This is a genomic window from Saccharopolyspora sp. NPDC002578 (assembly GCF_053592695.1).
The window spans coordinates 57,672-113,973 of the sequence record NZ_JBSFWJ010000013.1 but is presented as its reverse complement, the minus strand read 5'-3'; the positions used below and the strand labels follow the sequence as shown (position 1 = coordinate 113,973).

The 56,302-nt window shown below is 71.1% G+C and carries 48 protein-coding genes (1 of these 48 running past the window's edge); 22 read left to right on the top strand and 26 right to left on the bottom strand.

Annotated elements, in window-relative coordinates:
• Nucleotides 1–235: 235 nt before the first annotated feature.
• Nucleotides 236–715: a nitroreductase family deazaflavin-dependent oxidoreductase gene (locus ACWD38_RS09460; RefSeq protein WP_184479521.1), complete on the bottom strand. Its 480-nt coding sequence runs from the start codon at nt 713–715 to the stop codon at nt 236–238.
• Nucleotides 716–820: 105 nt separating this feature from the next.
• Nucleotides 821–1,576: a LysR family transcriptional regulator substrate-binding protein gene (locus ACWD38_RS09455; RefSeq protein ID WP_450123829.1), complete on the bottom strand. Its 756-nt coding sequence runs from the start codon at nt 1,574–1,576 to the stop codon at nt 821–823.
• Between the two features lie 60 nt (nt 1,577–1,636).
• Between ACWD38_RS09455 and ACWD38_RS09450 the strand changes: the two genes are divergently transcribed.
• On the top strand, nt 1,637–2,029 hold the full coding sequence (locus tag ACWD38_RS09450) for a DUF5997 family protein (protein WP_184479519.1): 393 nt from the start codon (nt 1,637–1,639) through the stop codon (nt 2,027–2,029).
• Nucleotides 2,030–2,086: 57 nt separating this feature from the next.
• Here the strand turns inward: ACWD38_RS09450 and ACWD38_RS09445 are convergent, their stop codons facing one another.
• Nucleotides 2,087–3,688 carry an aldehyde dehydrogenase (NADP(+)) gene (locus ACWD38_RS09445; protein WP_450123828.1) on the bottom strand — a complete coding sequence of 534 codons (1,602 nt, stop codon included), beginning with the start codon at nt 3,686–3,688 and terminating at the stop codon, nt 2,087–2,089.
• A 175-nt stretch (nt 3,689–3,863) separates the two neighbouring features.
• Here ACWD38_RS09445 and ACWD38_RS09440 point away from each other — a divergent pair, with 175 nt between their 5' ends.
• The 5 genes from ACWD38_RS09440 to ACWD38_RS09420 all read left to right on the top strand — a co-directional run bounded on the left by ACWD38_RS09440 (nt 3,864) and on the right by ACWD38_RS09420 (nt 11,729).
• Nucleotides 3,864–4,739, top strand: coding sequence for a LysR substrate-binding domain-containing protein (locus ACWD38_RS09440; protein WP_184479517.1), 876 nt, complete (start codon nt 3,864–3,866; stop codon nt 4,737–4,739).
• A gap of 163 nt (nt 4,740–4,902) precedes the next feature.
• Nucleotides 4,903–5,661: an HpcH/HpaI aldolase family protein gene (locus ACWD38_RS09435; protein WP_184479516.1), complete on the top strand. Its 759-nt coding sequence runs from the start codon at nt 4,903–4,905 to the stop codon at nt 5,659–5,661.
• A 715-nt stretch (nt 5,662–6,376) separates the two neighbouring features.
• Complete coding sequence (locus ACWD38_RS09430) at nt 6,377–8,473, top strand: hydantoinase/oxoprolinase family protein (RefSeq protein WP_450123827.1); 2,097 nt, start codon at nt 6,377–6,379, stop codon at nt 8,471–8,473.
• Entirely contained in the window at nt 8,470–10,275 is a 1,806-nt protein-coding gene (locus ACWD38_RS09425; RefSeq protein ID WP_184479514.1) for a hydantoinase B/oxoprolinase family protein, read from the top strand. Before ACWD38_RS09430 ends, ACWD38_RS09425 begins: the two co-directional genes overlap by 4 nt.
• A 146-nt stretch (nt 10,276–10,421) precedes the next feature.
• Entirely contained in the window at nt 10,422–11,729 is a 1,308-nt protein-coding gene (locus tag ACWD38_RS09420; protein WP_450123826.1) for an amidase, read from the top strand.
• A 102-nt stretch (nt 11,730–11,831) separates the two neighbouring features.
• Here the strand turns inward: ACWD38_RS09420 and ACWD38_RS09415 are convergent, their stop codons facing one another.
• A complete protein-coding gene (locus ACWD38_RS09415) occupies nt 11,832–12,722 on the bottom strand; it encodes a universal stress protein (RefSeq protein WP_450123825.1) in 891 nt (296 codons plus the stop codon).
• Nucleotides 12,723–12,790: 68 nt separating this feature from the next.
• A complete protein-coding gene (locus ACWD38_RS09410; protein WP_184479511.1) occupies nt 12,791–12,997 on the bottom strand; it encodes a hypothetical protein in 207 nt (68 codons plus the stop codon).
• Between the two features lie 166 nt (nt 12,998–13,163).
• Here ACWD38_RS09410 and ACWD38_RS09405 point away from each other — a divergent pair, with 166 nt between their 5' ends.
• Entirely contained in the window at nt 13,164–14,159 is a 996-nt protein-coding gene (locus ACWD38_RS09405; RefSeq protein ID WP_450123824.1) for an MsnO8 family LLM class oxidoreductase, read from the top strand.
• Between the two features lie 17 nt (nt 14,160–14,176).
• Here the strand turns inward: ACWD38_RS09405 and ACWD38_RS09400 are convergent, their stop codons facing one another.
• Entirely contained in the window at nt 14,177–16,630 is a 2,454-nt protein-coding gene (locus ACWD38_RS09400) for an NACHT domain-containing protein (protein WP_450123823.1), read from the bottom strand.
• Between the two features lie 373 nt (nt 16,631–17,003).
• On the opposite strand from ACWD38_RS09400, the gene ACWD38_RS09395 reads away from it, so the two are divergent.
• Both ACWD38_RS09395 and ACWD38_RS09390 read left to right on the top strand, forming a co-directional pair.
• Nucleotides 17,004–18,203: a helix-turn-helix domain-containing protein gene (locus ACWD38_RS09395; protein WP_450123822.1), complete on the top strand. Its 1,200-nt coding sequence runs from the start codon at nt 17,004–17,006 to the stop codon at nt 18,201–18,203.
• Between the two features lie 123 nt (nt 18,204–18,326).
• Nucleotides 18,327–18,605: a hypothetical protein gene (locus ACWD38_RS09390; protein WP_450123821.1), complete on the top strand. Its 279-nt coding sequence runs from the start codon at nt 18,327–18,329 to the stop codon at nt 18,603–18,605.
• A 12-nt stretch (nt 18,606–18,617) separates the two neighbouring features.
• On the opposite strand, the gene ACWD38_RS09385 is transcribed toward ACWD38_RS09390, so the two are convergent.
• The 3 genes from ACWD38_RS09385 to ACWD38_RS09375 are packed head-to-tail and all read right to left on the bottom strand — an operon-like array spanning nt 18,618 to nt 23,705.
• Complete coding sequence (locus ACWD38_RS09385; RefSeq protein WP_184479506.1) at nt 18,618–18,878, bottom strand: hypothetical protein; 261 nt, start codon at nt 18,876–18,878, stop codon at nt 18,618–18,620.
• On the bottom strand, nt 18,812–19,618 hold the full coding sequence (locus ACWD38_RS09380) for a hypothetical protein (protein WP_450123820.1): 807 nt from the start codon (nt 19,616–19,618) through the stop codon (nt 18,812–18,814). The genes ACWD38_RS09385 and ACWD38_RS09380 overlap by 67 nt, the downstream gene beginning before the upstream one ends.
• 43 nt (nt 19,619–19,661) lie before the next feature.
• On the bottom strand, nt 19,662–23,705 hold the full coding sequence (locus ACWD38_RS09375; RefSeq protein WP_450123834.1) for an AAA domain-containing protein: 4,044 nt from the start codon (nt 23,703–23,705) through the stop codon (nt 19,662–19,664).
• A gap of 699 nt (nt 23,706–24,404) precedes the next feature.
• Between ACWD38_RS09375 and ACWD38_RS09370 the strand changes: the two genes are divergently transcribed.
• Nucleotides 24,405–24,905 carry a helix-turn-helix domain-containing protein gene (locus ACWD38_RS09370; protein ID WP_450123819.1) on the top strand — a complete coding sequence of 167 codons (501 nt, stop codon included), beginning with the start codon at nt 24,405–24,407 and terminating at the stop codon, nt 24,903–24,905.
• A gap of 38 nt (nt 24,906–24,943) precedes the next feature.
• On the opposite strand, the gene ACWD38_RS09365 is transcribed toward ACWD38_RS09370, so the two are convergent.
• Both ACWD38_RS09365 and ACWD38_RS09360 read right to left on the bottom strand, forming a co-directional pair.
• Nucleotides 24,944–25,609: a winged helix-turn-helix transcriptional regulator gene (locus ACWD38_RS09365; protein ID WP_184479503.1), complete on the bottom strand. Its 666-nt coding sequence runs from the start codon at nt 25,607–25,609 to the stop codon at nt 24,944–24,946.
• 328 nt (nt 25,610–25,937) lie between these two features.
• Nucleotides 25,938–26,951, bottom strand: a complete 1,014-nt coding sequence (locus ACWD38_RS09360; RefSeq protein ID WP_450123818.1) for a glycosyltransferase family 9 protein — start codon at nt 26,949–26,951, stop codon at nt 25,938–25,940.
• Nucleotides 26,952–27,352: 401 nt separating this feature from the next.
• On the opposite strand from ACWD38_RS09360, the gene ACWD38_RS09355 reads away from it, so the two are divergent.
• Both ACWD38_RS09355 and ACWD38_RS09350 read left to right on the top strand, forming a co-directional pair.
• Nucleotides 27,353–28,588 (top strand): hypothetical protein, encoded by a 1,236-nt coding sequence (locus tag ACWD38_RS09355; protein WP_450123817.1) that lies wholly within the window; start codon nt 27,353–27,355, stop codon nt 28,586–28,588.
• A complete protein-coding gene (locus tag ACWD38_RS09350; protein ID WP_450123816.1) occupies nt 28,585–29,436 on the top strand; it encodes a DUF1932 domain-containing protein in 852 nt (283 codons plus the stop codon). Before ACWD38_RS09355 ends, ACWD38_RS09350 begins: the two co-directional genes overlap by 4 nt.
• 249 nt (nt 29,437–29,685) lie before the next feature.
• Here ACWD38_RS09350 and ACWD38_RS09345 read toward each other — a convergent pair whose 3' ends face one another.
• Nucleotides 29,686–30,210 (bottom strand): sensor histidine kinase, encoded by a 525-nt coding sequence (locus ACWD38_RS09345; RefSeq protein WP_184479499.1) that lies wholly within the window; start codon nt 30,208–30,210, stop codon nt 29,686–29,688.
• Nucleotides 30,211–30,698: 488 nt separating this feature from the next.
• On the opposite strand from ACWD38_RS09345, the gene ACWD38_RS09340 reads away from it, so the two are divergent.
• Nucleotides 30,699–31,346 (top strand): DUF6801 domain-containing protein, encoded by a 648-nt coding sequence (locus ACWD38_RS09340; protein ID WP_450123815.1) that lies wholly within the window; start codon nt 30,699–30,701, stop codon nt 31,344–31,346.
• A 260-nt stretch (nt 31,347–31,606) separates the two neighbouring features.
• On the opposite strand, the gene ACWD38_RS09335 is transcribed toward ACWD38_RS09340, so the two are convergent.
• Nucleotides 31,607–32,857 (bottom strand): SLC13 family permease, encoded by a 1,251-nt coding sequence (locus ACWD38_RS09335; protein ID WP_184479497.1) that lies wholly within the window; start codon nt 32,855–32,857, stop codon nt 31,607–31,609.
• Between the two features lie 135 nt (nt 32,858–32,992).
• Nucleotides 32,993–34,102: a PrpF domain-containing protein gene (locus tag ACWD38_RS09330; protein ID WP_450123814.1), complete on the bottom strand. Its 1,110-nt coding sequence runs from the start codon at nt 34,100–34,102 to the stop codon at nt 32,993–32,995.
• A 145-nt stretch (nt 34,103–34,247) separates the two neighbouring features.
• On the opposite strand from ACWD38_RS09330, the gene ACWD38_RS09325 reads away from it, so the two are divergent.
• On the top strand, nt 34,248–35,213 hold the full coding sequence (locus ACWD38_RS09325; RefSeq protein WP_184479495.1) for a LysR family transcriptional regulator: 966 nt from the start codon (nt 34,248–34,250) through the stop codon (nt 35,211–35,213).
• Between the two features lie 419 nt (nt 35,214–35,632).
• Nucleotides 35,633–37,714, top strand: a complete 2,082-nt coding sequence (locus ACWD38_RS09320) for an NB-ARC domain-containing protein (protein WP_450123813.1) — start codon at nt 35,633–35,635, stop codon at nt 37,712–37,714.
• Nucleotides 37,715–37,721: 7 nt separating this feature from the next.
• On the opposite strand, the gene ACWD38_RS09315 is transcribed toward ACWD38_RS09320, so the two are convergent.
• Complete coding sequence (locus ACWD38_RS09315; protein WP_450123812.1) at nt 37,722–39,410, bottom strand: hypothetical protein; 1,689 nt, start codon at nt 39,408–39,410, stop codon at nt 37,722–37,724.
• 317 nt (nt 39,411–39,727) lie between these two features.
• Here ACWD38_RS09315 and ACWD38_RS09310 point away from each other — a divergent pair, with 317 nt between their 5' ends.
• From ACWD38_RS09310 to ACWD38_RS09300, 3 genes are all read left to right on the top strand, one after another.
• Nucleotides 39,728–40,234, top strand: a complete 507-nt coding sequence (locus ACWD38_RS09310; RefSeq protein WP_184479492.1) for a winged helix-turn-helix transcriptional regulator — start codon at nt 39,728–39,730, stop codon at nt 40,232–40,234.
• Nucleotides 40,235–40,412: 178 nt separating this feature from the next.
• Nucleotides 40,413–40,925, top strand: a complete 513-nt coding sequence (locus tag ACWD38_RS09305; protein ID WP_184479491.1) for an SRPBCC family protein — start codon at nt 40,413–40,415, stop codon at nt 40,923–40,925.
• On the top strand, nt 40,925–42,031 hold the full coding sequence (locus ACWD38_RS09300; protein ID WP_450123811.1) for an LLM class flavin-dependent oxidoreductase: 1,107 nt from the start codon (nt 40,925–40,927) through the stop codon (nt 42,029–42,031). The genes ACWD38_RS09305 and ACWD38_RS09300 overlap by 1 nt, the downstream gene beginning before the upstream one ends.
• Here the strand turns inward: ACWD38_RS09300 and ACWD38_RS09295 are convergent.
• Entirely contained in the window at nt 42,010–42,840 is an 831-nt protein-coding gene (locus tag ACWD38_RS09295) for a universal stress protein (protein WP_450123810.1), read from the bottom strand. The two genes, ACWD38_RS09300 and ACWD38_RS09295, sit on opposite strands and share 22 nt — an antisense overlap.
• An 85-nt stretch (nt 42,841–42,925) precedes the next feature.
• A complete protein-coding gene (locus tag ACWD38_RS09290) occupies nt 42,926–43,267 on the bottom strand; it encodes a hypothetical protein (protein WP_184485306.1) in 342 nt (113 codons plus the stop codon).
• A gap of 203 nt (nt 43,268–43,470) precedes the next feature.
• On the opposite strand from ACWD38_RS09290, the gene ACWD38_RS09285 reads away from it, so the two are divergent.
• The 3 genes from ACWD38_RS09285 (at nt 43,471) to ACWD38_RS09275 (ending at nt 46,682) form a co-directional block, all read left to right on the top strand.
• Nucleotides 43,471–44,289, top strand: coding sequence for a glycerophosphodiester phosphodiesterase family protein (locus tag ACWD38_RS09285; protein WP_450123809.1), 819 nt, complete (start codon nt 43,471–43,473; stop codon nt 44,287–44,289).
• A 204-nt stretch (nt 44,290–44,493) separates the two neighbouring features.
• Nucleotides 44,494–45,897 carry an MFS transporter gene (locus ACWD38_RS09280; protein WP_184479488.1) on the top strand — a complete coding sequence of 468 codons (1,404 nt, stop codon included), beginning with the start codon at nt 44,494–44,496 and terminating at the stop codon, nt 45,895–45,897.
• Nucleotides 45,898–46,337: 440 nt separating this feature from the next.
• Nucleotides 46,338–46,682, top strand: coding sequence for an RNA polymerase-binding protein RbpA (locus tag ACWD38_RS09275; RefSeq protein WP_184479487.1), 345 nt, complete (start codon nt 46,338–46,340; stop codon nt 46,680–46,682).
• Between the two features lie 438 nt (nt 46,683–47,120).
• Here the strand turns inward: ACWD38_RS09275 and ACWD38_RS09270 are convergent, their stop codons facing one another.
• The 5 genes from ACWD38_RS09270 to ACWD38_RS09250 all read right to left on the bottom strand — a co-directional run bounded on the left by ACWD38_RS09270 (nt 47,121) and on the right by ACWD38_RS09250 (nt 52,234).
• Nucleotides 47,121–47,909 (bottom strand): polyprenol monophosphomannose synthase, encoded by a 789-nt coding sequence (locus ACWD38_RS09270; protein WP_184479486.1) that lies wholly within the window; start codon nt 47,907–47,909, stop codon nt 47,121–47,123.
• Between the two features lie 55 nt (nt 47,910–47,964).
• Nucleotides 47,965–49,536 carry an apolipoprotein N-acyltransferase gene (gene lnt, locus ACWD38_RS09265; protein ID WP_450123808.1) on the bottom strand — a complete coding sequence of 524 codons (1,572 nt, stop codon included), beginning with the start codon at nt 49,534–49,536 and terminating at the stop codon, nt 47,965–47,967.
• Between the two features lie 162 nt (nt 49,537–49,698).
• A complete protein-coding gene (locus tag ACWD38_RS09260; RefSeq protein WP_246456804.1) occupies nt 49,699–50,085 on the bottom strand; it encodes a LapA family protein in 387 nt (128 codons plus the stop codon).
• Between the two features lie 97 nt (nt 50,086–50,182).
• On the bottom strand, nt 50,183–50,680 hold the full coding sequence (locus ACWD38_RS09255; protein ID WP_184479484.1) for a hypothetical protein: 498 nt from the start codon (nt 50,678–50,680) through the stop codon (nt 50,183–50,185).
• Between the two features lie 189 nt (nt 50,681–50,869).
• On the bottom strand, nt 50,870–52,234 hold the full coding sequence (locus tag ACWD38_RS09250) for a protein kinase domain-containing protein (protein ID WP_184479483.1): 1,365 nt from the start codon (nt 52,232–52,234) through the stop codon (nt 50,870–50,872).
• A 233-nt stretch (nt 52,235–52,467) separates the two neighbouring features.
• Here ACWD38_RS09250 and ACWD38_RS09245 point away from each other — a divergent pair, with 233 nt between their 5' ends.
• The gene (locus ACWD38_RS09245) at nt 52,468–53,337 is read left to right on the top strand and encodes an alpha/beta fold hydrolase (protein WP_450123807.1); all 870 of its coding nucleotides are present in this window, start codon (nt 52,468–52,470) and stop codon (nt 53,335–53,337) included.
• 99 nt (nt 53,338–53,436) lie between these two features.
• On the opposite strand, the gene ACWD38_RS09240 is transcribed toward ACWD38_RS09245, so the two are convergent.
• The 4 genes from ACWD38_RS09240 to ACWD38_RS09225 all read right to left on the bottom strand — a co-directional run.
• A complete protein-coding gene (locus tag ACWD38_RS09240; protein ID WP_450123833.1) occupies nt 53,437–53,508 on the bottom strand; it encodes a hypothetical protein in 72 nt (23 codons plus the stop codon).
• Entirely contained in the window at nt 53,505–54,176 is a 672-nt protein-coding gene (locus tag ACWD38_RS09235) for an SDR family NAD(P)-dependent oxidoreductase (RefSeq protein WP_450123806.1), read from the bottom strand. Before ACWD38_RS09235 ends, ACWD38_RS09240 begins: the two co-directional genes overlap by 4 nt.
• 24 nt (nt 54,177–54,200) lie before the next feature.
• Nucleotides 54,201–55,109, bottom strand: a complete 909-nt coding sequence (locus ACWD38_RS09230; RefSeq protein WP_450123805.1) for an AfsR/SARP family transcriptional regulator — start codon at nt 55,107–55,109, stop codon at nt 54,201–54,203.
• A gap of 127 nt (nt 55,110–55,236) precedes the next feature.
• Nucleotides 55,237–56,302 carry the 3' portion of a hypothetical protein gene (locus ACWD38_RS09225; protein ID WP_450123804.1) on the bottom strand. It continues 194 nt past the right edge of the window, so 1,066 of the gene's 1,260 nt are visible here — the last part of the coding sequence; the start codon falls outside the window, past its right edge — the gene reads right to left on this strand; it ends in the stop codon at nt 55,237–55,239.

Below are 56,302 nucleotides of genomic sequence, written 5' to 3'. Positions count from 1 at the left end.
TGTATACTGGCTGCGGTATCTTTTCCCCGAGTGGCTCCGCCACGAGGGAAAAAGCTGTCCTCGCGAGAAGACACCTGAGAACCCGCGGCGGTGCCGGTGGGCAGCGTGGTCGCTGCTCAGCGGCTTCGCCGCTGACAAGACGTAAGACATGCTCGGTCGAACGGCGAGTTCGAAGGCAGGTGCTGCGTTCGTTCGGGTCGGGTGCCGGTCGTGGACTGTGGACGAGTCGGGCTCGTCAGGGGGTTCGGTCTAGGTGGAGTTCGAGGATGGGGAGTGCGGTGTCCTGTTCGGTGATCTTCGTGCCGAGCGTGTTCTCGAGGACGGTTTTGAACTTCGCCCAGGCTCGGGGGTGCCTGCGGGCGTAGTCGGTGATCGCCGCGTCGGCGTCGGGCGCGGGCAGTCGTCGCGCGGTGGCCGGTGCGCGGTGGTGCCGGGCCACCGAGACTCGGACCCGCGGATGCGCCTGCACGTTGCGGTACCACTGCGCTCGCGTGCCGAAACCGGAGGCGACGAGGTAGACGTCCGGCGCGGGATGCCCGATGACCTCGAGCACGACGCGGCGCGTGACGCCGGACTTGCGGCCCAGGTGCTCCAGCATGAGCAGCCGTGAGCCGAGCAGGAACCCGAGGCGGGCGCGGTAGAGCGCGATCGGCGCGCGCATCAGCACGCGGTTGCGCAGCACCTTCGCCCCGGCTCGCCCGAGTGCGGTCGACATGGCCCACCTCGATCCCGTCCGGTGCGGAGTTCGGGCTGACGGGCCCACCGTCGCTGTTCGCCGCTTCCGACGCAGGTGATGGCGCTCCGCACGGCGGTGGAAGGGCTACGGGCGTCGGCGCGGCTTGCCCCGCTTGCCGCCCTTCGGTCCGCCGAAGCCGGGGCGGGGCCGTCCACCGGCGGGTTTGCGGGCGGGGGACTTCTTCGCGTCGCCGCCGGAGCGGTCGCGCTTGGCCGGGGCCGGTTCCTGCCGTCGCCCGCGCGTGCTGTTGACCGTGCGCCCGCGGACCACGCCGATGAACTCCTCCATCAGGTCGGTGGTCTCCTCCTCCGGCCAGGACAGCGCGACGCGGGACTGCGGGGCGTCGGTCACCGGCCGGTAGGTGAGGTCCTTGCGGTGGTGCAGCCGGGCCAGCGACTGCGGGACGACGAGCAGTCCCACTCCCGCGGCCACCAGTTCGATGGCGGCTCCGGTGGTGGCGGGGCGTTCCACCGCGGGGAGTCCGGGCGGGCCCTCCCAGCCGAGCGCGTCGTCGAGCGGGTGCAGCACGACCTCGTCGGCGAGGTCGTCGGTGGTGATCTCGTCGGCGGTGGCGACCAGGTGGTCCTTCGGGACGACCACCACGGTCGTCTCGGTGTAGAGCGGGATCGCGTGCAGCCCCGAGCGGTCGGTCGGCAGCCGCAGCAGCACCGCGTCGACCTCGCCCCGGCGCACCAGGTCCGCCGCGTCGGCGGCGGAGGTGTCCACGAGGTTCAGCGGGACTTCCGGTCGCCGCTCGTTCCAGATCCGCACCCACTTGCCGGGCGTCACCCCTGGGACGAACGCGAGTGCGAACGACGATGATTCGACCGAGCCTGCCACCAGGCCAGGCTACCGGGCGTCATCGCAGGTACCGCGGGCCCGGTCGATACCCTGGACCCCATGACGTCGCAGAAGACCCCCCAAACGATGAAGCCCGCGACCGCGGCCAAGAAGCTGAACGTGTACCTCGAAGCCACCCCCGCGGAGTTCCAGGAGGGTGTCGTCTCGCGCGACGAGCTCAACGCCCTGCAGACCGACCCGCCGGAGTGGCTGAGCGAACTGCGCCACAAGGGTCCCCACCCGCGCCAGGTGGTCGCGGCGAGGCTGGGCGTCTCCATCGGCGGTCTCGCCCGTGGCGGCATCACCGAACCGCTGACCACCGCGCAGATCGACGCGCTGAAGGCGGAGAGCCCCGACTGGCTCGAGCAGGAGCGCGCCACCCAGGCCGAGGTCCGCAAGGAGAACGCCCGCGCCAAGCAGAAGGCGGCGGAGGAGCGCGAGAACCGTTCCTGACGGCGCCCCATCCGCACCTCGCACGAGGCGCGGATGAGGCCGTCGGGACCGATCGGGTCAGTGCTTGCCGAGTTCGCCGTCCACGCGGCGCCAGATGTTCTCCGGGTTGCCGTCGGCGAGCACTCCGGGCAGGAGTTCGGCAGGCACGTCCTGGTAGGCCACGGGCCGCACGAAGCGGTCGATGGCCAACGTCCCCACCGACGTCGTCCGGGAGTCCGATGTGGACGGGAACGGCCCGCCGTGCACCATGGCGTGGCCGACCTCGACGCCCGTGGGCCAGCCGTTGAACAGGATTCGGCCGGCCTTGCGCTCCAGCGTCGGCAGCAGCGCGCCCGCCTCGCCGGTGTCCTCGGCCGTGGCGTGCACGGTCGCGGTGAGCTGGCCTTCCAGCCCGGCGGCGACCTGGCGGAGTTCGTCGGCGTCGCGGCAGCGGATCACCAGCGAGGACGAGCCGAACACCTCCTCGTCCAATCCTTCGCCGTCGAGGAACGCCGATGCGTCGGTGACCAGCAGCGCGGCCCGGCAGGACTGGGGCGCGTCGGACTCCTGACCGCGCGCCAGCACGGTCACCTCGCCCTTGGCCGCCAGCGCCTCCACTCCGGCCGCGTAGGAGCGGGCGATGCCCGGAGTGAGCATCGGGGTCGGTGCGGACGCGGAGACCGCGTCGGCCGCGCTGTCCAGGAACGCCGTCAGCTCGGGGCCGTCGATCGCGACGACCAGGCCGGGATTGGTGCAGAACTGCCCGGAGCCCATCGTCAGCGACCCGACGAATTCCCCGCCGAGCTCGGCGGCCCGCGCGTGCAGCGCGCCGGGCAGCAGGAAGACGGGGTTGATACTGCTCATCTCCGCGTACACCGGGATCGGCTGCGGCCGGGAATGCGCCGCGGCGGTCAGCGCCAGCCCCGCGCCGCGCGAGCCGGTGAACCCGACGGCCTGGATCCGCGGATCCGTGACCAGCGCGGTGCCCAGCCCGGGACCGCTTCCGTAGAGCAGTGAGAACGTGCCCGCCGGCAGCCCGCAGGACGTGACGGCGTCGCTGATCGCGCGCGCCACGAGCTCGCAGGTGCCGGGGTGGGCGTCGTGCGCCTTGACCACCACGGGGCATCCGGCGGCCAACGCCGAGGCGGTGTCGCCGCCCGCGACGGAGAAGGCGAGCGGGAAGTTGCTGGCGCCGAACACGGCGACGGGGCCCAGCGGGATCTTGCGCTGGCGGATGTCGGCGCGCGGTGCGGGCGCGCGATCGGGCAGCGCCGGGTCGATCCGGGCGCCGGTGAAGCTGCCCTCGCGCACGACCTGCGCGAACAGGCGCAGCTGCCCGGTGGTGCGCCCGCGTTCACCGGTGGTGCGCGCCAGCGGCAGGCCGCTTTCGGCGTGCGCGCGAGCGGAGAGGGCGTCGCCGATCGCCTCGATGTTGTCGGCGATGGTCTCCAGGAACACCGCGCGCTGTTCGAAGGTGGTGGCGCGGTAGATCTCGAACGCCGATTCCGCCGCCGCGCACGCGCGTTCGACCTCCGCCTGGCCGCCGTGCCCGTAGGCCGGTTCCAGTTCGGCCCCGGTTCCCGGGTCGACCGCGCGGATCTTCTCGCCCTCGCCGAACACCGGAGTGCCCGCGATCAGCATCCGCCCGGTGAGGTCGGTGGCGGTGTGGCCTGTGGTCATGCGGTGAATCCTCCTTGGTCCGGGCGGTTCGGCGGCGGCTGCGGGCGCACCGGCGACCGGCGGCGCGCACAACTCGCCAGTCAGGACATTAGGATCCGCGATCGATGCGTGTCCAACTCCAATCGAGCATCGACCGATGCGGGAAGCGCATCGCGCACCAGGAGGCGGGTACCGCATGTTCACGCTCAACCAGCTCGCCGGGTTCGTCGCGGTCGCCGAGGAATTGCACTACGGCCGCGCCGCCGCGCGGTTGCGCATGACCCAACCACCGCTGAGCCGCCAGATCCAGCTGCTGGAGCGGGACCTGCAGGTGCGGCTGTTCGACCGCAGCGGCCGCGCGGTGCGCCTCACGCCGGCGGGGCAGGCGTTCCTGCGCGATGCCCGCAGGTTGTTGCACGAGGCGGAGAACGCGACGCTGGCGGTGCGGCGGGTGCCCGGTGGTGAGGCCGGGGTGGTGCGCGTCGGGTTCACGGCGACCTCGGCGTACGGGATGCTCGGCGGCGTGCTGGAGACCGCGCGGGAGCGGTTGCCGCACGTGGACGTGGTGCTGCGGGAGCTGGTGACCCGGGAACAGCTCGACATGCTCTCCTCCGGCGCGCTGGACCTGGGCCTGGTCCGGCCGCCGATCACGCGCCCGGAGCTGGAGTCGCGCCGCCTGCTCGCGGAACCGCTGCTGGCCGCGCTGCCCGCCGGTCACCCGCTGGCCGAGGCGGAGGAACCGCTGGGCCCGGCCGATTTCGACGCGGCGGACGTCGTCATGTACTCGCCGACGGAGGCGCGCTACTTCCACGAGCTGCTGGTGAGCGTGTTCCGCGAAGCCCACGTCTCGCCGCACTACACCCAGCACGTCAGCCAGGTGCACACGGTGCTCGCGCTGGTGCGGGCCGGGCTCGGCATCGCCCTGGTGCCGTCGACGGCGACGTTGCTGCGGTTCGACGGGGTGGTGCTGCGCCCCGTGGAGCTGCCGGATCCGGAGCCGGTGGAGCTGCACCTGGCGTGGCGCGGGGCCAACGACAACCCGGCGCTGGGCGCGCTGCTGGCGCTGCTGTGAGCCGAACGCCGGGCGCGGCGCGGGCCCTTGATGTCCACAGTGGACTGAAGTACTCCTTCTGGTGGAAATCGGCTTCGTGGAACCAGATCGGAGCAGTCCTGGGCGGCGCACCGGGTGCTTCAATCGATCGGCCAGTGCGGGAACGCCGACGGGGAGGGGTCGCATGACCGCCGATTTCGTGCGCAAGATCCGCAGCAGGGAAACCGTGCTCGGGTACTGGGTGATGCTCGACGCCCCGCCCGCCACCGAGCGCCTCGCCAGGGCGGGCTACGACTACGTGTGCCTGGACGGGCAGCACGGGCTGCTCGGCTACCAGGGCGTGCTCAACGGCCTCATCGCGATCGACGCCGCGGCCGGTGCCGCCGGTGTCGTGCGAGTCCCTTCGCACGACCGGGCCGCGATCTGCCGAGCGCTCGACGCGGGCGCGCGCGGCATCATCGTCCCGCTGGTGGACGACGCCGAGCAGGCCGCCGCCGCGGTCGCGGCGACCCGCTACCCGCCGGGCGGGATCCGCTCGTACGGGCCGATGCGGTCGAGCCTGCGCATCGGCCCCGACCCCGCGGAGGCCGACGCGAGCGTCGTCGTGCTCGCGATGATCGAGACGCCGCTGGGGCTGGCGAACGTCGAGTCGATCTGCGCAACGCCCGGTCTGGACGGGGTTTACATCGGCCCGGCGGACATGGCGCTGGCGGTGGGCGCGGCACGCCCGGACGATCCGGCGGTCGCCGCCGAGTTCGACGCGGCGCTGGCCAGGGTCCGAGCCGCGGCCGACGCGGCCGGGATCGCCGTCGGCATCCACACGCCCGACGGCGCCACGGCGGCGCGGCGGCTGGCCGAGGGGTTCACCTTCGCCAGCGTGTCCTCGGATCTGGAACACCTGGAGCAGGTCGCCCGCGCGCACCTGGACGACGCGCGCAGCTGAACCGCGCACTAAACATCAGACAATTGAAGGATCGGTCGCCGTCGCGCGGATGGCCCTCAGTCGAAGTTCGCGCCCAGGCGCCTCGGGTCTGTGGCGAAGGATTCTCCTCGTCGGTGGCCGGTCAAGCTCGGCAAGATCGACTGATGGGGCTCGCGACCGTTTCCGGGCTGATTCGGGATGATCGACGGTCGCGACCGTTCGGTCCACGGGCGCTGGGCTGATCGGATCGCGGCGTCGACGCCGCGTCGACGCCGCGGGGCACTCCGCCGGTCGCGCCGACGAAAAATGTCCGACGTATTGATTCGCTGCTCCGTTCGCCGCATACTTCACGCCAACCCGGAGGTCGGGGCCGGCCCTGTTCGGCGGCACGGCTCGATCCGCTCGGGGCGCCGATTCACAGGAGGTGCCGCTGTGGCCGTGCAGTGTGGCCAGCCAGAGCGTTCGTGCGACCCCGCCGTCGCACGGCATTCTTCCGACCACCGCCACCTCCTCGGCAGGGGAACCGGCGATGCGCGGCCTCGGACGGGGGACCCCTCCGGCGCGGTCGTCGACCAGCGCCTCGACGGCGGCGGCCCCGCCGCGCAGCGATCACCCCGGCAAGTCGCCCACCGCTGAGATCTCGGCCCGTCCCCACGCGCCACCCGAGCGGCGAAGTCCGCGCGCGGCGGTGGGAAACGGCCCACGACAGCGTCACCCGGCTAGGAGAGACCACGCAATGAAGCGCATCGGAGTGGACGTCGGTGGCACCTTCACCGACCTCATGTACTGGGACGAAGAGGGATCGGTGTCCGTGCACAAGATCCCGTCCACGCCCCAGGATCCGTCACTGGCCACGGTGAACGGGGTGCAGCAGCTCGCCGACGAGGTCGGCATCTCGGTGAGCGACCTCGACCAGTTCCTGCACGGGACGACGGTCGCGACCAACATCGTGCTCGAGCACAACGGTTCCGACATCGGCCTGATCACCACCGAGGGCTTCCGGGACATCCTGCACATCGCCCGCAAGAAGCGTCCGCTGAACTACTCGTCGTACCAGGACCTGCCGTGGCAGAAGTGGCAGCTGGTGCGCAGGCGCAACCGCCGGGTGGTGCCGGAGCGGATCAACGCCGCGGGCGAAGTGCTGGTGCCCCTCGATCTCGACGCGGTCCGCGAGCAGGTGCGGGAGCTCGTGAGCAGCGGCGTGCGGGCCATCGCGGTGTGCTTCCTGCACTCCTACCGCAATCCCGTCCACGAGCAGGCGGTGAAGCGGATCATCGAGCAGGAGTGCCCCGGCATGTTCGTCTCGCTCTCCAGCGAGGTCGCGCCCCAGTACCGGGAGTACGAGCGGTTCTCCACGACCGCGCTCAACGCGTTCGTCGGCCCGCGGGTGTCCGGCTACATCGACAACCTCGCCGAGACGACCCGCGACGCCGGGGTGCGCGGCGACATCCGGCTGATGACCTCGGCGGGCGGGCTGATCTCCTCGCGGCTCGCGGCGGACAATCCGGTGCTGCTGCTCACCAGCGGGGTGGTCGCCGGATTGCTCGGCGGCTGCGCGATCGGCGCCGCGTCCGGGCATCCGAGCGTCATCACCCTCGACGTCGGCGGTACCTCGGCCGACATCGGCGTGGCCCCCGACGGCAAGCTGCGCATGAAGCACCTGCTGGACACCCGCATCGGCGACTACCACGCGATGGTGCCGGTGGCGGAGGTCGACACGATCGGCGCGGGCGGCGGATCCATCGCTTTCGTCGACGCGGGCGGCATGTTCCGCGTCGGGCCGCGCAGCGCGGGCGCGACACCGGGACCGGCCTGCTACGCGCGGGGCGGCACCGAACCCACCAGCACCGACGCGATGGTGGCGATGGGCTGGCTGCGCGCCGACAGCTTCCTGTCCGGCTCGATGTTCGTGGACCCGCAGCTGGCGACCAAGGCGATCGACGAGCACATCGCGCGCAAGCTCGACACCTCCGTCGAGCAGGCCGCGATCGGGATCTTCCAGATCCTGGCGCACGCCATGACCGAGGCGATCAGCCTGCACTCGGTGCGCAAGGGCTACGACCCGCGGGACTTCTCACTGGTCGCCGAGGGCGGGGCGGGGCCGCTCTACGCCTGGCACATCGCCGAGCAGCTGCGGGTGCCGCGCGTGATCGTGCCGCACCACCCGGGCATCGCCTCTGCGATGGGCCTGCTCAGCACCGACATCCGGGTGGAGACGCCCGCGACGGTGTGGACGTCGTCGACCGACCCGGACCTGGACCGGATCGCGGCGGAGTTCGACCGGCTCAGCACCCAGGCGGTGGAGCAGCTCGCCGGGGACGGACTCGACCCCTCGGAGATCGTGCTGGAGCGCAGCCTGGACTGCCGCTACATCGGGCAGGGCTACGAACTGCGCGTGCCCGCCCCGCCGGGCGAGATCGACGCCGACTGGGTGGCCCGCACGGCCGAGGCGTTCCACGAGGTGCACGAGCGGACCTACTCGCAGCGCTTCGACGACAAGCCGGTGCACCTGGTCAACGTGCGGGTCGCGGCGGTCGGCAAGGTCGGCCACGTGCCGCTCGCCGACGTCGAGGCGGGCGGTCCGGACGCGTCGGCTGCGGTGAAGGGCAGCACCGAGGCGCTGTTCTGGACCGCCGACAACCAGCCGAAGACCTTCGACACCCCCGTCTACGACCGCGCGCTGCTCAAGGCGGGCAACGTCTTCGCCGGACCGGCGATCGTCGAGCAGTTCGACTCCACGACCATCGTCGGCCCGCAGCAGACGGCCACGATCGACCGGGTGGGTCACATCATCATCGAAACCGCCGTCAGCACCGAAGGAGGCCAGCGGTGACCGCGCTCGACCCCGCCGGCGTGTCGCTCGCCGGAGTCGCACCCCGCAACTTCACCACCGTCGACGTCGACCCGATCACCCTGCGGGTGATCGGCGGTGCGCTCAACAGCATCGCCAAGGAGATGGCGCAGATCCTCTACCGGATGGCGTACTCCAGCCTGATCCGGGAATCGGAGGACCTGGGCGCGGGCATCTTCGACGCGAACGGCCGGGAGCTGTGCGAGTCGGATTCCACGCCGATGCACTGCGGATCGATCCCGGCCTACATCCGCGGCATCGACCGCAAGCTCGCGGGCACCTACCGGCCCGGTGACGTCATCCTGCACAACCACCCGTACCACGGGGCGGCGCACTCGCCCGACTACGGGATCATGATCCCGATCTTCTTCGGCGGCGTGCACATCGGCTTCGCGGGCTGCACCGGTCACGTCTCCGACATCGGCGGGAACTTCCCCGGCCTGTGCATGGACGTCGTGGACGTCTGGGCCGAGGGCAAGCTGATGGACTCGATGAAGATCTACGACGCGGGCGTGCGCAACGAGGCGCTGATCCAGCACATCCTGGACAACGTGCGCACTCCCGAGCAGAACGCGGGCGACCTGGAAGCGCTCATCGCCTGTTCCCGGCTGGGGGAGAAGCGGTTCCTCGAACTGCTCGACCGCTACGGGCTCGACGTCGTGATGTCGGCCGCGGACAAGTGGATGGACTACTCGGAGGACATGCTGCGCCGCAAGATCCGGGAGATCCCGGACGGCGAGTACGTGGCCCCGGAGTCCTACTTGGACGACGACGGCAAGAACCGGGACGTACCGCTGAAGGTCTCGGTGCGGGTGAAGGTCGAGGACGACGACGTCGTGGTCGACCTCACCGGCTCCCACGGGCAGGTGCCGACCGCGTTCAACGTGCCGTTCGAGGGCTCGGTGCTGCCGACCGTGGCCTCCGCGGTGCGCACGCTGCTGCTCGACGAGGCGCTGACGGAGGAGTTCGTCCCGCAGAACGACGGCTGCTTCCGTCCGGCGAAGGCGTACGCGCCGGAGGGAACGCTGTTCAACCCGGACTTCCCGGCGTCGTGCTTCGCGCGGTTCTCCCAGATCAACCGGATCTTCGACTCGATCAACCTGGCGCTGTCCGACGTCCTGCCGGACCGGGCGGTCGCGGGTTCGTCGGCGGCGCTGTGCGCCATCGCCTACTCGGGGCTGGCCGAGGACGGCCAGTCGTACTGGGTCTACATCGAGATCAACGAGGGCTCCTACGGCGGGCGCAACGGCAAGGACGGCATGGACTGCGTCGACTCGCTGATGGCCAACACCCGCAACAACCCGATCGAGGAGCTGGAGCTCAACCACGCGATGATCGCCGAGCGCTACGAGCTGCGCGACGAGCCACCGGCGCCGGGGCGCTACCGCGGCGGGATCGGCAGCGTGCGCAAGTGGAAGATGCTCACCGACACGTTCATCGGGTCGGAGGCCGACAACCGCAACGACCCGCCCAAGGGCCTCGAAGGCGGCCACGCGGGCCGCGCCGGATCGTTCACCCGCAACGCGGGCACCGACCGCGAAGAGCCCTTGCACTCGAAGGTCACGCAGGAGAAGTGCGCCGCGGGCGACACGCTGGAGATCAAACTGCCCTCCGGCGGCGGGTACGGCGATCCGTTCGAGCGCGACGCCGCGACCGTGCTGGAGGACGTCCTGGACGACTTCGTCTCGGTCGACGACGCGCGGACCCACTACGGGGTGGAGATCGACCTGGCCGCCTCGGCGGTGGACGAGGCGGCGACGGCTCGACTGCGCTCCGCGCGCTGAGCGCGCCGCTCACCGGCGGGACCGCGGTGGTTTCCGCCGGTGAGCGGCCGCTGCGCGCGGAGCACCACCCCCGGCACGTCCGCGCCGGGGGAGGACCAGCCGGTGGACGCGCCTCCGCCCACCGGCGTCATCGTGAGGAGAGCTCAGTGACGTCGATCCGAGACCTCGTCGAGGCGCGGCTGGAACTGGCCGCCACGAAGGATTCCGCGCTGCACGCGCTGATCACCACGCTCGACGAGCAGGCGCTGCGCGACGCGGATCGGCTCGACGCGGCGTCCGGCCCGGACGGTGCGCTGCACGGGCTGCCGGTGACCGTCAAGGACAACATCGACGTCGCCGGGGTGGTCAGCACGGCGGGTTCGGCCCATCACAGCAGCACTCCGGCCGCGGCCGACGCGACCGCGACCCGCCTGCTGCGGGAGGCGGGCGCGGTCGTCCTGGCGAAGAACAACATGGCCGAGTTCGCGATGGGCGTCGTCGGCCGCAACGACACCTTCGGCGATTGCCGCAACGCGTGGGACCACGCGCGGATCTCGGGCGGTTCCAGCAGCGGTTCCGCCGTCGCGGTGGCGGCCGGGATGTGCGCCGCCTCGCTGGGCACCGACACCGGGGGTTCGGGGCGCGTCCCGGCCGCGGTGAACGGCATCGTCGGCGTCCGCCCGACCCTGGGCCGGGTCTCGAACGCGGGCGTGTTCCCGGTGAGCCCGTCGTTCGACGCCGTGTCCCCGATGGCGGTGGACGTGCGCACCGCGGCGGCGGTGCTCGCCGCGCTGGACGAGTGGGATCCGGCGGAGCCGACGTCGGTCGACGCCGAGCGCATCCCCGTGGAGTCCGCGTTCGCTGGCGCAGCGGGCGACCTGCGCGTCGGCGTGCCCGCGAACGCCTTCTTCGACGACGTCGAACCGGGAGTGGCGCGCGTGCTGCGGTCCGCGCTGGACGCGCTGCGCGAGGTGTGGGGCGCACCGCGGCGGATCGAGGTCCCGGACGCGGAGATCGCGCAGCGGCAGATGCTCGACATGATGTACCCGGAGGCGGCCGAAGTGCACGAAGAACGCGTGCGGCTGCGCCCGGAAACCCTAGATCCCGATGTGCTGCGCCGGATCCGGCTCGGTCACGACGTCCCGCCGGACCGCGCTCAGGAGGCCCGGCGGTGGCGCGGCGCGTTCCAGCGGCGGGTGGACGACGTGTTCGCCGAGGTCGACGTGATCGCGACGCCGACGATCCCGGTGGACGTGCCGCGGCGCGACGCGGTCGACCTCGCGGATTCCACCAGGAGCATCGCCCGGTTCACCTACGTCTGGTCGATGTACGGCGGGCCGTCGATCAGCGTTCCCTGCGGTCGCCACCCGGATTCGGGCATGCCCGTCGGGATCCAGCTGACCGCCGCGCGCTGGCACGACCACCTCGCGCTGCGCGCGGCGCTCGCGGTGGAGGAGCTGTCGACCTTCGCGTGAGGCGCGGCGACCTGAGCCGACCGGTCGCGTCCCACCTCCGGCAGGTCGCGTTCCGACTCCCGCATCGCAAGAACGCGTGCCGCCGCGACCAGCTGATCGGCGCTAGCCGTTCGCGGCGCGCACGATGAGGATCGGGCACGGCGCGTGGTGGATCAGCGCTTGGCTCGTCGAGCCCAGCAGCATGCCGGTGAATCCGCCGCGACCGCGCGCCCCCACGACGACGAGCCGGGCCTGCTCGGCGTGGCGCAGCAGTTCCGCCGCCGCCGACCCGCGGGTGACGTGGTGGTGCACCTCGACGTCCGGATACCGCTCGCCCCAGCCGCTCAGCAGTTCGGACAGCAGGCGTTCCTCTCCCGCCTGGATCTCGTCGGCCGCCAGCCCCACGCGCATCCGCCGCACGTCCACGCCCACCAGGTTCCAGGCGTGCACGACGTGCAGCGGGGCCTCGTACCCGGTTGCGGCCTCGAACCCCTGCACGAGCAGGCGCTCGTCGTTGCGGGAGCCGTCGAGCCCCACGACCACCGGCCCGTGCGCCGCCTCCTGCTCGTGCCCGTTGCGCGCGCGCACCACGGCGGTGGGGCCGTGCCCGTGCGCGGCGACGGCCACGGCGACCGAGCCCGCGAGCAGTCCGGTGAAACCGCCGAGCCCGCGGTCCCCGACCACCACCAGTCCTGCTCGGCGCGACTCCTCGATCAGCACCGACGACGGGGTTCCGGGCAGCGAGGCGGTCTCCACCGCGAGCTCCGGACTTTCCCGCCGGGCGGCTTCGGCGGCCTCGGCCAGCGATTTCTCCACGTCGGCGCGGACCACTTCGGGCGGCGCCTCCGCCTTGCGCAGCCCGGGGATCGCGGGTGCGGCGAACACGTCGCCGTAGACGATCCGCAGGCGCGTGCGCCGGCGCGCGGCTTCCCCCGCCGCCCAGCGGACGGCTCGTCGCGCGGTCCCGGATCCGTCGATGCCGACCACGACCGGCTCGGTCTGCGCCTCGTTCATCTCGTCCCCCCGCGTGTCCTCGTCGCATCCGACTGTGCAGGAGGTTCGGCGCACCGGCTACCGGGTGCTCAGACCGCGATCGTGCACCGGAGCATGCCGTCCTCGTCGCGGTGGGTGCCCGGGTTCTCGCGCAGCACCCGCAGGGTGGCCTCGTCGAGGCGCTGGAAGCCCAGGAACTCCAGAACCGCTCCGCTGGTGCGGTACACGGCCGCCCAGCCATGGGTGTCGTCGCAGGTCAACTGGTAGGTGAGGGCTGGTGGAGCCAAGGTCGGCACAGCGAATCCTCCTGTTGTGAATACGCAACGTGTTGATCGAATGCAGAGAGTATCTTCATTCCGGGCACTGCTCCATTCGGGGTATCAAAAGCGGACCGTTCGGTCGACCGGGAGATCTCGGCGCCAGTCGGGAATCCGGCCGCCGACCGCCGGTGTTGGCACCGGTGTGACCGCACCCCTGCGCTTCTCCGTCCTGGACCGTTCGCTCGTGCGCCGCGGGCGCGCTCCCGCGGAGTCGTTGTCGCGCACGGTCCGGTTCGCCGTGGAAGCGGAGGCGCTCGGCTACCACCGGTTCTGGGTGGCCGAGCACCACGGCGTCCCCGGTGTGGCCGGGGCGGCCCCGGCCGTCCTGGCGGCGGCGGTGGCGGGGGCGACCTCGCGCATCCGGGTCGGCACCGGCGGGGTGATGCTCCCGAACCACGCGCCGCTGGTGGTGGCCGAGCAGTTCGGCGTCCTCGAATCGCTGCACCCGGGCCGCATCGACCTGGGCCTGGGCCGGTCGCTCGGGTTCACCTCAGCGGTGCGCCGGGCGCTGGGGCACGGGCGCGAGTCCGCGGAGCGCTTCGCCGAGCAGCTGGCCGAACTCCTCGGCTACTTCACCGGTGGCCCGGAGTCCGCCGTGCGCGCTGTGCCCTCGGAGGGGCTGCACATCCCGGTGTTCGTACTGGCCACGGGGGCGGGCGTCGAGTTCGCGGCGGTGGCCGGGCTGCCGCTGGTGATCGCCGCCGTGCGCGGGGACGACGCGCTGCGGAGTTCGATCGACGCCTACCGCGAGCGGTTCCGCCCGTCGGCCTGGTCGGATCGGCCGCACGTGGTGTTGTCTCGTTCCGTCGCGGTCGCGGAGACCACCGAGCAGGCTCGCCGCATCCTCGTTCCGGAAGCGTGGTCCACCGCGTACTCGCGAGTGCACGGCGTCTTCCCGCCGTTGGAGCCCGCGGCGGAAATCCTCGCTCGTGGCCCGAGCGACAAGGAGCGCGAGCACTTCGAGCGCGCGATGCGCGGCCACGTCTACGGCACGGAGGAGCAGGTCGGCGACCGGTTGCAGTCCGTCGTGGACGCGGTGGAGGCCGACGAGCTGCTCATCACGACCAGCGGCCACGACGAGGACGCCCTGCTCGATTCGTACCGCCGCCTGTCGCGGCTGATCCCCGCGGTGCGCTGATCACCGCGGGGTGCCGATCAGGACTTCGCGGCGCCGGGCTTCGCCGGGTCCGCCGCGGCCTTCTCCTCTTCTGAACCGGAATCCGCCACGGCATCGGAGGGCGTTTGCTCCGGCGAGTCCGCCTTCGCCGCCTCGTCCGAGCTCGTGGATTCGCCGGTGCCGGACGAGCTCTTCTCCGCCGCATCGGCGTCCGTGGCCTCTTCGCCGCCCGGCTTCTTCGCAGGTTTCCGCTCGTAGCCGAGCAGGTGATCGCGCAGCAGCAGGTGCGTGAACCGGTAGCCACCGTCCACGCGGGACAGCATGCTGTGCTCCGCGAGCCCGCGCAGCAACCGCGCCCGGCGGACCGGCAGTTCGCTCAGCGCCATCGCCCGCGCCAGCCATTCGGAAGCGGCGTTCTTCGCGCTGTCGAAGGGGAACACGTCGGCGTGCCACGCGGCGGGCGCGGCGAGGCCCGCGACCAGCAGGCCGATTCCCGTGTCGAGGGCGCGTTCGTCGAGCAGCGTTCCGGAGAACAGCACCGGCAGCACGCCCAGCAGTCCGGCCGCGCCGACCAGGGGAGCGGAGTTCTTCAGCAGCTTGGAACCCTGCCCGTCGAACGCCTCGTACTGGTCCTCGCCGAATTGCCACCACACCTCGTCGCGGGCCGCGGTGGTGAGTCCCGCGACGATGCCCAGCACCACGCCGATGCCCATCGAGGTCAGCAACTCCTGCGGCCCGATCCAGAACATCGAGACGCCGACGAGCACCGACCCGGCCGCCCCGAGCGCCGCGCTGTTGCCGGGCATCTTCGACCACGCTTCGACCGCGCTCATGATCGTCAGGAACGCCGTCAGGATCACCACGGGCACCCCGACCCACAGCGGCTGCGCCGCGAGCCAGTTCGTGGCGGGCGTGATGAGCCCGACCAGCGCCAGGCTCACGACCAGCCCGAGCAGGTACCCGCAGGCGGCGGTGATCCAGCCTTGCGGGATGGTGCCGGACTTCTGCGCAGGGCGGACCCACGGCAGCGTCGAGAGGTGGTCGAGGAACGCCACGTAGCCGACCAGCAGCAGCGCCGTCACCAGCGCGGAAGCGGGTCCCAGCAGCATGCCCATCGCCAGCGTGGCACCGGTGACGGATCCGGCGAGCACGCCGGGAAGTCCGCGCCCGAACACGTGCACCAGCGTGCTCGACGGCAGGAATCGCGCCCACGCGACGAGGCTCGGCAACCGGGTGCGAGCCGTGAGGTCGTTGCACAGCGGGCTCGCCGAGACCCGCGCGAGGAAGCGCAGCGTCCGCAGCACCTTCTCCGGCGGATAGCCGAGGTCGTCGGCCTCCCGGGTGGGGACGGCGGTGAGGTAGGCGTCGAACACCTGGCGCCGCCGCTGCGGGAGCGCGCCGCTGAGCCGGATCTCCGACGACGGCCGGTCCTGGTAGGCGAGCGCCATCAGGCTCAGCATCAGCGGCGAGTCCAGCAGGCGCCACAGCTCCGGGTCGGTGCGCAGCGCGGAGCGCACGCCGTCCACGCGGGGGCCGATGCGGGTGAAGAACTCCACGACCTGCTTGCGGGTGAGCGGGTTGATCGTGACGGAGTTGTTCAGCTGCAGCGGCGTGGTGAGCGCTTCGTGCTCCTCGCTGCGGCAGCAGACCACGAGTTCCCGGATGATGAACGAGTCGCGCAGCTTGTTGATCTCGTTGACGCAGCGTTCCTGGTATTCGGGCGGGACCTCGTCGAGCCCGTCGAGCATCAGCCCGACCTTGCCCTGTTCGAGCCAGATCCGGCCGAGCGAGGGGTGCACGGTGTAGCGGCGTTCGATCTCGCGCAGCAGCCACTTCTCGAAGTCGGCGGGCGGCGCGGGCCTGCGGTTGTCCCACCGCCACCCGGACATCGCCCAGGACCCGAGGTCGATGATGAACGGGATCGGCCGCCGCTGGTCGCCCGCGGCCCGCAGCGACAGCGCACGGGTGAGCTCCAGCAGCAGCGTCGACTTGCCGGAGCCGGGCGCGCCGAGGATCAACAGCGCGCCGTTGGCGTCGTCGAGGGTCTCGGGCAGGTCGGCGTGGGCGGGCAGCCGGGATTTCCCGCCTTGGTTGAGCTGCACGACGACGTCCGCCGGGCGGGCGACCGTCGCGGGCACCTCGTCGACGTCGAGCAGTTGCGCGACGTGTTCGGCGAGGGAGCCGTTGAGCCGTTCGCGGGCGTAACGCTCGGTGCTCTGCACGGACCGTTCGCGGTTCGACGGCGAGTTGAGCCGGCGCGCGGTGATGGGCTTGTCGGCGTTGGTGATGCGTTCCCACGCGGCGAGCGCGGCGGCGAACAGCAGGAACACGATGACCAGCGGCCACAGGAACGTCGCCAGCGGTTGGAGGAATCCGGGGAGCTTTCCGCCGGTCCCGATGCTGATGGCGGTCGGGACGAGGACCAGTGTGACCGCACTGCCTGCCCCGATGAGCAGTGCCGTCCGCACCGTGCGGGCGAGCCTGTTCTGCATGATCGTCTCTCCACGAGTCGGCAACCGCGCGTGCGCCTCAAACTATGGTCTGGCGGGCACGCACTGTAAACGCTCCATTCCGGTCGGTGTGGCCGAGTGTGATCCGTGACGCGCCGAACGGCACCGATCGAGACGCCCGGCTGAAGCGGAGTCGTTGCCCGATCAACAAGATCGCACGCCGCCCGGCGACCACGCCCGCCGGGATGATCCGCACCGAGCGATGCAGCACCGGGCGGAGTGAACGGACCGTTCGTCCAATCCCCTTGGGCGAACGGTCCGTTCACTCCGATCACCGGGAGGCGGCGGTGCGATCGGCTCGCCCGCGGCCGTGTTGATGTTCCGTTTTGCAACCGGATGTGGATACTTCGGGTGCATGAGCGCTGACGTCGGCTGGCGGATCAAACGGGCCAGGGAACGTGTCGGCATGAGCCGCCCCGTGCTGGGCGGCTTGGTGGACCGTTCAGCGGAGTGGGTCAAGTCAGTCGAGTCGGGTCGTTTGCAGACGCCGAAGCTGCACATGCTGGTGCGCCTGGCGAAAGCACTGGACATCGCCGATCTGGCGGAGCTGACGGGCAACGACACCGCGGTGTCCGTCGCTCGGTTCGACGGCGGGGACGAGCACTCCGCGCTGCGGGAGGTGCAGGCCGCGCTCACCGCGGATCGGTTCCGGCTTCCGACGGGCGACGTGGATACGGCGCATCTGGCGGAGAGGCTGAACGCGGCTTGGACCATCCGCCACGCTTCGCCTGATCACCGGACGAGGGTCGGGCGTGTGCTTCCGGGCCTGATCCGCGACGCACAGCACGCGGTGCGCTCCCGGCGCGGCCCTGAGCAGCGGCAGGCTCGGCGGCTGCTCGCCGGCGTCTACCAGTTGGCCAACTTCTACGTCGCTTACCAGCCCGCGCCGGAACTGGTGTGGCTCGTCGTCGACCGTGCCGTGACCGAAGGGTACGAGGCCGACGACCCGTACCTCATCGGCGGAGGCGCGTGGGCATTGGTGCAGGTCTTGCGGGAATCCGGGCGCTGGGACGAAGCGCTGACGGTCGCCATCGAGGCTCAGCACGCCCTCGAAGCGGGCGAAGACGATGCTCGGAACGGACTGCGCGGCGCGCTGCTCGTCGAGTGCGCGTTGACCTGCGCGCGCAAGGGCCATCTCGGTGAGGCTTGGCGGTATTGGGAACTCGCCGACTCGGTGGCGCGCACGCTCGGCCCCGGGTACCGGCACGTGCAGTCGAGCTTCAGCACCCAGGTGATGCGCGCGCATGCGGTGAGCATCAGCGTTGACCTGCGCCGCGGCGGCGAGGCGCTGCGGTACCAGCGCAGCCTGGCGCGCGGTGAGATCGCGTCGGTCCCGCGTCGCGCGCGGCATTTGATCGAAGTCGCACGCGCGCATGACCAGCAGGGCGATGCACCGTCCACTTTGGCCACTCTGCGGGAGGCGCATCGCACCGCGCCGGAGACCACGCGCTACAACGGCTGGGCTCGTCAGCTCGCCTGCGGACTGCGTGACAGTCCACCCGCCGGTGAGTCGGCCACGGCTCGTGAATTGGCTCGCGAGCTGCGGGTCAGCTGATCAGGTGAGGGGAGAAAACCTACCCGGAGCTGCGGCATCCTCGTCCTAACGTCCTGGTATGTCCGAAGCGCTAGTGCGTGGTCGAGTGCGGAACCCGCTCCCGGAGACCGAGGGGCTGCTGTCGTGACGAAGCGGTACCTGCCGATGACCTGGGTGTTCGCCCGCGCCCCTTCGGGTCGGTCCTACACCTTCCGCTGGGGGCGCGGGGAGCACTTGATGACGGTGCACGCGGGTGACCGGCGCGGTTCGCACGACGACGAGCACCTGCTCGACGTCGTGCACACCGGCGGCGATTGGGACGACGACGAAGACGTCCGCGTGCGAGCCCGGCAGTGGTTGCGCCGCAACGACGAACTCCCGAGCCGCCCCGGCCCGGAACCCCGCCGTCGCGGCGCGCGGTGAACCGCCGCGACCTCAGCACCGGGCCAGCACGAGCACCGCCACCGCCGAGATCGCAGCCAGCGCGGCGAGCACCGCGCAGACGAGGTGCAGCGCTCCCGCGAACTCCGCGCCGCGGAGGCCGCCCGCAGCGGAGACGACGGCGCCCGCACCGGCGAGCGCGACGGCCTCGGCGGAGGGACTGACCGCTTGCCCGAGCAGCCGACGGATCAGCGCGGGACCGGTGGCAGGTGCTCTTCGAGATCGTTGAGCAGCGCGCGGACCGGCGCCCAGCACATCATCACCGTGTCGTCGTCGAACCGGGACTGCTTCTCCATCTCCAACCTCGGATGGATGAAGTTCCGGAACTCCCGCACGCGATCCATGAAGGCGCGCGCGTCGAACTGGATCCACCCGTTGTCGTGCGCCAGGCTGATCAGCATCGCCAGACCGACCTGATGGGGAGACACTTCCTTGCCCTTCTCGTTGGTGAAGCCGCACTCGCGGATCTTCGGATCCCGCTCGACGAGAACCGAGTAGAGCAAGCCCTCGACCAAACTCCCGATGCCGATCACGGCCATCGTGTGCGCGCCGTGGCTCGCGCAGATTCGCGCCTCCGAGAGCCTGCGCACGAGCAGGTCGGCGGCGAACGTATCCACGATCAAGCCGCTGATGCGTTCGTCTAGGTCGTCGGGGGCGGTGAACTGGGCTGAGCCGTCCGACCCGATCTCGCCCAACACTGGACGACCACCGACGAGCGAGATGATGAGGCGTTCTGCCATCAGCTTCTCGTTGAGTATCGTGCGGAACTCTTCGGCGACCTCAGCGCCGTCGTCGTACTCGATGGGATCGCAGACCCGGCACAGCAGACGCTCGATGCGGGCGTGGTCATCGCGATGCTCGATGAGCTGCTCGGCCAACCACCGCACGCGCGGAGTTCCGTCGTACTCCGGCGCCGGTACCCAGCCCGCTCGTGCCAGCAGCGGTTCCAACTCGTAGGACTTGCGTTCGTACGGTCCGCCCATGTCCACGATCACGGTGGCGATTCGTTCCGCGGTGCGGTCGTCCAGCGGCAACATGTCAACGGTCCTCTCGGTCTGCCTGGTCTTGGGCGATCTCTACGGCGCGGGTCAGCCGCTCCACGATGATCCGGCCGCGTTTGCTCTTGCCCAGCTCCTGCATGGCCTGGGTGATTCGCTCATCGCGGTCCAGTTGCAGACCGTCGCGCAGCAGCCAGCGGCAGAGCGAGATCAGTTCCCGCTCGGTGTACTTGTCCATCGCTTGCCCGGGTGTCACGTCCGGCCGCGGGCCGCGTCGGGATTCGGGGGGTGGGTCCGCACGCCGGACCGGTTCCTGGGCGGAGTGGCCAGCGGGAGCACCCGAGCGTTCGTCGTCGGTGTCGAGCATTGCCTGCTCCCACGCCTTGACGATCTTGTCGGTCTCCCCGGCCCGATCGCTGAACCACGCCGACGCCCAGACTCGGTGGAACCGCCATCCCAGGTTCTCCAGGTGCGACTGCCGCAACCGGTCGCGGTCCCGGACGCTGTACGACCGGTGGTAGCTGTCGCCGTCGGCCTCCACCGCCAGCACCATCCGCCCGGGCTGGTCGCGATGAGCCAGCGCGAAATCGATGCGGTAACCCGAGAAGCCCCACTGCGGGAAGACTTTGATCCCCCGCTCCGCCAATGCCTGCTCCACGTCCAGCTCGAAACCGTTGAGGTCCAGAGCCTCCTGGCGGCCCACCTGGTCGATGTCCGCGTGCGCCTGCGCGAACTCCAGGTACCTGCGCAGCAACTCGGTTCCGGTGCCCGTGTCCGACGGCGCCAGCTCGCCCGGTTCGAAAGAGCTCACCACGCTCATCCGCCGCTTCGCGCGGCTCACCGCCACGTTCAACCGGCGATCGCCACCGGTGCGGTTCAACGGGCCGAAGCTCCGCCCGTCGACCCGGCCGGTGGCACGTTTGGCTACGCCGACCGTGAGGATGATCGCGTCCCGCTCATCGCCCTGTACGCGTTCCAGGTTCTTGACGAAGAACCGCGAGCCCGGACTCGACTGCTCGGTGAAGAACTCCTGCATTTCCGGTTTCCCCTGGACCGCGTGACGCACCGCGGTCTCGATCCGCGCGGCGTGCTTGTCGCCCATCGCGATCACGCCGAGGCTTTCGTGCGGGCGCGCCGCCGCGTGCTGCAGCGCCAGCTCCACGACCCGCGCCACCTCGGCCGGAGCCGAGCCGTCCTGGCCCGGTGCGGCCACGCCGTCCACGACGTGCAACGAGACCGGTGCCTCCTTGCTGGAACCGGGGAACGTGACGAGGCCGTCGCCGTAGATCTCCCGGTTCGAGAAGGCGATGAGCCGTTCGTCCCGGCTGCGGTAGTGCCACTTCAACTGCTCCTGGCGCGAGATCCACGTCCGCATCACGGTGAGGATCGATTCGTAGTCCTCCAAGCCCGTCTCGTCGCTGTCCTCATCACCGGCCAGCATGCGGCCGAAGAAGTTCGAGGGCGGTAGCTGCTTGTCATCCCCGGCCACCACGAGGCTGGTGCCACGGGCGATCGTCGCGATCGCCTCGTGCGGCTGGATCTGGCTCGCTTCGTCGAAGACCACCAGGTCGAACAGCCGCTCGGCAGGCAGTGTGCGGCTCACCACCAGCGGCGACATCGCCCAGCACGGGAACAGTGCGAGCAGCACGTTCGGCGCTTTCTCGACCAGGCTGCGCAACGGCATGTGCCGGGACTTCTTGTTCGCCTGCTCGCGGATCAGCTTGGTTTCGTCCGGGTGGTCGTCGCGCACTTGGCGCAGCGCTTTGCCGACCTCCCACAGCACCCTGTTGGCCGAACTCTCCCGATGGGTCATGTCGGAGTCCTGGTACTCGCGCAGCCGCCGGTCGTGTTCTGCAGAGGTGAAGCCCCGCAGCGCCGGGGAATCGAGCTTGAACCGCTGAAGCAGCGACTTCAACCAGGTGTGCCGGAACAAGCGCCATGCGGCGTCACCGTCGAGGTCTTGCCGCGCGACGTCCTGCACCAGCTGGGTGAGACCCAGCCGCTCGAACTCGCCGAGCAGCGCGGTGATGTTCTCCATCTGCCACAGCGTGGCCTTGTCCTCGAGCAGCCTTTCCAACTCCGCATCCACCTGTTCTGGCGGCTTGCGCTCCATATCAGTGAGATTCGCGAACAGCGCTACGGAGGTCAGCTGGTCGCGCAACGTGTTGAACAGTTCCATCGTCTCGCCGAGTTCGACCACCTCGGAGGGATGCCCGGCCGGATCACCGAGTTCCTGCCACCGGTCCCGCTGCCCTCGGACCGCGTGCAGCTTGCGGTGCAGCACGCCGCGCTGCTTGATCTCGTCCGTGGAGGCCGCCGTGATCTCCTTGCGGAGTTTCCGCCTGGTGAGCCAGCCGAGCTTGTGCCCGGCTTGCGTGCGCTCCCGGTGGGAAGCCGTGGCGAAGTACCAATCGTCGAGCTGTGTGCCGAAGACGTCCGGTCCGAACGCTCGGACGCTGTCGTTGACCTCTCCGAGCAGGTGCAGCACCACTTGCCAGCCCGCGAGGTCGACCGGAGTGCGCAGCCCGGTCTGGTGCAACACCGAGGTCATGCTCCGCCTGCCCGCCTGCAAGGTCTTCGTGGCGAGCGCGTCGAGCTTCATCAGGATGTCGTCGATGTCGTCGACACCGCGAATCTCGGCCTGCCACCAGGGTGATTCTCGTCGGACGACGCGGAGTCCGCCTTTGTCGATGAAGGAGTGCAGCTTCTCCCGTAGTCCCGTGACCGTGTCGGCGTCGAGAAGCTGCAGTGTCGGCCTGGCGAACGTGTGCGGCGATGCCGGAGCGCGCAGTGACAGCAGCTCCGCTTGGACCTCGTACGCGCTGATCTTCCACGGTGCGCGTGGCCGGTGCAGTTCGTCGGAGTGACCGCGCAGCTCAGCCCGGTGCGCACCGACCTTGCGGTGGGTGTCGCCGACGTCCGGCCGCGGCTGCCGCCCAGCGTTTTCCAGGCTGTTCTGGAGCTGGCGGGCGACGTGTTTCTTGTCGACTCGCTGCTGATGCAGGTCGAACACGAGCCTGTCCAGGCCGGCTAGGGCCAGTCGACCGGTGACCGCTTCGATCGCCGCGCGCTTCTCGGAGACGAACAGGACCCGCATTCCGCGTGCGGCCGCACCCGCGATGATGTTCGCGATCGTCTGGCTCTTGCCGGTGCCGGGAGGGCCTTCGATGAGCAGGTGGTGCCCGGCCAGCGCCGTGTTGATCGCCCGCTGCTGCGAGGAATCCGCGTCCTGCACCAGGAATTCTTCGGCCGGCTCGATGGAGTCCGCCGCCGGTGGGCTGAACCCGGCGCCTTCCGCCGTGACCGCTGCCCGCGCCGGAACGTCCCCGGCGAGAGCGGCGACCAAGTCATGGCTGCTGAGTAGTTCCGACGCGTGCAGCAGGTCCTCGACCATGGGCTGCTTGGCGTAGTTGAACAGGCCGCACACGGTTGCCCGTTCCACGCTCAGCGGAACGCCCTGGTGCTCGGCCACTGCGGTCAGCTCGGCCCACACCCCGTCGAACTGCTCTTGCGGGTCCTCGGTGCCGGCCAGGAGGTCCTGCGCGGTGGCAGTGAACTCGGCGAGGTCGAGGTCGAGCCCGTAATCCTGGTCGAGCGCGTAGAGCAAAACCGGGTTGACCTCCACATCTCGGTCGGCCTCGAGCATGAACTCGTTCTCGGCCACCGTTCGCGCCGTGATGCGCAGAGAGCGCAGCAGCAGCGGGGCGCGGGTGCCGCGACTGGGAGTCTGCGGTGTTGACCCGTGCCTAGGTGTGGCTTTGACCAGTCCCTGCGCGACCTTGCCGATGTCGATTCCCTGTTCCTCGGCGAACGCGGTCATGGTGCGTCGCAAGGATCGGGCTCGTGCGCAGGAATCCTTGTGCACGTCGGAATCGACGAAGAGCGCGCCGAGTTTGACCTGCTTTCCAGAGAGCAGATCCCGCACGGATACGGGATTTGCTGTCGTTAGATCCAGGCTTGTGGTCTTTGTGTTCTTGAAGTGCAGCAACGTGTTCTGGGGGCCGAACTCGATGAGGTTCTTTGCCCACAGCTCCGCTTTGGTCCTCACGAGCTGGAGGCGTTGATCGTGCTGGTCGGCCGACATGCCGCGGATCTCCTCTGTCACCATGCGATCTGGATTCGTGCTGGCCTCTTGCGCGCTGCCTGATCTTGGCGAGCTGAATAGAATCTCGAACCGCCCCCAGTCGTGGCAAGCATCTGTTCGGGTGAAAAAGCTCGGCAAGTTGCCCGGCGGTGAGTGGTCCTTTTGCATCGTGCCGCACGGGTCTCGCGATAGTGCAAGGGGTTGCGGATCGTGTCAGCCGGATGCCGTGTTAACGGCTCGTCGGGCCGGGCGTCTTTCCATTGTGGAGCGGCGCGAAGTTCGATTCGTCGGCTAGTGCGAGGCCACTCGGCGGCATTCCGTTCATTCGGCCTCGATCGGGTGCGAAAACGCGGTTCCCTGCGAAGCTGTCCTTGGCCGGATTGATCGAGCAGGTCGGCGCGTGCCCCGGAGCCCTGCGCGCCGGATGCGATGCACCCCCTGAACAGCGCATCCGGCGCGGCACCGCATGTGCGGCGCTTCCTGACCCCCGGCTCGGGTGCAGGAACGCGGCACATCGGGCTCCGCGCCGGACACGCCGAATCCCCAGCCGCGGGACCGCTGAACGGAGGAATCCGCGACTGAGTTGATTCCTGCTGGTGAGCAGCTTAAATTGTGGCGCCCGCCGAAGACAAGGGGATCACCGCTTACAGTGGGTGGTCAGGGGTGTGCCGAACTCCGTGGTTCCTGGGGGTGTTCGTCGTGTCCGGCGATCAACGCATCAGCGCGCGACGGTTCCGGTTGCTGTGCGAGCAGCGCGGGTACGGCTACCCGGAACTGGTGCGCGACCTGGGCAAGCGCGGGGTCGTCGTCACGAGGCCGGGCGTGGCGAAGCTCGGCAGAGCGCCGGATTCGCCGGTGCCGCACTACGCGGCCGAGCTCGCGCTGGTGCTGAAGTCCTCGGTGGGCTATCTCGTGGGCCGTGACCGGCAATTCCTGGGGAAGCGGTTCCGCGACCTGTACCGGGAGCGCGGCTGCTCGCTGGCGGCGCTGGCCGACCAGCTCCACCGGTACCGGCAGGTGACGGTCTCGACCCAGTACCTGCAGCAGCTCGCGTGCAGCCGCAACACCAACCCGCGAGCGGAGATCGTCGACGGTCTCGCGGTCCTGCTGGCGACGACGCCCGACTACCTCAACGGCTGCGAAGACCAGGTGCCGCGCCGCGAAGACGCGCAGCAGCCCGGCGACCCGATCGTCGGCTGACGCGGCACGCCCGGCGGCCCGAACGAGCCATGGTCCGCTCAGCCGCGCGCCGCGTCCTCGGCGCGATCGGCGGTCCGGCGCTCGTGGTGGGCGTGCAGGTCGTGGGCCCATTCGACCAGCGGCTCGGCGACCACGCGGAAGTCCATGCCCGCGGGGCTGAGGGCGTAGGCCGGGGCGGAGCCGGTGCGGTCGCGATCCACCAGGCCGCGGCGTTCCAGCTCGGTCAACCGCTGCGACAGGGTGACCTGGCTGATCCCGACCTCGCGGGCCAGCTCGTTGAAGCCGTGCGGCCCGGTCAGCAGCACGCAGACGACGTGCATGGCCCACTTCTCCTGGAACAGCCCGAGAACTCCGCCGCTGATCTCGGCGGGGTCCGGTGCCTCCAGGTGGTGGCGGTCGGCCCAGGAGGTCATCTCGGTGAACATCGGCCGGAGCCCTGCGCCGCGTTCGGTCAGCGAATAGCGGGTGCGCGGCGGCGATCCGTCCAGCACCTCGCGGTGCAGCAGGCCCGCCTCGGCCAGTTCGGAGAGCCGCTGCTTGAGCGTGCTCGGGCCGGCACCGGGGACGCGCCGACGTAGTTCGTTGAAGCCCAGCGGCTCCGCGCTGAGCGCGTGCACGACGTGCAACGCCCACCGGGTGTTGAGCACGCCGACCGCGGCGACGAACGCGTCGTCGTAGCGGACTTCGCCTGCACCTGCGGACACGCGCCCATGATACGACCCCTCGATCGAGCGATGCCATTTCGGGAGCAGGTACGTTTTACTTAGTGGTGTCGGGAGGTTCGCCTGCGGCGTCGCTCCCGATCCGGCGTTGCGTTTCCCTTGTCTGGTAGGGGAAACCGCCGGAACTCGTTCAAGCGCGCTCGGTCGCGGGTGCGTGATAGGCATCGATCCCTTGGGAGGAACCATGTGCGAGTGCGGCACCGGTGGGTACGGCGAGAACGTGACCGCGCCTTCGCGATCTGGACGGAGCGCGAGCCCGAGCGCGGCGGGGAAGGCCCGTCGCCGAGCCGGGTTCGGGCCACCGGGTCGGTCAGCACCAACCGGCGCACCGGGCGGCGAAGTCGGCCACCAGTTCGGGCGGGACCGACCGCAGATCCGCTCCGGCACCCCAGGTGGCGTCGGTGAGTTCGGCGTGGTCGGCGCTGCGGTCGGCCAGCGCGAGCAGCTGGGCGAAGCGGGTCGCGATCGCGTGGTGATCCGGCAGCCCGGTGATCCACTTGATGTGCGCGTGCCTGGAGTACAGGCCGACGACCTGCGGGCCGCCGCCGTCCGCGCGTTCGGTCAGCGCCGCCAGCTGGGTGAGCCCGGAGTCGGTGCCGACGACCAGTTCGGCGGAGGCGAACAGATCCACGCAGTCCGCGGCGCCGGGCTCGCACAGCACGTCGGCGGGCAGTCCGTCGAACATGTCCGCCGTCGCGGTGTTGCGCGCGGTCACGACGGTGAACCGCCACGGGGCGTCGACCAGGCTGACCAGAGCTCGGGCCACCGCGGCGAAATCGGCGGGCCGGAACTCCAGGTTCCGCGGCCAGCCCGGCACGGCGACGAACACGACGTGCCACGGTTCGGGGTCTGTCGCGGAGGTGAACCTGGGAGCGGGGGCGCCGTCGGCGGACAGCCGCTCGCCGAGGCTCTGCTCCACCGCGAGGTAGTGCCGCATCGGCAACGCCGAGTGGACTTCGACCTCCCCGGGGCCGATCGAGTCCAGCCAGGTCGGCTGCTCGTCCGGGTCGATCCGGAAGCGGATCGGCGCGCGGGTGGCGGTCCGGACGACGTGCGGCCCCCAGGTGTGCTCGGTGGACTCGACGGGAACCGAACACCGCCGCATCAGCTCGGCGTCCGGCCCGCTGTAGTGCAATGGCACCTGCTTGGTGACTTCGCTCAACGCGGTCACGGCGGAGAGGCCCAGCAGCAGTTCGCCGAGGCTTCGCTGGCCGAGATCGGCGATCCACCCCCGGGACCGGACCAACTCGCCGCAACCCGGTTTCGGATGTTCGCCCGCGCGGCGGTGATAGGGCAGCACGCGGCCGAACGGAGACTGTTCCACCGGAACTCGAATCCTGCCCCCGCGATGGCAGCGAACGTCTTCCACATGCCACTGGACGAGGTCCTGCTGGATCGGCATGAGAGATCACCTCCCTGGATCTTGACACCACAGTGTGCGGCGAACGGGCGCGACACGGCGACGACAATTGCCCGCGCCTGTCCGGCATTTGCCTGACATAGGTGTGGAACACGCCGTTCACTTCCTCGGCTGTCGGCACGGCCGACGCGGCCGAACGGTTCTGGCGAAGGGCACTGGCGGAGATGAGGGAGCCTGCGGTGGTCGGAGTGCACGTGTCCGCGCGGACCAGGCTGGAGCAGGTTCTGCGGCAGAACCGCCGGACCGTTCAAGAGTTCTGCGGGGATTTCCACGCTTCTGCTCGTGAACGCGGTGAATCCGCCGTCGTGTCACAGCGGCAGGTCAGTCGGTGGCTGGGCGGTCAGCTGGGCGGGCTCCCGCATCCGGCCACCTGCCGGGTGCTGGAACGGATGTTCGGAGAATCGGCAGAGGAACTGTTCGGGCCACCCCTGCGGGGCGACGACGGTGGTGGTTCCGGCCCGGCCACGACGCAGGCCGGGACGCACGGCTCCCGCCACCTGGACAACGTGGACATGTCGATGGAAAGCGAGGTCGCCATGGCGGCCGTCGAATCCGCCCGGTTCGGGCAGTTCGCCGAACAGAGCAACGTCGGTCCCCACAGCCTGGAGCAGTTCCGCGCGGATGTGGGCCGGATCGTCACCAGCTACCCGAATCGTCCGGTGTACCCGCTGTTCGTGGAACTGCGCGAACTCCGGGACAGGATCTTCGACCTGCTGGAAGGAAGGCAGCGTCCAGCCCAGTCTCAAGAGCTGTACCTGGTCGGCGGCGTCGTCTGCGGCGTGTTGGCCAACGCCTCCTTCGACCTCGGTTGGCTCGCCGCGGCCGAGACGCAGGCGCGCACGGCCTTCCTGTGCGCCGAACTGGCGGGCAACAACTCGCTCCGCTCGTGGATCCGCGGCACCCAGAGCCTCGTCGCGTACTGGGACGAACGGCCCCGCGACGCGGTGGCGCTCGCGGCGCAGGGCTGGCGCTACGAGCCGGAGGCGGGCACGCCGCGGGTGCGGCTCGCGTCCATCGAGGCGCGCGCGCACGCGCGGCTCGGCGATCAGCGCGCCACCGAGGACTCGCTGCGCCGGGCCGACCGGGCCAGGACCGAGGTGGTCGGTGAGGACGAACCGGGCGGGCTGATGACCTTCCCGGTGGCCAAGCAGACGTTCTACAGCGCCACCACCTGGTTGTGGCTGGGCGACCGCGCCAACTTGGCGCAGGCCGAACGGGCGGCGGCCGAGGCGGTGGAGCTCTACCGGCGGGACCCGGCGGAACGGAGACGGATCGGAGAGATGAGCTTGGCCCGCCTTGACCTGGCGGTCGCCCGGCTCGGCCAGGACGACCTGGAAGGCGCGGCCGAACAGGTGCGTGCGGTGCTGGAGGTGACCGGGCGGCGCCGCACGGACAGCGTGGTTCGGCGATTGCGCCAAATCAGCCAGGTGCTGCAACGGCCGCACCTGCACGGCACGTCGTTGGCGTGGGAACTGCGGGAACAAGTGGTGTCGTGCTGCGAGTCCTCGCAGCAGGCCGAGTTGTTCGAGGGCGCGAGATGACGGGCGCGAAGCCGTCGACGGTGGGCGTGCTGCATCCGGGAGCCATGGGAGCGGCGGTCGCCGTGCAGCTGAGCAGCCGCGGCCACACCGTCCTGTGGTGCTCGCAGGGCCGCAGCGAGCAGAGCAGAGATCGCGCCGTGCGAGCCGGACTGCACGAGGTGGGCGCGCTGCCGGAGTTGCTGGCCCGCTGCGACGCGGTGCTCTCGGTGTGTCCACCGGCCACCGCGTTCGACGTGGCTCAATCGGTCGCGGAGATCGGCTACGACGGCGTGTACGTGGACGCCAACGCGATCGCGCCCGAGACGGTGGGGGGCCTTGCGGCGGTGCTGACGGGCGCAGGCATCACCGTCGTCGACGGGGCGATCATCGGCCCGCCGCCCGACGCCGCGCACACCGCGCGGTTGTACCTGGCGGGTGCGACCGAGCAGGTGGGGTTCCTCGCGGGCCTGTTCGCCGGTTCCCGTCTCGAACCGGTGGGGTTGGGCGAGGCGATCGGGCGGGCGAGCGCGCTGAAGATGGCGTTCGCGTCGTTCCAGAAGGCGAGCCGGGTGCTGGCGGCCGTCGCGCATTCCCTGGCTGACGAGCACGACGTCACCGATGCCCTGCTGGGCGAGGCGGAGCGAATGTCCGGTCGCATCCTGGCTGAACGCGACTACTTGCCGAGCGTGGCAGCACGCGCGTGGCGGTGGGAACCGGAAATGCGGGAGATCGCCCGCACGCTGGAGGCGGCGGGGCTGCCCGCGGAACTGGCGGAGGCGGCCTCCGCCGTGCTGGCGAGGTGGCGCGCCGATCGCGATCTCGCGGAACTGTCACCGGAGGCCGTCTTGGCGCGCCTGCGCATTCCCTGATCGCCGAGTATTCGATCCTCGGCGATGGCCCGCTCGACGATTCGCCACCGCCGACGTTCGATCCGAAAGGACGCGGGAAATCCGATGATCGGCCGAATGCGCGCCCCGCCCGCTCGCCATCGGCCGCGTGGAGCGGGCCGGTGGTCGTTGGCCCGCGCGACGCGCACCGGCATCCGGACAGGCCGAATCGCCTGGACGCCGAGGGGGTCCAGGCGTGGGCCTGTTCTAGGTTGGTCGCGGAAGCGGTGCTCAGTCAGGCTTGCGGTGGCCGCCGCCCGCGTTGTTCAAACCGGACAGCAGTCGCTGCATGACCTGCGGGTCCAGCTCGTCGGGCTCGTCGCCGAGAGCCTCGGCGGCGGGGGAGCGTCGCTTCTCGCGCCGCGGCAGCGGCACCGCGGAGGCGCTCATGCCCGGCGGCAGTGCCAGCTCGCACCAGCGGCGGTTGCCGCGGCCGCCGAGCGGTTCCACTCCGGTGCGCATTCCTTGTAATTCCTTCAACTGAGCGGGAGCCCCGCCCTTGGTCTCGTCCTCGACCTCGATGACCAGGCAATCGCCGCGCAATCGCAATCTGATCGTGAGGAACCCAGGCGAGTTCGGATCGGAGGCCTGCACCGCGGCGTCCACCATCAGACCGGTGGTGTGCGCGGCCTCGTCCGCGAGCGGCCGAAGCGACCACTCGCTGAGCGTGAAGCGCACGAAGATGTCAGTGCAGTTCAGCGCGGTGGGCAGGGCGATGAGTCGCAGGTCGTCGACCTGTGCGGTGTCGGCGTTCACCTGGTTCCTTCCTGTCGTGCTCCGGTGCGAGCCGCAGCCGTCACCCGGACTCCGTATCTTGCCAACCTGACTTTCTCCCGTGTTTGGCAGGGTTGCCGCTGAGGGTGTCATGCCAGGCCGCCGGTGCAACAGTCACGATCCGGTCCCCGATGAGCATCTGCGTCGTCGCCGGCGCCGCTCGCTTCGTCCGCCGGTGCGCGTCGCGGGGACGGTCGTTATGAGCGAGATGACAAGGATCGCCCGGTTTCGGCGGTTTCCTTCGGATTTTCATTACCGGATGTTGTGCGGGGAGTTTCCTCTCGGTAATCTCCGAAATCCGCGAGCAGAAGTCGAAATTGCTGCGGGTCTATTCGCTCTGATCGGTGCCGGATTCGTTGCGGCACCAGTACTTCCTTGTGCAGTGGTGCGTTTTCTCTACTGGTTCGGAATGAATTCAGGAGCAGCGGTTCCCGCATGTTCGGGACGGCTGTGCGCAGACTGGAGGAACTGTGAACAAGAATGTCGAATTCGCCTTGGCGGCACGCCGTGGTCTCGCTGTCGTGGCCGGGACGGTGCTGGCCGTCGGTGTCGCCGCAGCCGGTGCGGGCGTGGCGTCGGCCGCGCCGGTGACCAAGACGCTCAGCTACACCTGCGCCTTCCCGCTCATCGGCAACGGCCAGGTGAGCACGGACATCGCGGTGACGCTGCCGGACGCGGCGGTGTTGGGCCAGCCCATCGAGGCGACCGACTTCTCCGCGACGGTGAGCGTGCCGGAGGAGACCGTCAACGGTTTCGACCTGCTCGGCGCGGCCACGGTAGAAGGCTCCGCCACGGTGAACGCCGTGGTCACCGACGGGGCGGGTGCGGCGCAGGACGTGGTGATGCAGGACCTGCCGGTGCCCAGCACGCCGATCCCCGAGTCCGGCCCGCTGGTGGTGACCGCCGCCGGCCCGGTGCCCGCGGTGACGCCGGACGCCGCCGGGGACGCGACGGTGGCGGTCGCGGACACGTTCACCTCGAAACTCACCCCGAAGAAGGCCGACGGCTCGGACACCGCGCTGGGCACCTTCGACCTGACCTGCACCGTCGACGCCGGGCAGGACCTGGTGCTGGGGACCGTGCCGGTCGCCGACGCCGCCGTGGCGCACCGGAGCTGACCCGCCCGTTCCGCGACGCCGAGAGGTGACCGACGTGTGGACCGGATGTGATCGAGCTCCTGCGCGGTGCTGTTCACCCTGGTCCACACGTTCACCGCGGAAGCGGACCCCGTGCACCGGGAACCGGACGCCCGCTGCGGCGGACCGGACGATCGACGCGACCGTCTCGGCCGAATTCGACGAAGTCGGCTCCCCCGCATGGCCGCACCGGGCGAGCCGATCGACGTCGAGCACCCGGCGGTCGTCCTCACATCCGGTGCTCACATCGCGCCCGGCAGAACCAGCGCGCCCCAGGCGAACACGGGGCCGAGGGCGACCACTCCGGCGGAGTAGCCGATGACCTGCCGGTAGAAGGCGTCCTTGTCCACACCCCGCGCGTTGCTCAGCACCAGCGCGCCGTTGGTGGAGAACGGCGAGACGTCCACGATGGTCGTCGACACGGCCAGCGCCGCGACCAGGCCCGCCGCGCTCAGGTGGCTCGAGAGCAGCAGCGGCACGGCGACCGGGATGATCGCGGTGAGGATGGCGGTCGACGACGCGAACGCGGACGCCACCGCGACCACGATGCACAGCAGCAGCGCCACCAGCAGCGGCGCGCCGGAGGACGCCGCCTGGTGCGAGATCAGATCGATGGTGCCCGCCTTCTCCAGCACGCCGACATAGGTGACCATCCCCGCGACCAGCAGGATCGTCGACCAGCTGATGCCCTCCACCGCCTTCGCCTGGGCGCGCATGTCCACCAGGGTCAGCAGCGTGCCTGCGGCGAGCGCGAGAATCCCGATCTCCAGTTGGAACACCAGCGCGCCCACCGCTAAAGCCAGCAGCGAGGCCAGCGTCAGCCATTGCCTCCAGGTGATCCCGGCGCCCGCCTGCTCGACGGAGGGCGCTTCCTCGGGCTCTCCGGCCGGGACGGTCGCCGAGCGGCGCAGGAGCAGGAACGTGACCGCCGACAGCGCGAAGTTGAATCCCAGGCTGGCGAGGAACAGCACGTGCGGCGCGACCGCGAGCGAGGTCTCCGCCAGCATCCCCGACACCAGCACCCCGGACACGGCGATCGGCGAGAACGCTCCCGCGTGCGCGCCGCAGATGATCATCATGCCGATCATGAGCGGGCTCATCCGGTGCCGGTGGGCGAAGTTCATGCCGACCGGGACCAGCAACGCCACGGCAGCCGGGGTGAACGTGCCGAACGCGGTGAGCACGCAGGCCACGGCGAACAGCACCCACGGGATGAGCGCCACCTCGCCCCGCACCAGCCGCACCCCCGCTGAGACCAGCAGGTCCACCGTGCCGTTGCGCCGTGCCACCGCGAACAGGTAGGTCACCCCGACGATCGTCACGAACAGGGAGGCGGGGAATCCGGCGAAGATCTCGTCCTCGGACAAGCCGAGCGAGGCGGTGCCGACGGCGAACGCGCCTAGGAACGCCAGGATGCCGATGTTGATCGGCAGCACGGTGGCGACCACGAACATCACGGCGAGTGCGCCGATGGAGATCAGTTCAGCAGACATCGTTGTCCTCAGTGCTGGGTCGGGGCGCGACGCGGTGGAGGCGGGCGTGCGACGCGGCGGTCGGTCATCGGAGCCGTTGGAGTCCCGCAGCGGAAGATCCGCTCCACCACCGCACCGATCATCTGGGAGGAATTCCTATGCGGGCTGCGGCAGCGCCGAGTCCGGGATGTGGATGCGCGCCTCGCACAGCACCCGGGCGGCGCGTCGGATGGTCACCCGTCGCGGGCCGGAGTCGGTGAGGTCGTCGCAGGCCACGGTCACCACCCCGGCCGCGGTCCCGATCCGCGTGGCGGTCGAGCTCGGCGACCCGGCCGCGTCGTGCACGGTGCTGCCCCGGAAGGAAGCGGCCACGGCCACGGCCACGGCCGAGGTGAGCCCGATCGCCGGGTGCGGGCTGTTCATGGACAACATCCGCACCGACACGTCGTGCGATCGCGCGTCGATGCGCTCGCCGGTGGTGCTGATGTAGTCGGCCGGTGGTCCCACGATGCCGACCTTCGGCACCGCGTCGCCGGTGTCGTGGCCGGGCAGGATCAGGTGGGCCGCGGCTCGCCGGACCTGGCGCAGCGGAGCCACCAGGTCACGCATTCGTTCCAAGGATTCCGTTCCGCTGGCGCCGAGCGCGCCCGCCCGGACCAGCACCGCCGGTGCGCCGGCGTCGACCAGCGTCGCCGGGAAGTCGTCGTCGCCCGCACGCAGCACGTCGAGCGCCCGCCCGGTGGGCAGGGTCGCACCCGTCGTGCGGCCGCCCGGATCGAGGAATGTCAGACCCACCGCGACGCCCCCGGCTCTGGTGCCGGGCACCGTATGGTCGCCGAACTCGTGCACCACGCCGCCAGTGGTGTCCACATCGGACTCCAGGACGGCTCCGGTGTTGGTGTTGCGCATGACCACACGAGTGCGGTCCCCGTCGGGCGGGACGAGCCCGCGCGCCACCGCCCACAGCGCGATGGCGGTGGCGCAGTTGCCGCAGTTGCTTCCCCATTCGACGCGCGGCACCCCGATGCCGACCTGGCCGAACAGGTAGTCGACGTGCACGCCGGGTGCCTGCGAGGCCGAGACCACGGCGGCCTTCGAGGTCGTCGGGGTGGCGCCGCCGACGCCGTCGAGCTGCACCGGGTCCGCGGAACCGTAGGCGTCGACCAGCAGCCGTTCCAGTTCCGCGATGTCGTCCGGCACGTTCTCCTGGGCGAACAACCAGCACTTGCTGGTCCCGCCCCGCACCAAGGTCGCCGGTATGTGCACTGGGCTTCTCCGTTGTTCCGAACCATTCGGGCGAGGTCCACAGTGGCGAGAGGTAGGCTTGAGGACAATGTTCGTTTTCTAAGATGCCGTTAAGCACAGCTCAAGGCTCGCTCTGGACCGGCTCCGTTTCGGCAGGAGGAAGCGCATGCTCGACGTCCGGCGGATGCTGCTGCTGGTGGAGGTCGCGGAACGCGGATCGCTCACCGCGGCCGCCGACGCGGCCGGGGTCACGCCGTCCGCCGCCTCGCAGCAGATGTCCAGGCTCGAAGCCGACCTCGGTCAGCCCCTGCTGCACCGGTTGCCGCGCGGAGTCCGGCTAACCGATGCGGGCGAAGCCCTCGTCGCCAGGGGCCGGGCGATCCGCCGCGAGCTGCGCGGCGCGGACGCGGATCTGGAAGCGCTCGCCCGGCTGGACCGCGGGACGCTGCGGCTGGGTTCGTTCCCCACGGTGAGCGCGTCGCTGCTGCCCCCGGCGCTGACCCGCTTCGCCCGCAAGCACCCGAGCCTGCACGTCAAGGTGCACTCCGGACTGCTGGCGCACCTGCTCGACCGGCTCGACACCGGCGAGATCGAACTCGCGATGCTGTGGGACTACGAGTGGAACCGCGTCGACGACCCCTCGCTGATCGTGCGCCACCTGCTCGACGATCCGACCGTGCTGGTGGTGCCCGCGAACTCGGAGCTGCTCGAAGCCGGCGAGATCGGCCTCACCGATCTCGCCGAACAGCAGTGGATCATCCGCGCGGACAACCATCCCGTTGCGGAAGTGCTGCGCCGCAGCTGTCGGCGCGCCGGTTTCGAACCGCGCATCGGGTACGAGTCGCACGATTACCAGGAGGCGCAGGCGATGGTGGCCGCCGGGCTCGGCATCGCCATCGCGCCCAGGCTTGCGATGACGAACCGCCGCAGCGACGTCCGGCTGGTGCGCTTCGCCACCGGAGTGCCCGCGCCGATCCGGCGAATCCTGCTGGCCCGCCCCGCGAATCGCAATCCCACTCCCGCCGCCGCGGCGATGGCCGAGATCCTGGGCGCCGTGGCGGTGAAGTTCGCCGATCAGAACCTCAACAGCACCCAGTTCGGCACCGTGCGCACCCCGCACCAGGGGCGGTGAGGCGGGCTCCGCGGGGGTGGGCGGCGGACTTCGTTCGGGAACCGGCCCTGAGCGGGGCGCGGACCTGCTCGGCGACGCCGTCGCGTCGTTGCCGGAGGCGGTCGCGATTCCGGTGGTGACCACTTCTACGAAGTGCGGGCGCGGCTGGAACTCGCCGTCGTGGCCGAGCGTGCGGGGCGTGCTGATCTGCGCGAGGACAACGAGCTCGGCATCGCGAGCGCGCGTGCGGAACCGGGCGGCGAGGTGGTCCTTCCGCTGCCGGGGACATCGCGGAGCCGAAGCGATCACCTGGAGCACCGCTTCGGAGCGCGTCGACGCCCCGGTTGCGCACTTCGTCGTGAGCTGCGATCCGGCTGATCTGCGCGGGCTGCTCGCGTACCGTGGGGAGCCGACTACCGCCGGGTGATGAGGATGGGCGCATGGACGATCGGCCGCAGCAGGCGAACTCCGTGTCCGGCGCGGCCGGTGGTCCGGTCGTGCAGACCGGCGCGCACTACGGGGACACCTACATCGGTACGACACCGGTGCGCGTGCCGCGTGAGATCCATCCGCTGACGGGGGAGTTCGTCAATCGCGACCGGGAGCGCACCCGTGCCCGCGCACTGCTCGCGCACAGCGACGGGAAGCCCGGCTCGAAGATCGTGATGTTCACCGGGCTGCCCGGTGTGGGGAAGTCCGCTACGGCTCGGCACGTGGCGGGTGAGGTCGACGCCTATCCCGGTGGCGAGCTCTTCGTGGACCTCGGGAAGCTGCGCGGACCCGACGGTGTCGCCGTCAGCGATGCGCTCGCGGACTGCCTGCGTTCGCTGGGCGTGCAGGAGAAGGTGCTGCCGTCCACGTTCGCCGGGCGCGCCGGTCTCTACCAGACGTGGACCAGCGGATCGCCGGTCCTGGTGCTGCTCGACGACGTGGCCGAACCCGCCGAGGTGGAGCCGTTCGTGCCGAAGGCGCCGGGCAGTTCGGTGCTGGTGACCAGCAACCGGCGGCTCAGCGACCTGCTGCTCGACGAAGCCTCGGTGGTCGAGATCGACCCGCTCGGCGACGAGGCAGGCAGCGAACTCATGCAGGCGATGTGCGGTGCCCGCCGGGCCGAGCAGGAACCGGCGGCGATGCGCGAGCTCGCCGGGCTCTGCGGCGGCTTCCCCGAGATGCTGCGGATCATGGCCGCCGCGCTGCGCGCACATCCGAGCCTGCCGGTGGCGGAGCTCGTCGCGGAGAACCGGGCGGACGGGTCGCAGCTGACCTCGCCGTTCACCGTCGCCTACAAGATGCTGCCGCCGGAGGCCGCGGAACTGTACCGGCGGCTCGGCCTGGTGCCGGTCGGCGACTTCGACCTGGACCTGGTGCGCGCCGCGGCCGAGGTACCGGCTCGGGCGCGCCGGGCGCTGGTCGCCTTGCTGGACGCGCACTTCGTGGTCGACGACGGCAGCGGCCGCTATCGGATGCACGACCTGGTGCGGGCGCACGCGCGGGCCTGCGCCGAGCAGCACGACTCCGCGGAGTCCCGGGCCGCGACGTTGCGGCGAATCGTGCGGCATTGCCTGCACCGGGCCGCGTTCGCCGACCTGGCGATCCTCGGACCGGGCAGGCTGCGGATCACCGACCACGCAGAACTGCTCGCGGGACAGGAGCAGCCGTTCACCGGTGAGCGCGCGAAGCAGGACGCGATGAGCTGGATGGACGCCGAACGCGCGACGCTGGCCGCGGTGCTGCGGTCCGCTGTGGACGGTGGGCTGCACCGCGCGGCGTGGCAGCTGGCCGAGGCGATGACCGCGCTCTACGTCAACCGCCGCTACCTGCTGGAATGGGTCGCGACCACCGAACTCGGGGTGCGGGCCGCGGAACTCGACGAGCGGCCTGACGCGGTCGCCCGGTTGCGCAGCTTCGTGTCCCGCGCCCTGACCGACCTCGGTGAGCTCGCACGCGCCGAAGCGGAGCTCGACGCCGCGTTGCCGCGGGCGGAGGGACTCGGGCAGCCGCGCTTGCTGGCCTCCGTGTGGGAACTCGTGGGCCGGTACCGCGACGCGACCGGGCGGAGCGCGACGGCGGTCGAGGCGTACGGCCAGGCGCTGGAGCTGTTCGTCGCTGCCGGGGACCTGCGAGGCCGGGCGTTCGTGACGTACTTCCTCGGGTGCAGCCTGGACGCGTCCGGTGAGCACCGGCGAGCCCTGGAGACGCTGCACGAGGCGCTGCGGCTGATCAGGGACGTGCCGGACGAGCGGATGGCGGGGCGCGCCCTCACCGGTATCGGCGTCGCCCACGCGGGGCTCGGCGAACTCGACGCCGCGAACGATGTGCTGCACGAGGCGATCTCGGTGCTCATCGCGGGCGAGGACCACTACTACGCCGCGCAGGCCAGGGAACGGCTCGCCGAGGTCGCCGCCGCTCGTGGAGACGTGGCGCTGCAACGGGACAACCTGCGCGCCGCGCTCGCCGTGCACGAGAGCTTCGGCGGGCCCCGCGCGGCGGACCTGCGGGCGGAGCTGGAACGGCTCGGCTGAGCGCCCGTCAGCGCTCGGACACGGTCATCCGGAACTCCTGCGCACCGGACACCACGGTGACCTGCTGAGCGCGCCGCCCTGCGACGACGAGTGCGTACAGCGCCGACGCGGCGAGCATGGCCACGGCGGGGCGATCCGTCGCGATCCGCACCGCCGGTCCATTGCGGACGGTCGCGAGGCAGCCGTCCGCGGTCGCGGCGGCACGGATCCGGGCGCCGGGGAAGTCGATGCCGGACCGGGACAGCCATGCGAGCGCGTCCGCCTCGTCCGTCACCGCGCCGCGCGCCAGCACCGCGGCGGACTGGTGCCGTGCCAGCCGAGGTTCGTCCTCGTCCACGGCGAGGTGCCGCTGCGCACCTCCGTCGAGATCGGCCGGGTCGTCCGCACGCCGAACGGCCGCCGGGTAGCGGCGCAGCACGACCGCGTCCGGCGCGGTGAACTCGGTGAACACCTCGAACGAGGCCGGTTCGAGCCGGTGCGGCGCGGGGTCCGCCGGGCGCAGCAGCGGCGCTTCCCGGTCGGGAGTGGGCAGGCCGAGGCGGTCGTAGAGCACGTCGCGCAGGACGCGGGAGGCGTCGCCGAGGTGCGCGAACACCTGCTCGGACAGCGCGGCGAACCGCTCGGGGTCGTGTTCGCGGGAGGAACGCTCCAGCTGTTCCAGCACGTCGCCCCGCACGTCGAGGTGGTCCGCGCCGCGCTGGAGCACTTCGATGGGAGTTCCGGGCACGCTCTCCGCTCCGAACGCGGCCAGCAGCAACGGTTTTCCGAGGCATGCGGCGTAGAGGCTCACCGAACCGTGATCACCCACGACCTGGTGCGCGGCGACCAGCGCTGCCTGCCAGCCGCCGTCGGGCGGCAGCAACAGCAGGCCAGCGTCGACGGCGTCGGCGAACCAGGTCCGCACCCGCAGCTCGCCGTACCAGGACCAGATGTTCGGGTGCATCGCCAACGCCACGGCGTACTCGTCGGCGGGCAGCTGCGCGAGCAACCGCTCCGCGAGCCCGCGATGCGTGCCCAGGAGTCCCTCCTCGCGCCACGTTGAGCTCAGCAGCACCAGCTTCCGGCCGCGCAGGCCCAGCGCCCGCCGGTAGCGGTCGCGCAGCGGGAGGCTCGCCCGCAGCTGGTCGAAGGTGGGGTCGCCGACGACGGCGGTGCTGCCCGCGACCTCGGGCCGGACCGCCCGCAGCTGCCGGTCCTGCGCTTCGTTCGCCAACGTCACCAGCACGTTGCCGGTGCGCAGCGCGTACTCCGAGGGCAGGCCCGCGAGGCGGGTGCCGCCCGTCTTCGGGTCGGGCACGTACTTGTTGAACCCGATGCCGTGCGGCAGCACCACGACCGGCCGGGAGAGGTCGAGCTCGTCGAAGTCGATGTTCTCGCTCGCCGAGATCGCCAGCGCGTACGGGACCTTCCGCACCTGGTCCCACGGGACGATCCGGTCGGCTCGCGCATCGCGCAGCAGCTCGTGCACTCCGGTGCTGTGCCGCGAGGTGTCGTTGACGGTGAAGACCAGGTCCACCCGGAAGTCGTCCCGGAAGAACCGGAGTGCGTCGAGCAGCCGAGCGGTCGAAGTGATGGTGCGTGCGATGACCAGGACCGTGCGCTCGCAGCCGAACGTGCCGTGCACCGGCTCGTCCTCGGTGACCAGCGGCTGCGGCGGCTCACCGGTCATGGTGACTTCCGGTGATCGAGCGTGCACCGGACCATGCTGCCCCGAGCGGTACCGCCCCGGCTAGGCCCGTTCGCGGTTCGCGGTTCGCGGTTCGCGGTTCGCGGTTCGCGGTTCGCGGTTCGCGGTTCGCGGTTCGCGGTTCGCGGTTCGCGGTTGATCATACCGGACCAGGCGACCGCACGGATCGGCGGGTGGCCCGCTGACCGGCCTGTTCGCGCCGATCGGTGCCGTGGTGCGCATGACGTCCCCGCTTCCTGGTACCCGTCCATGGTACGTACCCGCGCCCCCACGGCCGGGGTGCAGCGCCGGGGCTCCGCGGGGTGGGCGTGCGTATGTTGACGGGCATGCGGCGGACTTCGTTCGGGAACTGGCCCTGCTCGATCGCGCGGGTCGCGGACCTGCTCGGCGACGCCTGGACGACGCTGCTGCTGCGGGAGGCGTTCTACGGGTTCCGGCGCTTCGACGAGTTCCGGCAGGAACTGGGCATCGCGCGCAACACCCTCACCGACCGGCTGCGCCTGCTGGTGGACGAAGGGCTGCTGGCCAAGCAGCGCTACCAGGCTGAGCCGGAGCGGTACGAGTACGTGCTCACCGACAAGGGCCGCGACTTCTTCCCCGTGCTGGCTGCGATGGCGACCTGGGGAGACCGCTGGCTCGCCGACGCGGACGGGCCGCCGATCACGTTCCACCACCACCCTTGCGGGCACGACAGCCACGCCGAGGTCGTGTGCGCGGAGTGCGCCCGGCCGATGCGCGCGCAAGACAGCGAGATGCGGATGGGGCCCGGGTTCCCGCCCAAGCTGGCCCGGCGTCCCGACGTCGTGCGTCGGTTCGGTGCCGAACCGGAGTGACGGCTCCGGTGCCGTTCGCCGGAATCCCCCGGCGATCACCGAGGTCCGCCTCCGTCTCGCGATGCCTCCTGGCACGTGTTCGCCGGGTGGGCAGCCTGGTTGACTTTGTCGGTCTCATGTTGAAACTCTGGTGTTCAACAACGATCTACTGGGAGCAACAGCGGAGGCCTGGTCGACGATGGAGTGGACTGGAGCACGGCTCGCGGACCGGCCGGGTACCGAAGTGCGGACCTGGGTCGCCGCCACTCCGGAACAGGTGTGGCCGGTCGTGTCCGACATCGAACTGCTGCCCGGCGGCAGCCGCGAACTGCGCTCCGTGCAGTGGCTCGACGGGGCGACCGGCCCCGCGCTGGGCGCGCGCTTCCGCGGGCACAACGGCAACGACGTGCTGGGGGAGTGGACCACGACCTCGCACGTCGTCGAGTGCGAGCCCGGCCGCGCCTTCGCCTGGGCCGTGCAGGACCCCGCCGAGCCCCTCGCGACCTGGCGGTTCGCCCTGCGACCGCAGGACGGCGGGACCGAACTGAGCTACCGGGTGCGGATCGGGCCGGGGCGCTCCGGGCTCACGATGGCCGTCGAGCGGATGCCGGAGAAGGAGCAGAAGATCGTGTTCCGGCGGCTGTCCGACCTGGCGGAGAACATGGGCGCCACCCTCGAACTCCTCAAGCGCACCGCGGAACGGGCGGCCTGATGCGCACGGCGACCACGGTCGAGGCATCCGGGGGCGGCGGGGACCACGTGGCGTTCGTGGTGGAGGCCGAGAAGCTGGGGCTCGACGTGTGCTGGGTCGCCGAGGCCTGGGGTTCCGACGCGCCCTCCGTGCTGGGCCACTACGCGGCGAAGACGGACCGGATGCTGCTCGGCTCCGGGATCATGCAGGTCGGCACGCGCACTCCCGTCGCGGTGGCGCAGACCGCCATCACCTTGGCGAACCTGTCCGGTGGCCGTTTCCTGCTCGGGCTGGGAGCCTCCGGGCCGCAGGTGATCGAGGGGCTGCACGGCGTCCCCTTCGCGCGGCCGCGCAGCCGGACCAGGGAGACCGTGCAGATCGTCCGAGCCGCCCTCGGGGGCGAGAAGATCGCCCACTCCGGCCGCGAGTTCACCATCCCGCTGCCGGGAGAGGCGGTGCCGATGCGGCTCTCCGCCCGGCCCGAACATCCGATCCCGATCTACCTGGCGACGATGTCGCCCGCGATGCTGCGGTTGACCGGCGAGATCGCCGACGGGTGGCTCGGGACCAGCTTCGTGCCGGAAGGCGCCGTGGAGGCCTACTTCGCGCACCTCGACGAGGGACTGCGCGACGCCGGGCGCAGCCGAGCGGACCTGGATGTGTGCCAAGGCGCGGAGGTGGCGTTCGCGCGCGACGAGGACGCGCTGCGCCCGATGGTGGCGGCGCGCAAGGAAGCGCTCGCGTTCAGCCTGGGCGGGATGGGCTCGGCATCGACCAACTTCTACAACCGGGCCTACGGCCGCCAAGGCTGGGCGGAGGTCGCGGCGGAGGTCCGCGACCGCTGGCAGGCGGGCGACCGCGCGGGCGCGGCGGCGCTCGTCACCGATGACATGGTGCTCGCCACCACCCTGATCGGCACCGGGCCGATGGTGCGGGAACGGCTGCGGGTATGGCGCGACGCCGGGGTCGACCTGGTGCGGCTCTACCCGGCGGGCGACGACCTCGACGAACGGCTGAGCACGCTGGCCAGGGCGATCGAGCTGGTGCGCGAGGTGGACGGCCGACCACCGGAGCACCGCGGTCCGCGCAGGAGTGATCGGCCGGGCTACCAGTCCAACCCGACCTGATCGCCCACCACCGCCACCGGGCACGGCGAGTGGTGCAGCACGCCGAGCGCGACCGAGCCCGGCCGCGCCGGGGTGCTCCGCGACCGGTGGCCCACGACCAGCAGCCGCGCGCCGCGTGCCTGCTCGCACAGCGACTCCACCGGATGCTGGTCCGTCGCGATCCGGCGGACCACGACATCGGGATAGTGCTCCCGCCACACCGCCAGCTGGCCGCTCACCTGTTCCTCCGCGTCCTCCTGGTGCCTGCGGCGCTCGGCGTCGTCGAGGATGGCCGGCAGGAAGTAGGCGTCGGGCAGCGCCTGCACGGCCACCAGCTCGCGCCCGCGCCGGTCCGCGCAGTCGAACGCGAAGTGCAGCGCGGGCCTGCTCGCGGGCGACAGGTCGAGGCCGACGACGACCGGGCCGGGACCCGGCTCGCCCGCCCCGCGCACCACGACCGCCGGGCAACCGGCGCTCGTGGCGACGGCGGTGCTCACCGAACCCAGCAACGCGTCCCGGATCGCTCCGCGACCGCGGGACCCGACGACGACCAGCGCCGTTTCCGCGGACCGCGCCACCAAGTCCTCGGCGGGATTCCCGGGCACCGCTTGCGCGCGGACGTGCAGTTCGGGTTCGGCGGCGCGGCACCGCGCGGCGACGCCGCGTACCAGCTCGTCCGCCCATTCCCGGCGGTGCGCGGTGTCGTAGGCGAGCACCAGGTGCAGCGAGGCCCCGAGCAGCGCCGCCTCCGCGGTCGCCCACTCGGCGCAGCGCTCCGACTGCTCGGAACCGTCGACACCGGCGAGCACGGTTCTGGCGGGAAGGAACACCCTGACCCCCTTCGCGCGCACGGCCTTCGAGCCTGACCCGCCGGGACGGCGCGGAACCAGGGTCCAAAGGCACGGGAGCGGGTGCTCAGCGCAGGCGTTCGAGCTCCGCGGCCACCGAGACCACTTCGGCGGCCATCTTGCGCAGTTCCTCGGTGCTCGCGCCGTCCTCGGCCGCGGTGCCCACGTCCTCGGCCGCGCAGCGCAGCTGGAACAGCCGGTCCTGCAGGTCCGCGATCTCCGCCGCCGAGAGCACCACCGCGTCCTCCGGCAGTCCCGAGCGCTGCACCGCTCCCCGGCGCTCGTAGGCGCGCTGCCTGCACGACTGCGTGCAGTACAGGCGCGGCCGCCCTTGCCGCCCGGAGGCGGCCAGTCGACGCCCGCACCAGGCGCAATGCCGGTCCGCACGACGGCGCCCCGACTCCGCCACCGGTGGTGCGGCACCACTGGAGGCGGTCTCGGTGGTGGGCGAATTGATCTCGGGCAGGCTGTCCACGGTGCGCAACCGTAATGCGACCTCTCGGCGAACATCGCATTGCCACGCCGGTGCGGGTGCCGCCGCGCGCGCCGCGTCGGGCAGAGTGGAGCGGCGATCCCGCCCGCATCCCCGGTCGTGAAAGGACCCGAGCCCCCGTGACCCACCCGTTCCTGCAGGGACCCTGGCCACGCGCATTCGCCCACCGAGGTTGGCACCTCGGCGACCTGCACGACATGGAGAACTCGATGAGCGCCCTGCGGCGCGCCGTCGACGAGGGCTACCGCTACCTCGAGACCGACGTGCACGCCACGGCCGACGAGGTGGTCGTCCTGAACCATGATCCGAACCTGGACCGCACGACGGACGGGCGCGGTACGATCCGTCGGCTGCCGTGGTCGGCGGTCGGGTCCGCCCGCGTCGGCGGGCGGGAACCGGTCGCCCGCCTCGACGACGTGCTGGAGGAACTCCCGCAGGCGCTGCTGAACATCGACGTCAAGGAGGACGCCGCGGTTCGGCCGGTGCTGGAGACCTTGCGCAGGCACGACGCGTGGCATCGGGTCTGCCTCGCGTCGTTCGACGAGCGCCGGCTGCGCGAACTGCGCAAGGGCGGGAGCTCGGAACTGCTGACGTCGATGGGGAAGCGGAGCGCGGCGACGCTGTGGGGAGCGTCGCGCTACGGCGGCCGGGGCCTGCGGTCGCGGATCGACGGGTGGGCCGCGCAGGTGCCGCGGTGGCACGGCAGGATCCGCGTCGTCGATCAGCGGTTCGTCCGGATGGCGCACCACTGGGGACTGGAAGTGCACACGTGGACGGTGAACGAGGCGTCGGAGATGCGGGACCTGCTCGACCTGGGGGTCGACGGAGTGGTCACCGATCGTCCCGACGTGCTGCGCGACGTGCTGGGCGACCGGTTCGCGGGCGGCACCGGACCGGGCGGCCTCCGGGAAGCGGAGCGGGGAGACGACCTGTCCTGAACCGCCCGCGGCGCGCTGGGGCGGGAGCGCCGCACGAACGGCCGGACCGGCTGCGATCGCATCACCGGCCAACGCGATGAACTGGGGAGATAGGGGTATCAGGAGCCGTCGGAAGCATGATCATCGCACCGCGACCGCGCGTTGATCTGGAGCCGATACAGTCCCCGTTACCCCTATCGAGTGAACACTTGAGGACGGAGAGGTATGAGCGTGCAGGGCGGTCTCGCGCCGGACACCGCGAGACGACGCCGCGAGCAGCGAGGTTGGTGCTGGTACGACTGGGCCAACTCGGTGTTCCCGACGTCGGTGACGACGGTGTTCCTCTCGCTGTACCTGACGAGCGTGGCCACCGAAGCCGCCACCGCGGACGTCGCGCGCAACGGGATCGGAGCCTGCCCCGGCGGCAATTCGCTGGTGCGCTGCGACATCTCCGTGCTGGGCCTGGCGTTCCCGGCCGGTTCGCTGTGGGGCTACCTGCTCTCGGTCGCCACCGTGGTGCAGGTGCTGGTGCTGCCCATCACCGGCGCGATCGCCGACCGCACCCAGAACAAGCGGAGCATGCTCGCCGGTTTCGCCTTCGGCGGCGCGCTGGCCACCTCGCTGCTGGGGCTGGTGGGCGTGTCGAACTGGCAGTGGGGGCTGGTCTTCTTCATCGCCGCCAACATCTGCTTCGGCGCGTCGGTGGTCGTGTACTACTCGTTCCTGCCCGAGATCGCCGACGCCGATGAGCGCGACCGGTTGTCCTCCCGCGGGTGGGCCTTCGGCTACCTCGGCGGCGGCTGCGCGCTGGCGTTGCAGCTGGCGCTCTACCTCGGTCACGACGCGCTCGGGCTCAGCGAGGACACCGCGGTCCGCGTCGTGTTCGTGACCTCCGGTATCTGGTGGGCCGCGTTCACCCTGCTGCCGCTGGCGGCGCTGCGCGGCCACCACGCGCCCGAAGGGACCGAGCGGGGCGCCTCGGTGATCACGGCCGGGTTCAAGCAGCTGAGCTCCACGATCAGGCAGGCGCGGAGCTTCCCGCTGACGCTGGCGTTCCTCGGCGCGTACATGATCTACACCGACGGGATCGCGACGGTCACCCAGGTTTCCGCTCAGTACGGTGACATGGAGTTGCGGCTGCCCCAGGAGTCACTGATCATCACGTTGCTGATCGTGCAGTTCATCGCTTTCGTCGGCGGTGTGTTGCACGGCTTGCTCGCAAGCCGGATCGGCGCGAAGAAGACGATCATGATCAGCTTGGTGGTCTGGGTCGGCGTGCTGGCCGCGGCCTACTTCGTCCAGTCCGGCCAGCAGTTCCAGTTCTACGGGCTGGCCGTCGGGATCGGCCTGGTGCTCGGCGGTACCAATGCGCTGTCGCGTTCGCTGTTCAGCCAGATGGTGCCGGAAGGCAAGGAGGCCGAGTATTTCTCGCTCTACGAGGTCGGGGAGCGCTCCACGTCCTGGCTCGGGCCGTTGGTCTTCGCCGGAGTCGGCCAGGCCACCGGTTCGTTCCGGCTGGCGATCGTCTCGCTGGTCTTCTTCTTCGTCGTCGGCCTGGTGCTGGTGTCGATGGTGCCGGTCCGCCGGGCCATCGAAGCGGTCGGCAACCGTCCTCCGGAGCGGGTGTGAACGATGTCGGCGCTCGGCCGTGCCGGTGATGCGTTTCAGTGAGGACACCGGCATGATTGGCATATGCCGGTACGCAGCGTCGCGCAGTCGAGGGCGGGTGGTCGGCACGCAACGTGATCGAGCCCCGGGCGACCGCCGCCGGTCCACGGGTGATCTCGCTTTCAATTTCAGCAAGAGAGTGAAGGTTAACTTGCCCTTAGTTACAACTTGTCTGGCACTATCACCCGTTCGGTGCAACCTCTAGGTTGCGAGAAGGAGAACGCGTCACGAACGCGACCTCCTTGCATCTCTAGAGGGGACAACGTCGTTGACGAGTGAAGAACGTCACCGACGGCAACTGAAAGCCTCGTGCCGGGAACATGCGACGGTCCGTCCGTCGTTGCACTCGGTGAGCACAACCCGTCCGGACACTGCTCCGGGCCGAAGTGAAAGGAACCGTCATGGCCGATCGCGTTCTGCGTGGCAGCCGGCTCGGAGCGGTCAGCTACGAGACCGACCGCAACCACGACCTCGCACCGCGCCGGACGGTGCGCTACGCCTGCCCCAAGGATCACGAGTTCGAGGTGCCGTTCTCCGACGACGCCGAGATCCCGCCGACCTGGGAGTGCCGCCTGCACGGCTCCGAATCCAAGATCATCGACGGATCGGAGCCCGAGCAGAAGAAGGCCAAACCGCCGCGCACCCACTGGGACATGCTGCTCGAACGCCGCAGCATCCCCGAACTGGAGGAACTGCTCAACGAGCGGCTCGAAGTGCTGCGCGGCCGGCGCAGCCACTCCGCCTGAGCGACAACAGCACCCCCGCGACCAGCGGGTGAGCACACCGAACGCCTGGGCCCCGTGCGGGGGAGCCCAGGCGTCTTTGTGTGTTGGGGGGTGACGGCTCGTTCTGCTTTGGTGGTCGGGTGGCGGAACCTCAGCTTCCTTCTCGCTGCGGGATCTTTTTCCCAAGTGGCTCCGCCACGAGGGAAAAAGCTGTCCTCGCGAGAAGGAAGCTGAGAACCCGCGGGTGAGGGCTTTTTGACGTGGGCTATGTGCTTCGCACATACAGGCACGGCCTCCGGCCGCAAGGCAGGCGTGGCTTCGCCGCCCACTGCACGGCTTCGCCGCTAGGCACGGCCTTCGGCCGCCGAGCAGGCGTGGCTTCGCCCGCCCCTGATGCACGGCTTCGTCGTGAGGTATGGCCTTCGGCTGTGGGGTGGGATTGGCTCGCTTTGCCGGGGGTCAGGTGCGGGGGAGTAGGGCTTTGAGCTGGGTGGCTCGGCGGCGGAGGCCCCACTTGGTTACTCGGAGGAGGGCTTCGCGGACGATGTCGGGGCTCATCTTGGATTCGCCGAACTCTCGGTCGGTGAAGGTGATCGGGACCTCGACGACGGCGAAGCCCGCTTCGACGGCGCGCAGCGTCAGGTCTACCTGGAAGCAGTAGCCCTGCGAGGCGACGTCGTGCAAGGACAGCTCCGTGAGCACGTGCCTGCGGTAGGCGCGGAAACCGGCGGTGCTGTCGTTGATCGGGACGCCCAGCGCGTACTTCGAGTACAGGTTCGCCCCGCGGGACAGCGCCTGGCGGTGCCACGGCCAGTTCACGACCCGGCCGCCGGGGACGTAGCGGGAACCGATGACCACGTCGGCGCCGGTGCCGTCCGGGCCGAGCATCGCCAGCATTCGGGCGAGATCCTCCGGCGGGTGCGAACCGTCGGCGTCCATCTCCACCACCGCGGCGTAGTCGCGGGCCAGCGCCCAATCGAACCCGGCCACGTAGGCGGCACCCAGGCCCGCCTTGTCGCTGCGGTGCAGCACGTGCACCCGTTCGTCGGCGGCGGCCAGCTCGTCCGCGAGCTCACCGGTGCCGTCCGGGCTCGCGTCGTCGACGACGAGCACGTGCGCGGCCGGCAGCGCGGCGTGCAGCCGCTGCACGACCGGCTCCAGGTTCTCCCGCTCGTCGTAAGTGGGGATGACGACCAGAGCCGAGCCGGGCAGCCCCGCTCCACCATCGGGGGCGTGCCGGTCCGTCATAGCGATCCTCCTTCGGGTCACACGTCCCCCAGTGCGTGGCGCGTGACCGGGCGTGTCAGTTCTTGTCGTGCGCGCGTCGCCGCGCGGTGGCCGCGAGGGCGCCGACGCCCAGGAGCGAGAGCACCCAGGTGGGCGCGGCTCCGAGCGTCGTGGCGAGGGTGCGTTCGGTGCGCAGCGGCACGTCGCCGTGGAGATTCTGCGCCGTGAACTGCTCCGAGCGAGCCGTGATCACCCCATCGGGCCGGATGATCGCGCTGATGCCGCTGGTCGCGGACACGACCACGGCTCGACCGTGCTCCACGGCGCGCAACCGGGACATCGCCAGGTGCTGCCAGCTCATCTCGGAGTGTCCGTACCAGGCGTTGTTCGTGGGCACCGCCAGCAGGGTGGCGCCCTCGCGGGCGGCACCGGTGAACACGTCGTCGTAGGCCACGTCGTAGCAGAGGCCGACGCCGAGCCGGATCGCTCCGGCCTGCAGCACGCCCGGCACGTCCCCGGCGACCATGTCCTGCTGGAAGCGGTCGACGAAGGGGCTGACCAGGCGGGCGACGGAGCGCATCGGGATCGTCTCGGCGAACGGCACCAGGTGCTGCTTGGCGTACTCCTCGTCGGCGCCGCGCTCCGGATACCACTCGACGATGCGGTTGCGGAACGTTCCGTCGGGGTCCTGTGCGAAACCCCCCGCGATCACCGGGACGCCGAGCTGCGCGGTGACCGCGCTGAGCTCCGGGTCGTAGCGGGTCGGGCCCCAGCTGCCGACCTGCTCGGGCAGGACCACCAGGTCCGGGCGCGGCACCCGGCCCGCCCGGACGTCCTCGACGAGCCGCCGGGCACCACGGATGTGGTTGTCGTGCAGCACGTCGTCCTCGTAGAGCAGGTCGAGGCCGATGTCCGGCGCGTTTCCCTGCACCGTCGCGACCCGTGCGGTGCCCGCTTCGGGGGCGACGTCGACGGTGGGCCACAGCGCCGCGCCCGCCACCAGCGGTACCAGCACCGCGACCACCGGGGTGATCAGCCGGGTGCGGGACCGGCGCAGCCGCAGCGCGAGGACGCCGAGCGCGCAACCGATCAACGCCACCGCGAAGGTGACGAGCACGGCGCCGCCCACCGAGGCCAGCGGCAGCAGCGGTCCCGTGGGCTGGGTGAAGGCGAGCCGCCCCCACGGGAACCCGCCGAAGGGCTGCGCGCCGCGCAGCGCCTCGCACAGGACGAACACGGCCGCCATCCACACCGGAGCGCCGCGCAGGCTGCTCACCCGCGCCATGCCGGCACCGGCGAGTCCGAGGAACACCGCCTCGACCAGTGCGACGCCCAGCCACGGCCACGGGCCGAACTGGTTCCCGAGGAAGTCCTGGATCCAACCCAGCAGCGGCAGCATGTAGGCGAACCCGAACAGCACGCCGTAGCCGAATCCGCCGCGGGTGCGGCGCCCGTGCACGGCGGCGGCGAACGGGGCGACGGCGAGCGGCGCCAGCCACCACAGGTCGCGCGGCGGGGAAGCCGCGTAGAGCAGCAGGCCCGCGGCGACGACGGCGATGATCCGCAGCCAGCGGGCGGCTCCGCCGGCAAGGCGTCTGCCGGGCTGCCCCTCGGCGCTGTTCTGCGAGGTCACCGTGGGGGCACTCACCCGATCAACTCTCTCGGTACTGCGGCCGGCGAACCGGGGCGGACTTGACGCTGCGGGCGCGCGAATCGGCGCGCGCCCGCGTCAAATGTACGCCGACCGGGCGAAGCGGAGGTCTGGACCTGGCAGGTGCCGCGCGCTGCCTCGCCGGTTCCGGGAGCGGAGTCAGTGCGTCGCGGCGCGGTTGCGGCGGTTCGCGGTGCGCCGCAGCTGCAGGATGCGGGCGGCGCCGACGAGCGCCACGAGCAGCCCGCCGATCGCGGCGGCCAGCAGCAGCGCGACGCCGACCGGGAGGTCGCCGCGCAGGCCGAGGAAGGTGACCGAGGTGGGCTGCAGGTTCTGCAGGATGAACACCAGCAGCACGATCAGCGCGATGGTCGCGACGACGACCGCGGCCCAGGTCCCCGCGGTCCGGGTGTGCTGGAGCTTCTCCGCCGCGGACGGTTCCTCGACGGGTGCGGACGGTTCGAGCTCGCCGCGCTGGTGCTCGGGCTCGGTGAGCGGTTCCGCCGGGGTAGTCCGGTCGTCGGCGGTGCTGTCATCGCTGGCCATGCGGCTCATTGTGCAATATGCACCGACCGTGCTGAACGGCGCTCCGCGCGAAGATCGGATGAACGCGCCGCCGGGCGGGTCGGTGGCGGTCGTGCCCTCAGCGGGTGGGGAGGCCGCCGGTGAAGCGCTTGAGCACGACCGTCCGGCGCGCGGACCCGGGCCAGATCTGCACGTGGTAGGCGTCGTTGCCGGTGGCCCCGTTCGCGCTGATCGAGCCGAACCCCTCGCAGCGCGTCCGCACCCGGTAGATGCCGACCGGCACGGCGAACAGGTGGGCGCTGCGCCTGCTGTCGGAACCGCCCAGCACGAGGATCTGACCGCTGGCGATCTCGACGGAGGCTTCGGTGACGTGGTCCCACGGCGCGAGGTCGCACTCCGGCGCCGCCGGGACGATCTCGACGGTGACCGGGACATTCCTGCGGCGGGCGGTGCCGACGGTGACCACGCCGTCCCGGCTGGAGATCAGGTCGCGGCGCAGATCGGCGTCGGTGTCGTTGATGGCGGCCAGGTCGTAGTCCGCGTGGGCGTCGCGGACCTCGAAGCTGTGGTAGTCGGCGAAGATCGTCAGCTCTCGCCGCGTCCGGTCGATGTCCACCGTGCGTCCCCCCGGTTGCGCGCTCGCCAATCCTTTCTAGCAGCCCGTTCCGGTGGCGGCGGTGGGATCTTCGGGATCCCCACCGCCTGGCGCAGCGGCGTCCGCCCCGGTACCGGCGGACGGACCAATCACTTCCGGCGACCGCCGCGCCGCCGGTCCGCGGAAGCACCCGCGGTGCGCGGCCGGGCTTCAGCCGCAGGCGATGACCGCGGCGCCGCCGGAGGTCGGGCTCAGCTGCTTCACGTAGGCGTCGTCGGCGGTGGCGCTGGCCGAGTTCCATTCCGCGCACGCGCTCGACCGGTCCTGGTACGGCCCGTAGTAGATGGAGTAGATGTCCTTGCCGGTCTTCGAGGTCGTGGCGGACGCCCCGCACGGAGTGCTGGGCACGTGGAGGTAGTGCGCGCCGGCGTTCTCGTCGAGCAGCTGCTGGGCGGTGTCCGCGTCGAACGCGGCGCCGACGACCACGGTGAACCCGCCGTCGCAGGGCGGGGTGCTCAGCGGAACCGACAGCCCCAGGTCGGGCGATGCCGGCGCGGTCGAGGACCACGGCGCCGTCGGAGCGGGGGAGTCGGCCGCGGGGTCCGCGCTGCCACCACGGGTGATGGCCGCCCACCCGGCGGCGGCCCCCGCCACCAGCAGCGCGCCCAGGGCGGCGCCGATCAGCAGGCCCTTCCTGCGGCCTCGCGGCACCCGTTGCGGCGCGGTGCCGCCCGGTACGGCGGGGTGCGGGACGTGGCCGGTCGAGTCCAGCGCCGCGCGGGCGGCCCGTGCCAGTTCACCGGCGGAGGCGAACCGGTGCGCGGGCTGCTTGGCCATGCCGCGCGTGATCACGGGGTCGAAGGCGGTGCCCAGGTGCGGGGTGGTGACGCCGGGGCGCGGCGGGTCGTCGTTGAGGTGCGCGTTGATCATCGCCACGGTGGCGTCGCGCTCGAACGGTTTCCGCCCGGTGAGGCACTGGTAGAGCATGCAGGCCAGCGAGTACACGTCCGAGCGCGGATCCGCCGGCGCCTCGCCGAACCGCTCCGGCGCCATGTACGCCAGCGTGCCCACCGTGATCCCGGTGGAGGTCAGCGCGGTTCCGGCGCTCGCCGCGTAGGCGATGCCGAAGTCGACGAGGTACGCGAATCCGCTGCTGCTGACCAGCACGTTCGACGGCTTCACGTCGCGGTGCACCAGCCCGTCGGCGTGCGCGGAGTCCAGCGCGTGGGCGACCTGCTCGATGAGCGCGACCGCTCGGTCCGGCGGCATCGGACCGGAGGCGTCGAGCCGAGTGGCCAGGTCCGACCCGTCCACCAGCCGCATGTCCAGGTACAGCCTGCCGTTGATCTCGCCGTAGGAGTGGATCGGGATCACGTGCGGATCGCGCAGCCGCGCGGTGGCCTGCGCTTCGCGCTGGAACCGGCGGCGGAATTCGGCGTCCCCGGCGTAGCGCTCGGCGATCAGCTTCAACGCCACCGGCCGCTGGTGGCGGGTGTCGTGCGCGCGGTGGATCTCTCCCATGCCGCCTCGCGCGATCAGGCCCTGGACCAGATAAGGACCGAACTGCCACTCCACCCGCTTGACCCCTCTTCCCGATCGCGTGACGTCAGTCTATTGGGTGACGGGCCGGGATGTGCGCGAGTACGCCCGTTCTCCCCGCCGCTCTTGCCCGGTCGTCGGCGCAGCGGACTGGTCCGTTCGCCGGGTCGGGTTCGCGGTGTCCGTCGCGTTCCGGCCGAGCGGACGCGGGTTGGCATCGGGGGCGGGGTGTGGTGGGGTACCGGATGGTCTTGCGGGGAGGTGAGCTGGTGGCGGAACCGGCTTTGCTGGAGGTGGCCGGTGTGACGCACCGGTACGTCCAGGTCGGAGGTTTGCGGGTGCACGTCGCCGAGGCGGGCGACGGCCCACCGCTGGTGCTGCTGCACGGCTGGCCGCAGCACTGGTACCTGTGGCGCCACCAGATCCCGGAGCTCGCGAAGCACTACCGGGTCATCGCCCCCGATCTGCGCGGACACGGCTGGACCGACGCCCCGGCCACCGGCTACGACAAGGACAACCTCGCCGCCGACCTGATCGGCCTGCTCGACGCGCTCGGGCTCGACCGGGTCCGGCTGGTGGGCCACGACTGGGGCGGCTGGGTCGGGTTCCTCGCGTGCATGCGCGCGCCGGAGCGGTTCGAGCGGTTCCTCGCGCTCAACATCGCCCACCCGTGGCCGTCGATGTCGCCCGCGGCGGTGCGCTCGCTGTGGCGGTTCTGGTACCAGGTCGTGGTGGGCTCGCCGCTGGGCGCGCTGCTGATCCGGCGGACGCCGTTCATCTCGCGCGGCGTGCTCGGCACCATCAAGGGCGGCGCGCTGTCCCGGCGGGACCGCGCGGCGTTCGCCGAGCGCTGGCGGATTCCCGCGCGGGCCAGGGCCTCGGTGGCGTTGTACCGCACGTTCCTGCTGCGGGAGCTGCCGCAGGTCCGCCGCGGCAAGTACCGGCGCACTCCGATGTCGACGGAGGCGCGGTTGGTGTTCGGCACCGCGGACCCGGCGATCTCCCCGAGCCTGTTGGAGGGCTACGAGCGGTACGCGGAGCGGATGGACCTGCGCTGGGTCCCCGGCGCCGGCCACTTCATCGTCGACGAGCAGCCCGAACGCGTGCTCGCCGAGATCCAGGAGTTCATGGCGGACTGATCCGCCCCCGCCGATTCGGGTCAGCGCCTCCCGCCCCGGTTCTTCCGGGCGCGGGAGGCGCTTCCTACCGTGCGGCGCGGGCTCGGCGCTGCCCGCCGGTCAGATCGCGGTGAAACCTCCGTCGGCGGTGAGCACCGTGCCGCTGATGTAGCCGGTGCGCTCGGAGGTCAGGAACAGCGCGGCTTCCGCGATCTCGGCCGGCTCGCGATGCGCCGCAGCGGCATCGTCGGAGTCATCTGCTCGAACAGCTCGGCCCCGAGTTCGAGCGCCTTGTCGGTGCGGACCGGGCCGGGAGCGAGGGCGTTGACGCGGATCCACTGCGGGCCGAACTCGGCCGCCCACGTACGGGTCAGCGCGTCGACGGCTCCCTTCGAGGCGCTGTAGACGGCGCCGACCGGGGCGCCCGCGACCGCCGCGATGGACGAGACGTTGATGATCGTGCCGTGCCCGCGTTCCACCATGCTCGGGACGAGCGCGGCGGTGAGGAAGTAGGTGGCGTGCACGTCGACGTCGAACACCTGCTGGTACACGGCCGGCGTCTGTTGCGGGGTGGGGGTGTAGGAGGCGGTGGCCGCGTTGTTGACGAGCACGTCGACGTCGCCCGCCTCCTGGGCGAGGCGTGCGATGTCGTCGAGCTCGCCGACGTCGGCCGCGATGAACCGGCCCTTCCCGCCCGCCTGCTCGATGAGCCGCACGGTCTGTTCGCCGAGCTCCGCTCGCCTCCCGGTGGTGGTGACCGTCGCGCCCTCTTGCGCCAGCCGCACCGCGATCGCCCGGCCGATGCCGGAGGTCGCGCCGGTGACGAGTGCCTTCTTGCCTTCGAGTTCCTTGGTCGTCATGTCCGCGACGGTGGTCGCGTCCCCTCATCGGGACGTGAATCCGCCATGTACGGCCTGTTCAAGACGTGGCCGCGGCGCTCGCGCCGAAGAAGGTGCGCACGAAGCACGGAGGAAGCCGGTAGCGGCCGAGCACGACCGGTTCGACGAGGTGCACGTCGGCCAGCGATTCCAGCATCGACTCGACGCCAGCGCGGTCATCCCGCTGCCCCGCATGCCGGTGATGCCGACCGAGCCGGGCAGGGCCGCCACGAGCCGCGCGATCTCCCGTGCCCGGCCGGTGAAATCGGGCAGCTCCGGGGGTAGCCGGTCGGGCGTGGCGACGTGCTTCGCCGTGCCGTCGAGGTTCTTCCGGTGGACCTCGCGCAGCTCCGGGCCCGGCTCGATGCTGAGCTCCTCGTTGAGCAGCGTTCGCGCCTCGTGGAACTGGTCTAGCGCCTCCGCTTGCCTGCCGTCGCGGTAGAGCGCGTACATCAGCAGGGCGTGTGCGTGCTCCCGCAGCGGGTTCGCGTGGACGTGGTCGCGCAGCTCCAGGGCGTCGAGCTCGCGTTCGAGCCTGTCCTCCACGGCCTTGAGCCGCCGCTGGGTGAGCCTGACCCGCTGAGCGTCGAAGTACCGGTTGTGCAGGCCCTCCAGCGGTTCCCCCGTGCCGTCGTCCGCGGTTTCGGCCCGGACGGCGTAGCCGCCGTCCTTGCCCGCCAGTTCCAGTTCGGGCAGCAGCTTGCGGAGCTTGTAGACGTAGGTCCGCACCGCCATCACCGCGCTCGGCGGCGGGTCGTCCCACACCATGCCGATCAGCTGGTCGTTGCTCACCCGGAGGCCGTTGTTGAGCAGCAGCGCCGCCAGGACCGCGCGCTGCTGGCGCGGACCCAGCGGGATCTCGTCGGCGTCGCGCCGAGCGCGGACCGGCCCCATCAGGGAGAAGTGCAGGCTCATGCCACGGTGCAACGCCCGCGCCGTCCCGGTCGCTTCCCCGGCGGGGAACCGTGCGCCGTGGCACGAGCCGAGATGGGCCGCGCGGTCCGAGACCTGTCGACAAGGGGGGAGCCGTACCCGGTGCGGGTCACGCCGGGCCGGTGAGATCGCCGAGCCGGTCCCGCAGCGGCCCCGCCGCCGCGTCGCCGTGGTGGTCGAACAGCCGTACCGCCTCGGTCAGGTGCAGCCGTTCGGTCGTCGGATCTCGTCGTGCGGCGGCGAGATCGGCGAGTCCGCGGTGCGCGAGCGCCTGCCCGGTCGAGGATCCGAGTTCGGTCATCGCGGCCGCCCCGTCGTCGAGCGCGGTGGACGCTTCGGCGAGCGCACCGGCGGCGAGCAGCGCGGTGCCGAGCGCGATCCGGGCGCGCGCCGCGTTGAACGGGTCCACGTCGCGGAACTCCCGCAACCGGGATTCGGCGACGCGCACGTGATCGAGTCCGTCGCCGGCCGACGCTTCCGCCTGTCCGGCGAGCAGCAGCGCCAGCGCGGCCTCGCGCGGGAAGCCGAGCTCGCGGAAACCCGCTTCGGCGCGCAGCGCGCACGCGCGGGCCGTGGCCGGATCGCCTTGCGCCAGCGCGAGAACCGCTCGGGCGTCGTGTGCGTCGGTGCTGCCGAAGGCGTCCCCGGTGGCGGCGCACAGCTCGCCGCAGCGCTCCAGCAGCCGCGCCGACTCCGCCCACGCGCCCCGCCGGTGGTGCAGCGCCGCGAGCCTGCGCGCGGTGCTCGCTTCGCGTTCGGGGGCGTCGAGTTCGCGGGCCGCGGTGAGGCACAGCTCGTCGACGGTGCGCCAGTCCGCGTGGTGACCGCCGTACCGGAACAGCGGCCACAGCGCGTGCCCCAGCTGCCACGCCGTGGCGGGCAGGCGGTGCCCGACGGCGGCGCGCACCCCGCCGACCAGGTTGGCGCGTTCGGTCTCCAGCCAGTCCAGCGCCTCCCGGGGGCCGGTGAAATCAGCGGAATCCGGTGCGGGGTGGGTGAAGTCGTAGGCGGCGACCGGCAGGCGCGGGGCGCACAGCTCGGCGGCGGCGCGGGCGCGGCGGAGGTAGTGCTCGACGATCCGCAGCACCACGTCGCGGCGCTGCTCGGCGGTGCACTCGGCTGCTGCGCGCTCCGCGGCGTGCGCGCGGATCAGGTCGTGGAAGCGGAAGCGGTCG

Excerpts from the sequence above, each read along its gene's own strand:
- ACWD38_RS09460 (WP_184479521.1), bottom strand. The coding sequence starts at position 715 with ATGTCGACCGCACTCGGGCGAGCCGGGGCGAAGGTGCTGCGCAACCGC.
- ACWD38_RS09450 (WP_184479519.1), top strand. The coding sequence starts at position 1,637 with ATGACGTCGCAGAAGACCCCCCAAACGATGAAGCCCGCGACCGCGGCC.
- ACWD38_RS09445 (WP_450123828.1), bottom strand. The coding sequence starts at position 3,688 with ATGACCACAGGCCACACCGCCACCGACCTCACCGGGCGGATGCTGATC.
- ACWD38_RS09440 (WP_184479517.1), top strand. The coding sequence starts at position 3,864 with ATGTTCACGCTCAACCAGCTCGCCGGGTTCGTCGCGGTCGCCGAGGAA.
- ACWD38_RS09435 (WP_184479516.1), top strand. The coding sequence starts at position 4,903 with ATGACCGCCGATTTCGTGCGCAAGATCCGCAGCAGGGAAACCGTGCTC.
- ACWD38_RS09430 (WP_450123827.1), top strand. The coding sequence starts at position 6,377 with ATGAAGCGCATCGGAGTGGACGTCGGTGGCACCTTCACCGACCTCATG.
- ACWD38_RS09415 (WP_450123825.1), bottom strand. The coding sequence starts at position 12,722 with ATGAACGAGGCGCAGACCGAGCCGGTCGTGGTCGGCATCGACGGATCC.
- ACWD38_RS09400 (WP_450123823.1), bottom strand. The coding sequence starts at position 16,630 with ATGCAGAACAGGCTCGCCCGCACGGTGCGGACGGCACTGCTCATCGGG.
- ACWD38_RS09395 (WP_450123822.1), top strand. The coding sequence starts at position 17,004 with ATGAGCGCTGACGTCGGCTGGCGGATCAAACGGGCCAGGGAACGTGTC.
- ACWD38_RS09375 (WP_450123834.1), bottom strand. The coding sequence starts at position 23,705 with ATGTCGGCCGACCAGCACGATCAACGCCTCCAGCTCGTGAGGACCAAA.
- ACWD38_RS09350 (WP_450123816.1), top strand. The coding sequence starts at position 28,585 with ATGACGGGCGCGAAGCCGTCGACGGTGGGCGTGCTGCATCCGGGAGCC.
- ACWD38_RS09335 (WP_184479497.1), bottom strand. The coding sequence starts at position 32,857 with ATGTCTGCTGAACTGATCTCCATCGGCGCACTCGCCGTGATGTTCGTG.
- ACWD38_RS09325 (WP_184479495.1), top strand. The coding sequence starts at position 34,248 with ATGCTCGACGTCCGGCGGATGCTGCTGCTGGTGGAGGTCGCGGAACGC.
- ACWD38_RS09320 (WP_450123813.1), top strand. The coding sequence starts at position 35,633 with ATGGACGATCGGCCGCAGCAGGCGAACTCCGTGTCCGGCGCGGCCGGT.
- ACWD38_RS09310 (WP_184479492.1), top strand. The coding sequence starts at position 39,728 with ATGCGGCGGACTTCGTTCGGGAACTGGCCCTGCTCGATCGCGCGGGTC.
- ACWD38_RS09305 (WP_184479491.1), top strand. The coding sequence starts at position 40,413 with ATGGAGTGGACTGGAGCACGGCTCGCGGACCGGCCGGGTACCGAAGTG.
- ACWD38_RS09300 (WP_450123811.1), top strand. The coding sequence starts at position 40,925 with ATGCGCACGGCGACCACGGTCGAGGCATCCGGGGGCGGCGGGGACCAC.
- ACWD38_RS09280 (WP_184479488.1), top strand. The coding sequence starts at position 44,494 with ATGAGCGTGCAGGGCGGTCTCGCGCCGGACACCGCGAGACGACGCCGC.
- ACWD38_RS09275 (WP_184479487.1), top strand. The coding sequence starts at position 46,338 with ATGGCCGATCGCGTTCTGCGTGGCAGCCGGCTCGGAGCGGTCAGCTAC.
- ACWD38_RS09270 (WP_184479486.1), bottom strand. The coding sequence starts at position 47,909 with ATGACGGACCGGCACGCCCCCGATGGTGGAGCGGGGCTGCCCGGCTCG.
- ACWD38_RS09260 (WP_246456804.1), bottom strand. The coding sequence starts at position 50,085 with ATGGCCAGCGATGACAGCACCGCCGACGACCGGACTACCCCGGCGGAA.
- ACWD38_RS09235 (WP_450123806.1), bottom strand. The coding sequence starts at position 54,176 with ATGACGACCAAGGAACTCGAAGGCAAGAAGGCACTCGTCACCGGCGCG.
- ACWD38_RS09230 (WP_450123805.1), bottom strand. The coding sequence starts at position 55,109 with ATGAGCCTGCACTTCTCCCTGATGGGGCCGGTCCGCGCTCGGCGCGAC.